12 protein-coding genes (1 of these 12 only partly in view) are annotated in these 41,342 nt (G+C 70.0%); 5 read left to right on the forward strand and 7 right to left on the reverse strand.

All coding sequences use genetic code 11. The features are described 5' to 3' along the window. The 5 genes from GV790_RS17665 to GV790_RS17685 all read right to left on the reverse strand — a co-directional run. On the reverse strand, positions 1-9,552 hold the 5' portion of the coding sequence (locus GV790_RS17665) for a non-ribosomal peptide synthase/polyketide synthase (protein ID WP_425343123.1). 7,137 nt of this gene lie to the left of the window's left edge; only the first 9,552 of its 16,689 coding nucleotides appear in the window; it begins with the start codon at positions 9,550-9,552; its stop codon lies off the left edge, out of view. Between the two features lie 317 nt (positions 9,553-9,869). Then, complete coding sequence (locus tag GV790_RS17670; protein ID WP_425343124.1) at positions 9,870-22,163, reverse strand: amino acid adenylation domain-containing protein; 12,294 nt, start codon at positions 22,161-22,163, stop codon at positions 9,870-9,872. A 428-nt stretch (positions 22,164-22,591) separates the two neighbouring features. Then, positions 22,592-29,971 carry a non-ribosomal peptide synthetase gene (locus GV790_RS17675; RefSeq protein ID WP_163814434.1) on the reverse strand — a complete coding sequence of 2,460 codons (7,380 nt, stop codon included), beginning with the start codon at positions 29,969-29,971 and terminating at the stop codon, positions 22,592-22,594. Between the two features lie 196 nt (positions 29,972-30,167). Beyond that, positions 30,168-31,151, reverse strand: a complete 984-nt coding sequence (locus tag GV790_RS17680; protein ID WP_163814435.1) for a LuxR C-terminal-related transcriptional regulator — start codon at positions 31,149-31,151, stop codon at positions 30,168-30,170. A gap of 87 nt (positions 31,152-31,238) precedes the next feature. Then, positions 31,239-32,003: a M23 family metallopeptidase gene (locus tag GV790_RS17685; RefSeq protein WP_425343122.1), complete on the reverse strand. Its 765-nt coding sequence runs from the start codon at positions 32,001-32,003 to the stop codon at positions 31,239-31,241. 341 nt (positions 32,004-32,344) lie between these two features. On the opposite strand from GV790_RS17685, the gene GV790_RS17690 reads away from it, so the two are divergent. Beyond that, positions 32,345-33,391: a nitronate monooxygenase gene (locus GV790_RS17690; RefSeq protein ID WP_175585931.1), complete on the forward strand. Its 1,047-nt coding sequence runs from the start codon at positions 32,345-32,347 to the stop codon at positions 33,389-33,391. 56 nt (positions 33,392-33,447) lie between these two features. Next, positions 33,448-33,840, forward strand: a complete 393-nt coding sequence (locus GV790_RS17695; protein WP_163814437.1) for an SCO5389 family protein — start codon at positions 33,448-33,450, stop codon at positions 33,838-33,840. A gap of 86 nt (positions 33,841-33,926) precedes the next feature. Here GV790_RS17695 and GV790_RS17700 read toward each other — a convergent pair whose 3' ends face one another. Further along, positions 33,927-35,573, reverse strand: a complete 1,647-nt coding sequence (locus tag GV790_RS17700) for a long-chain fatty acid--CoA ligase (protein WP_163814438.1) — start codon at positions 35,571-35,573, stop codon at positions 33,927-33,929. A gap of 423 nt (positions 35,574-35,996) precedes the next feature. Between GV790_RS17700 and GV790_RS17705 the strand changes: the two genes are divergently transcribed. Together GV790_RS17705 and GV790_RS17710 are read left to right on the forward strand one after the other, a co-directional pair. Next, complete coding sequence (locus tag GV790_RS17705) at positions 35,997-37,139, forward strand: acyl-CoA dehydrogenase family protein (protein ID WP_163814439.1); 1,143 nt, start codon at positions 35,997-35,999, stop codon at positions 37,137-37,139. A 76-nt stretch (positions 37,140-37,215) separates the two neighbouring features. Beyond that, a complete protein-coding gene (locus GV790_RS17710; protein WP_163814440.1) occupies positions 37,216-38,688 on the forward strand; it encodes a flavin-containing monooxygenase in 1,473 nt (490 codons plus the stop codon). Positions 38,689-38,774: 86 nt separating this feature from the next. On the opposite strand, the gene GV790_RS17715 is transcribed toward GV790_RS17710, so the two are convergent. Next, positions 38,775-39,347, reverse strand: coding sequence for a TetR/AcrR family transcriptional regulator (locus GV790_RS17715; RefSeq protein ID WP_163814441.1), 573 nt, complete (start codon positions 39,345-39,347; stop codon positions 38,775-38,777). A 79-nt stretch (positions 39,348-39,426) separates the two neighbouring features. Here GV790_RS17715 and GV790_RS17720 point away from each other — a divergent pair, with 79 nt between their 5' ends. Continuing rightward, a complete protein-coding gene (locus GV790_RS17720; RefSeq protein WP_163814442.1) occupies positions 39,427-41,109 on the forward strand; it encodes a nitroreductase/quinone reductase family protein in 1,683 nt (560 codons plus the stop codon). Positions 41,110-41,342 lie beyond the last annotated feature (233 nt).

Below are 41,342 nucleotides of genomic sequence, written 5' to 3' on the forward strand. Positions count from 1 at the left end.
GTCCAGATCGCCGACGGCGCGGCTGCTGTCGCGGGCGACGGAGGCCAGGATGCGGCGGAAGCGGCGTCCGAAATCCACCACTGTCGACTCGTCGAACAAGTCACGCGCATAGGTGAATTCGGCCGCGATTCCGGCTTCGGCGCCGTGCTCGTCGCGCTGCTCGCGCACCGTGAGCAGCAGATCGAACTTTGCGGCGTCGGCGGCCGGATCGAGGGCGGCGAAGCTCAGGCCGGGCAGCTCGAAGCTGGTGACGGCCAGGTTCTCGAACGACAGGGCCACTTGGAACAGCGGATGACGGCCGGCCGAGCGTTCCGGGTCCAGCGCTTCCACCAGCCGCTCGAACGGAATGTCGGCATTGGCGAAGGCGCGCAGATCGGTGTCGCGGTTGGCGGCGAGCAACTGGTCGAAGCTCAGCTCCGGCGCGACCCGGGTGCGCAGTACCAGGGTGTTGACGAACATGCCGATCAGGTCGTCGAGTTCGGCCTCGCCGCGCCCCGCGATGGGGGTGCCGACGGCGATGTCGTCGGTGCCGGACATGCGCGACAGGAATACCGTCAGCGCGGTGTGCACCACCATGAACAGGGTGGCGTTGTGCGTGCGGGCGAGCTCGGTGAGCGCGGCGTGCACGCCTGCGTCGACGACGAACTCGGTCTTGCCGCCTGCGAAGCTCTGCGCCGGTGGACGCGGCCGGTCCGACGGCAGATTCAGCTCGTCGGGCAGGTCGGCGAGCTCCTTGGTCCAGTAGTCGAGCTGGGCGCCCGCCACCGAGTCCGGATCGGTCTCCTCGCCGAGCACCTCGCGCTGCCACAGCGCGTAATCGGCGTACTGCACCGGCAGCGGCGTCCAGGCGGGTTCGTTGCCATTGCTGCGGGCGGCATAGGCCAGCATGAGGTCGCGGGTCAGCGGGCCCATCGACCAGCCGTCGGCGCTGATGTGGTGGGCCACGAACACCAGCACGTATTCACTGCCCGCGAGCTGGAAGAGCTTGGTGCGGAACGGGACTTCGGCGGTGACGTCGAAGCCGGCGCCGACCACCCCGGCCACCTCGTGGCCCACCCGTTCCTCGCCGATCTGGGCGGGGGTGAGGTCGACGGGAACCTCGCGCGGGGCAAGCACCTGCTGGACCGGACCCTCGGGGGTGTTCGGGTAGATGGTGCGCAGGATTTCGTGGCGGGCGACGATATCGCCGACCGCCTGCTCGAGCGCCTGCACATTCAGCTCGCCGGAGAGCCGGATGGCGGCCGGGATGTTGTAGACGGCGGCCGCGGTGTCGAACTGGTTGAGGAACCACATGCGCTGCTGGGCGAACGACAGCGGAATCCGGTCCGGTCGCGGCTTCGCCACCAGCGGGACGCGTGCGGTCTCGGTCGCGGTGTGTTCGACCTTCACCGCGAGCGCCGCCACGGTCGAGGCCTCGAACAGCGCCCGCACCGGCACCCGGGTCTCCAGCGCCGCGCCGATCCGGGCGGCGACCTGGGTGGCCAGCAGCGAGTTGCCGCCGAGGGCGAAGAAATCGTCATCGGCGCCGACCTGGTCGATGCCGAGCACCTCGCCGAAGACGCCGGCCACGATCTCCTCGACCGGTGTTGCGGGGGCGCGGTATTCGCGCGCCTCGAACTCCGGTTCCGGCAGCGCGTTGCGGTCCAGCTTGCCGTTGACGTTCAGCGGCAGCGCATCCAGCACCACGAACGCCGAGGGCACCATGTACGAGGGCAGAGCCGAGCCGAGGGCGGCGAGCACCTGGGGCAGGTCGAAGCCCGCGCCGTGCGACCCGGCGGGCACCACGTAGGCGACCAGCCGGTCACCGGTGTGCGGATCCGACTTCGCCAGCACCGCGGTCTGCGCGACCTCCGGCAGCGCCAGCAGCGCCGCCTCGATCTCACCGAGCTCGATGCGGAAGCCACGGATCTTCACCTGGAAGTCGGTGCGGCCCCGGTACTCCAGCTCACCATCGCGATTCCACACCACCAGGTCGCCGGTGCGGTACATGCGCTCGCCGTCGCCGAACGGGTCGGCGACGAAGCGGTCGGCGGTCAGATCCGGGCGGCCGAAGTAGCCGCGGGCCAGCTGCGCGCCGGCCAGATACAGCTCGCCGGGCACGCCCACCGGAACCGGCCGCAACCGGGCATCGAGGACGTAGACCCGGCTGTTCCACTCCGGCGCGCCGATGGGCACGCTCGCGCTGTCGGCGCCGGTGACCCGGTGGGTGGTGATCGAGACGGCGGCCTCGGTCGGGCCGTACAGGTTGTACAGCGCCACACCGGGATTCGCGGCCAGGAAACGCTGAGCCAGTACCGCGGGCAACGCCTCGCCGATGGCCAGCACCCGGCGCAGCGCCGGCGGCGCGGTGTCGGAGGCGATGAGCAACGCGTCCAGCATGGACGGCACCACATGCAACGTGGTGACCTGCTCGCGCACCATGAGGTCGTGCAGGTAGGCGGGGTCGCGATGACCGTCGGGTGCGGCGATGACGAGCCTGCCGCCGCTCACCGCGGCCGACCAGAACTCCCACACCGACAGGTCGAAGGTGGCCGCCGTCTTCAGCAGCACGGCATCATCGGCGCCGAGCGCGAATTCGGACGTCTTCCATCGCAATTGGTTGACGATCGCGGCGTGCGGCACCGCGACGCCCTTGGGCCTGCCGGTCGAGCCGGAGGTGAAGATGACGTAGGCGGTGTGGCCGGGGCGGATCGGCGCCACGCGTTCGGCGTCGGAGATGGGCGCGGCGGAGGTCAGCGGGTCGACGTCGTCGAGACGGACCAGCAGCGCCTGATCGGTGCGGAAATCGGTGGCGGCATCGGTCAGCACGCAGACCGGTCGCGCGGTATCGAGGATGTGGCCGGTGCGTTCGGCCGGTTGGTCCGGATCCAGCGGGACGTAGGCGCCACCGGCCCGCGACACCGCGTACATGGCGATGACCAGCTCGGGCGAGCGGCGCAAAGCCAGCGCGACCCGGGATTCCGGACCGACGCCGAGGGCGAGCAGATGCCGGGCCAGCCGGTTGACGCGGGCATCGAGTTCGGCATAGGTGAGCCGGCTCGACGCACCCTCCCGATCGGCGACGATCGCCACGGCCCCGGGCGCTGCCGCGACCGTGCGATCCAGCAGGGTGACCAGCGTGGTCCGCTCCGCCTCGGGCAATTCCCGGCGGGTGTCGTTCCAGGTGGTGAGCACATCGGCGCGTTCGACCGGATCGAGCAGGTCGATATCGCCGACCGCCGCGCCCGCATCGGCGACCACGGCCTTCAGCAGCCGGACCAGCCGATCGCCGAAGGCGCGGACGGTGGCGGCGTCGAACAGGTCGGTGGCATAGGTGAAGAAGCCGCCGAGGCCCGCGGGCGCGCCGGATTCGTCATAGACGTCGGAGACGATCAGATGCAGATCGAACTGCGACACGTCCAGATCGGCGTCCACGGCACCGACACTCAGCCCCGGCAATTCCAGTTCCGCCCGCGCGACGTTCTGGAACGACAACCCGACCTGGAACAGCGGATGCCTGGCGGTCGAGCGCGGCGGGTTCAGCACCTCGACCAGCCGCTCGAACGGCACGTCGGCGTGCGCGAAGGCCTGGAGGTCCACCTCGCGCTGACGGGCGAGCAGATCCTCGAACGAGGCGCCGCCGTCGACCCGGGTCCGGAAGACCACGGTGTTGACGAACATGCCGATCACGTCATCGAGCTCACGCTCACCACGCCCGGCGACCGGGGTGCCGACGGCGATATCGTCCTGCCCCGACAGCCGCGCCAACAGTACGGCGAACGCGGTGTGCACGACCATGAACAGGGTGGCGTTGTGGCTGCGCGCGAGATCCACCAGACCGGCGTGGGTGCCCGCATCGATCGACACCTCGACCCGGCCACCGGCCATCGACGCCACCGCCGGACGCGGCCGGTCCGCGGGCAGTTCCAGCACATCGGGCAGCCCGGCCAGCTGCGCACGCCAGAACGCGAGCTGGCGCGCGGCAACGGATTCCGGATCGGATTCGTCACCGAGCACCGCACGCTGCCACAGCGCGTAATCGGCGTACTGCACCTTCAGCGGCGCCCACGACGGCGCCTCGCCCGCCACCCGCGCGGCGTAGGCCACCATCACGTCGCGCACCAGGGGACCCATCGACGAGGCGTCGCCCGCGATGTGATGCACCACGACCGCGAGCACGTACTCGGGCGCCGAACCCTCCGGTAGATCGGAGATCTCGATCAACCGCACCCGGACCGGCACTTCCTCGGTCACATCGAACGGCTGCGCGGCCAGCGCGTGGACCGCGCCCGCGACGTCGACCTGTGCCAGCCGGCGAACCGCCACATCGAGGCCGACCTGCCCGGCGGGCAGCACCACCTGCACCGGGCCCTGCGGCGTCTCCGGGTACACGGTGCGCAGCACCTCGTGCCTGGCGACCACGTCGTCGAGGGCGGCGCCGAGCGCGGCGGTATCCAGCGCGCCGGTGAGCCGCAGCGCGAACGGCAGGTTGTAGGCGGCCGATCCCGCCGCGGCGGCAGCGCCTTCGCCCTGGTCGAAGCGGTTGAGGAACCACATGCGCCGCTGTGCCAGCGACAACGGCAGCTGCGGCGGGCGCGGGATGCTGCCGAGCGCGATGCGGTGGCCGTCGGTGTGGGTCTGCGAATCGAGCGCGGCGGCCAGCGCCGATACCGTCGAGGTCTCGAACAGCGCGCGGACCGGAACCCGCGTATCCATCGCCGCCCCGAGCCGCGCGACGACCTGGGTGGCGACCAGCGAATTGCCGCCGAGGGCGAAGAAATCGTCATCGGCGCCGACCCGGCTCAGCCCGAGCACTTCACCGAACACACCGGCGACGATCTCCTCCACCGGCGTGGCCGGCGCGCGGAAGGCGCGCGTCTCGAACACCGGCTCGGGCAGCGCCTTGCGGTCCAGCTTGCCGCTCGGGTTCAGCGGGAAGGCGTCGAGCGCGACGATGGTCGCGGGCACCATGTAGGCGGGCAAGGTCTCGCCGACGGCCGCGAGCAACGCGGTCTGGTCGATGCTGTGGCCGGGTGCGGGGACGGCGTAGGCCACGAGCTGGTCGCCCAGCGACGTCGGCACCACCAGCGCCACCGCCTGGCTCACCGACGGCTGCGCCAGCAGCGCGGTCTCGATCTCGCCCAGCTCGATGCGCTGACCACGGAACTTCACCTGGAAATCGGTGCGGCCCAGGTAGTCCAGGCGATGCGGGGTGGTGCTGGTGGCTTCGCGCCACACGCACAGATCGCCGGTGCGGTACATGCGCTGACCGTTGCCGAACGGGTTGGCGACGAAGCGGTCGGCGGTCAGGTCCGGGCGGCGCACATAGCCGCGGGCCAGCTGATCGCCGGCCAGGTACAGCTCGCCCGCGACGCCGGGCGGCACCGGACGCAACCGCGAATCCAGCACGTACACCCGGGTATTCCACTGCGGCAACCCGATCGGCACACTGCGTTCGATGGAGCCGGCGGCGGGCCAGAAGGTCACCGAGACCGCGGCCTCGGTGGGGCCGTACAGGTTGTGCACATTCGCCGTGCACACCGCGCGCAGCGCCGCCACGGTCTCCGGCGGCAGCGCCTCACCGATGACGAACACCTCACGCAGCGTCGGCACCGCGCCGGGGCGGGTGTGCGCGGCGAAGACAGTGAGCATCGACGGCACGAAGTCGGTGACCGTCACCTGCTGCGCGGCAATGGTTTCCGCGACGTAGGCCGGATCGCGATGCCCGTCCGGGGTCGCCACGATCAACCGCGCGCCGGCGCGCAGCGGCATGAAATAGCCCCACAGCGACACATCGAACGTCGTGGCGGTTTTTTGCAGGTACACGTCGTGGAAGCCGAGCGGGTACTCCGCGAGCATCCAGGTGATCTGGTTGTGGATGGCCGCGTGCGAGACGGAAACGCCCTTGGGGCGGCCGGTGGAGCCGGAGGTGAAGATGACGTAGGCCGGATGTTCCGGCCGGACCGGGCGCAGCAGCTCCTGCGGACGCACCGGTGCGGCGTCGAAGCCGGACAGGTCGGCGGTATCGATGTGCAGCGCGGGGGTGCCTGCGGGCAGCGACCTGGCGTCGGTGCTGGTGGTGACCACGCAGACCGGTTGCGCGGTGTCGAGGATGTGCGCGATGCGTTCGGCCGGATGATCGGGGTCCAGCGGCACATACGCGCCGCCGGCGGTGACGATGGCGTACATGCCGACCACCAGGTCCAGCGAACGCCGCACCGCGAGACCGACCAGCGATTCCGCGCCGACACCCTGGGTGATCAGCAGCCGCGCGAGCTGGTTGACCCGGTCGTCGAACTCGCGGTAGGTGAGCTCCTCGCCCTCGTACACCACGGCCACCGCGTCCGGGCGCTGCTCGACCGTGCGCCGGTAGCCGTCGAGCAGCAGTTCCGGCGCGACCGGGAAGCGGGTGTCGTTCCACTCGCGCAGCACACGGTCGCGGTCGGCCGGGGCCAGCAGGTCGATCTCGCCGACCGGAGCCTGCGGGTCCGCGGCGACACCGGTCAGCACCCGGGCGAAACGCTGGGCGAATTCGGCCACCGTCGGCTCGTCGAACAGATCGGTGGCATAGGTGAACTGGGCCGACAGGCCCGCGGCGGCGCCGTCGACGGTGCGCGGCACGATCGTCAGCTGGAGGTCGAATTTGGCCACCGCACCGGCGAATTCGACGCCCTCGGCGGCCAGACCCGGCAGTTCCAGCCGCGGCGCGCTCATGTTCTGGAAGAACAGCGCCACCTGGAACAGCGGATGATGCGCCTGCGAACGCACCGGATCGAGCACCTCGACCAGCCGCTCGAACGGCAGCTCGGCATGCGCGAACGCGGCCAGGTCGGCGTCCTTGACCTCATCGAGCAGGTCGGTGAACGAGGACCCGATATCGACGGTGGTGCGCAGCACCAGCGTATTGACGAACATGCCGATGAGCGCGTCGAGTTCGCGTTCGCCGCGGCCCGCCACCGGCGTGCCGATGGTGACGTCGTCGGTGGCGGCCAGCCGGGCCAGCAGCACCGCGAAGGCCGCGTGCACCACCATGAACTCCGAGGCCCCGGTGTGCTGGGCGATCTCGGCCAGCCGGGCATGGGTGGCGGCGTCGATCTCGAAGTCGTAGACCGCGCCACGACCGGAGGCGATCGACGGCCGCGGCCGGTCGGCGGGCAGTTCGATGCGATCCGGCACACCGGCCAGCGCGTCGCGCCAGAACCGGATCTGGGTGGCCGCCAGCGATTCCGGGTCGTCCTCGGAACCCAGCACCTCGCGCTGCCACAGCGTGTAATCGGCGTACTGCACCGCCAGCGGCGCCCACGAGGGGCGCGCACCGTTGCGGCGAGACAGGAACGCCGCCAGCAGGTCCCGCATGAACGGCGCGACCGAGGCGCCGTCGGCGGCGATATGGTGCACCACCACGGCGATGACGTGCTGTTCGGGCCCCACCTCGGCCAGCGCCATCCGCAGCGGCACTTCCGCCGCCACATCGAATCCGGTCAGTGCGAGCCTGCCGAGCCATTCCGGTAGTTCGGCCTCCGACACCGGTTTCGGCGCCAGATCCGGCACCACCTCGGCGGCGGGCACCACCACTTGATAGCCGGTGCCGTCGATGGCCGGGTACATCGTGCGCAGCGTTTCGTGCCGGTCGATCACGTCGGCGACCGCGGCTTGCAGCGCGGCCACATCGAGCAGGCCATCCAGGCGCACCGCGAACGGGATGTTGTTGGCCGCCGAGGCGGTGTCGAACTGGTTGAGGAACCACATGCGCTGCTGGGCCAGCGACAGCGGGATGTGCTCGGGGCGCGGCATGGGCGTCAGCGGGCGCCGTCCGCCCGCACCCTTCAACGGTTCCAGCTTGCGCGCGAGCCCGGCCACCGTGGGCGCTTCGAAGATCAGCCGGGCGGGCACCCGCGCGCCAACGGCCTCACCCAATCGGGCGGCCACCCGGGTAGCGATGAGTGAGTTGCCGCCGAGTTCGAAGAAATCGTCGTCGGCGCCGACGGGTTCGCCGCTGCCGAGCAGTTCGCCGAACACCTCGGCGACGGCCTGCTCCAGCGGACCACTCGGCGCGCGGAACACCCTGGTCTGCAACTGCGGTTCCGGAAGCGCGCGTCGATCCAGCTTGCCGACCGGCGTCAGCGGGATCTCGTCGAGCACGGTGATGGCGGTGGGCACCATATGCGCGGGCAGGCTGCGTTCGGCGAACGCGTCCAGTTCCGCGACATCGATGACGGCACCCGGCGCGGCGTGCACATAGGCGGCCAGGATGATCGCACCGGATTCGAGCCGATGCCCGACGGTCACCGCGAAATCGACGCTGTCGTGCGCGGCCAGCACGGCGTCGATCTCGCCGAGCTCGATCCGGAAACCACGGATCTTTACCTGGAAGTCGTTGCGGCCCAGGTATTCCAGCTCGCCATCGGGGGTGATGCGGACCAGGTCGCCGGTGCGGTAGAGGCGAGCGCCGCTGGGGTCGAACGGGTTGGCGACGAAGCGCGCCGCCGTCAACGCGGGCCGCGCGTGGTAGCCGCGCGCCACCTGGGCACCGGCGATGTAGAGCTCGCCGACGGCACCGTCGGCCACCGGCATCAGCCGCTCGTCCAGGACGTGTTCGGTGATGGCGCGGATCGGCCCGCCGATGGTCACCGGTTCGCCCGGCACCAGCGGCGCGCTGATATTGGTCATGATGGTGGTCTCGGTTGGACCGTAACCATTGAAGAATTCGCGGGTGCGGCCCTCGGAAATGGGCAGCACCCAGCGGCGCACCAGCTCCGGCGGACACGCCTCACCACCGGCGACGATCACCCGCAATTCGTCAAGGCCCGCCGGATCCACCGAGGCCAGCGCGGCCGGGGTGATGAACGCGTGCGTCACGCCTTCGCGGCGCAGCAGCGCGGCCAGCTCGTCGCCGCCGTACACGGTGGGCGCGACCACCACCATGGTGGCCGGGCCGCCCAGCGCCAGCAGCAGTTCCAGCACCGAGGCGTCGAACGACGGTGAGGCGAAATGCAGGGTGCGCGATTCCGGGCCGACCCGGTAGCGTTCGCGCTGCTCATCGCAGAAACTCGACAGGCCGGCCTGGGTGACCACCACGCCCTTGGGCAGACCGGTGGAACCCGAGGTGTAGATGACATAGGCCGGATGTTCGGCACGCAGCGGCCGCACCCGGTCGGTATAGGTCACCGGGTCGACCGGGTAGCTCTCCAGCGCCCGCGCCGTCTCCGGGGTGTCGATGAGCAGCCATTGCACCCGATCGGGCAGGTCGTCCCGGACCGCGGCCACGGCCAGGCCGAACACCGCACCGGAATCGGTGACCATGTGCTCGACCCGGTCGGCGGGATAGTTCGGGTCCACCGGCACGAAACCGGCGCCGGTCTTGGCGACCGCCCACACCGCGATGACCGATTCCAGCGACCGCGGAATCCCGACCGCGACCAGATCCTCCGGTCCGATCCCGCGCGCGATGAGCAGATGCGCCAGCCGGGTGGAACGTTCGTCCAGCTCGGCGTAGGTGAGGCTGCCGAGCGAGGTGGCATCGGCGTAGGTGACCGCGACACCACCCGGATTCGCCTCGACGGCGGTGGCCAGCAATTGCGGCAGGGTGGTGACCCGCGGGCGCCGGATGCGGGTGGGGCGAACTCGTGCCGGACGCGTCATGCCGGCATCGTCCCCCGGACCTCGCCGCGCCACTGCCCACCCACCGGTTTCATGTAGCTGCCTCACCCTGCCTGTAGTCGTGTCATCGGCCATGCGGGACCGATCGACGGAGCACGCCGTCATCACTCAATCGAGTGGGCATGTGCCGATCGTTACCGTTCGCGGCGGTTCATCGCTGCCACCGACGAACTACCGGGGCCGATTATCCCCCGCCCGCGCAAGCAGCGGGCGGCCACGGCCACGACCGGTCAGTCTGCCTGGTCGAGCAGGGCGGCCAGGCGCGGTCCGATCACATCCAGCGCGGCGGGTGAGGTCATCTGATCGTGGTTCACCGGAATCGGATGATCCACCACCGAACCGGAGACGTACCGCTGCCAATCGGCGGCCCGCGGACCGCCGGTGAGCTGGCGCGGATGCGGTACCGAGGCGCTGAAGTACTCGACCGTGCCGTCGAAAACGCCAGGCCGGTACCCGGAGATCAGCTCCGCCGAGCGCACCGCGCCGCGATAGACCCGCCGCAGCCGCTCGGGGGTGAGGGCGAGCAGTTCGGCCGGGATCATCGCGTGCAGTGTGGCCAAGGCCTCGTCGGACAGGTCGTAGATATCGTCGCCGTCGCCGAGCACATCGGTGCCGAGGCCGAGTTCGGACAGGGCCTCACGCACCGCGGCCCGGAATCCGGCCACATCGGGGTCGGGATGGCTGTCCAGCATGGCCAGCAGGCTCACCTGCTCGCCCGCGGCCTGGAGTTCGGTGGCGATGGCATGGGCCAGCACACCACCGAGCGACCAGCCGAGCAGCCGGTACGGGCCGTGCGGCTGGACGGTGCGGATCTCGGACAGATAACGACGCGCGAGCTCGGCCAGCGTCTCGGGCAGCTCGCCCTCGCCCGAGAGCGCGGGCGACTGCAAGCCGTACAGCGGAACCTCGTCCGGCATATGCCCGGCGAGCCCGGCATAGGACCAGGCCAGCCCGTACATCGGGTGCACACAGAACAGCGGCTCGGCCTCGCCTCCGGCGCGCAGCGGCAGCAGCACATCGAGGGCGGCGCCCGCGTCGAGTTCCGGTGCGGGCGCGTGCAGCCGGGCGGCCAGGCCCGCGACGGTGGCGTCGGTGAACAACCACTGCACCGCCACCGGCACGCCGGTCGCCGCACGCAGCCGCGCCACCGCGCGGGTGGCCAGCAGCGAATTGCCGCCGAGGGAGAAGAAATCGTCGTCGAGCCCGACGCGGGTGGCGCCGAGCAGATCGGCGAAGACTTCGGCGACCGTCTGCTCCAGCTCGGTCTCGGGTGCCCGGAAGTCGGTGGCGCCGGTGAACTCCGGTGCCGGCAGGGCGCGACGATCGAGCTTGCCGTTCGGGGTCAACGGCAGCGCGTCCAGCACCACGAACGCGTCCGGAACCATGTAGCCGGTGAGGAACTCGCCGACCTGCCCGCGCAGCTGTGCGGGGGCGAGGGTGGCGCCGGGGGCCGGGACGACGTAGCCGATGAGGCGCTCGCCCGCGACCGCGTCGGCGCGGACCGTGGCGACGGCGTGGCCGACGCCGGGGCAGCGCAGCAGGGCGGCCTCGATCTCGCCGAGTTCGATCCGGAACCCGCGCAGCTGGACCTGCTGGTCGCTGCGGCCCGCGTACTCGAGCGAGGCCGGTGCGTCACGCCAGCGGCCGACGTCACCGGTGCGGTACATCCGCGACCCCGGCGCACCGAACGGATCCGCCACGAACCTGGTGGCGGTCAGGCCGGGGCGGCCGAGGTAGCCGCGGGTGAGCTGGGCGCCGGAGACGTGGATCTCGCCCGGCACGCCGACGGGCGCGGGATGCAGCCGGTCGTCGAGCACCCTGGCCGCCAGCCCGGGCAGGGCGCGCCCGATCAGGCCGGGGCGGTCGGCGGTGTGCTCGTCCAGCGACAGGAACGATACGTGCACCGTCGTCTCGGTGATGCCGTACATGTTCACCAGGCGCGGGGCATCCATCGGATGACGTTCGTACCAGCGAGCCAACCGGCGCGAATCCAGTGCCTCACCGCCGAAGATCACATAGCGCAGCGCCAGTTCGCCGTCGGCCTCGCGATCGGCCTCGGCCAGTTGGTAGAACGCCGACGGCGTCTGGTTCAGCACCGTCACCCGTTCACGAATCAGCAACTCGCGCAATTGTTCCGGCGAGCGCGAGGTGAGGTAATCGACCACCACCACGCTGCCGCCGTGGGTGAGCGCGCACCACAGCTCCCACACCGAGAAGTCGAAGGCGTAGGAGTGGAACAGCGTCCACACATCGGCGGCGCCGAAACCGAACTGCGGCTGGGTATTGGCGAACAGCTCGACCACGTTGCGGTGGGTGACGCCGACGCCCTTGGGCACGCCGGTGGAGCCGGAGGTGTAGATGACGTAGGCCAGATTGTCCGGCCGCAGCGGGGCGAGCCGGTCGGTGTCGTCGATGCGGGCATCGGAGTAGGACGCGGCGTCCTCGAGCAGCACCACCGCGCGCTCCCCCACCGGGACGCGTTCGCGTTCGGCGGCGGTGGTGAGCACGCAGACCGGGGCGGCGTCGTCGAGCATGAACTCGAGCCGCTGCGCCGGATAGGTGGCATCGATCGGCAGGTAGGCCGCACCGGCGGTGAGCACGCCGAGCAAGGCCACCGGCAACTCTTCGGTCCGCTCGACGGCCACCGCCACCAGCGTTTCCGGGCCCGCGCCGCGCGCGATCAGCGCACGGGCGACGCGGTTGGCGCGCCGCTGGAGTTCGCCGAAGGTGAGCGCGACGGCGCCGGCGCGGAGGGCGACGGCGTCCGGGCGGCGCCAGGCCTGTTCGGCGATGAGGGCGGGCAGCGTGGTGCCGGGCACCCAGGCGCCGGGGGCGTTCCATGCGTGCAGCACCCGTTCACGTTCGCCGGGGGCGAGCAGGTCGATCTCGCCGACGACGGTGCTCGCGTCGGCGGCGACGGCGGCCAGGACCCGCTGGAAACGATCCGCGAACGTGCGCACGGTCGCGGCGTCGAACAGATCGGTGGCGTAGGTGAATACCGCGCTCATGCCGGACGCGCCGGGTTGCTCGGCAATGGTGACCTGGAGATCGAACTTGGCGACGGCGTCGTCGAGATCGACGGCCGACACGGTGAGACCGGGCAGGGCGAACTCGGTGCGACCCAGGTTCTGGAAGGTCAGCATCACCTGGAACAGCGGATGCCTTGCCGTCGACCTGGCCGGGTCCAGCAGTTCCACCAGCCGCTCGAACGGGACGTCGGCGTGGCCGAAGGCCGCCACATCGGTGCCGCGGACCTCGCGCAGCAGCGCGTCGAATCCGGCCGCCGAATCGACCTCGGTGCGCAGCACGAGAGTGTTGACGAACATGCCGATCAGCTCGTCGAGTTCGGCCTCGCCGCGTCCGGCGACCGGGGTGCCGACCGCGATATCGCTGCTGCCGGACAACCGCGCCAGCAGCACCGCGAGCGCGGCGTGCACGACCATGAACAGCGTCGCATCGTGTTCGGCGGCCACGCGTTCCAAGCCGGCGTGCAGTTCGGCGTCGAGATCGACGGCGAAGGTCTCGCCGCGGTAGGACGCCACTGCCGGGCGGGGCCGGTCCGCGGGCAGCGGCAGTTCCTCCGGCAGACCGGCCAGTGCGGTGCGCCAGTACTCGGTCTGGGTGGCGATGAGGCTTTCCGGATCGGCTTCGTCACCGAGGATCTCGCGCTGCCACAGGCTGTAGTCGGCGTACTGCACGGGCAGCGGCGTCCAGTGCGGTTCGCTGCCACCGCTGCGGGCGGTGTAGGCCAGCATCAGGTCCCGGGTGAGCGGGCCCATGGACCAGCCATCGGCACTGATGTGGTGGGCCACGAACACCAGCACATGGTCGGTGGGCGTGATGCGCAGCAGCGCGGTGCGGAACGGGAGTTCGCGCGTCACATCGAATCCGGCGGCGACCACCTCGCGCACCGCATCGGCGATCTCGGATTCGGCGACGGCCCGGAGCGTGGGTGCCACCGGGGCGGCGTCGGCCACGCGCTGGATCGGGCCGTCGTCGGTCTGCGGGTAGGTGGTGCGCAGGATTTCGTGTCTGGCCACCAGATCGGTGATCGCCGCGGCCAGCGCATCGGTATCCAGCTCGCCGGTCAACCGGATCGCGGCCGGGATGTTGTAGACCGGCGAGGACGTGTCGAACTGATTGAGGAACCACATCCGCTGCTGGGCCGGCGACAACGGAATGTCGTCTGGGCGCGGCATGGGGGTGAGTGCGCGACGGCCGGAGCCGGCGTGCCGCGCGGCCTCGGCCGCGAGCCCGGACACGGTGGACGCCTCGAACAACGCCCGCACCGGCACCCGCGCGTCCAGCGCCGCACCCAACCGCGCCGCGACCTGCGTGGCCAGCAGCGAGTTGCCACCGAGAGCGAAGAAATCGTCGTCGGCACCGACCCGTTCGGCGCCGAGCACCTCGGCGAACACACCGGCCACGATCTCCTCGGTCGGCGTCGACGGCGCCCGGAACTCCCGTGGCCGGAACTCCGGCTCCGGCAGGGCTTTACGGTCGAGCTTTCCGTTGACCGTGCGCGGCAGGGCCTCCAGCACGACGAACGCGGACGGCACCATATAGGAGGGCAGAGCCGCCGAGAGCGCCGATTTCACCGCCGCCACGTCGACCTCGGTGGACGAGGACACCTCCGCGTGGTGACGGGAGCGGGTCCCGGTCATGGTGTCCGCCGGCTGCGCCGAGTCCGGCACCAGGTAGGCGACCAGTCGCTCACCGGTGTGCGCATCGGACCTCGCGACGACCGCGGCCTGCGCCACACCCGGCACGGCCAGCAGCGCCGCTTCGACCTCGCCCAGTTCGATGCGGAAGCCGCGGATCTTCACCTGGAAGTCGGTGCGGCCCCGGTATTCCAGCTCACCGGTGCGGGTCCACGCGGCCAGATCGCCGGTGCGGTACATGCGGGCGGCCGGCTCGAAGGGATTGGCGACGAAACGCTCGGCGGTCAGGTCCGGCCGCGCGATGTAGGCGCGGGCGAGTTGGGCGCCCGCGAGGTACAGCTCACCCGTGACGCCGGGGGCCACCGGCCGCAGCCGGGCGTCCAGGACGTAGACCCGGCTGTTCCATTCGGGCCCGCCGATCGGCACCGAGGCCTGGTCGGCGCGGGTGACGCGGTGGGCGGTGATGGACACCGCCGCCTCGGTCGGACCGTAGAGGTTGAACAGTTCGACGCCCGGATGCTCGCGCAGCACGCGCTGGGCCGGTGCGGCGGGCAGCGCCTCGCCGATGGCGAGCACCCGGCGCAGCGCACCGGGCAGACCGGCGGTCACCAGGGCATCCAGCATGGACGGGACCACGTGCAGGGTGCTCACCCGCTGATCGGCCATGAGCTCGGCGAGGTAGGCCGGGTCGCGGTGACCGTCGGGTGCGGCGATGACGAGGCGTCCCGCGCAGGCGGCGGCGGACCAGAACTCCCAGACCGAGAGGTCGAAGGTCGCCGCCGTCTTCAGCAGCACCACGTCGGCGCCGGTGAGACCGAATTGGGTGGTCTTCCACTGCAATTGGTTGACGATCGCGCGATGCGGGACCGCAACGCCCTTCGGGCGCCCGGTCGAACCGGACGTGAAGATCACATACGCGGTGTGCTCCGGACGCAACGGTGCGAGGCGGTCGGCATCGGTGATCGGTGCGGGGTCGAACACGTCGAGCGCCAGTTCGTCGAGCGTCCGCACCGGCGCCGCCACGGCATCGAATCCGGCCTCGGCGTTGGTCAGGACACACAACGGCTCGGCCGTCGCCAGGATGTAGCCGGTCCGCTCGGCCGGCTGATCCGGATCGACCGGCACGTAGGCGCCGCCCGCGCGGGTCACGGCGTACATGGCCACGACGAGATCGATCGAGCGCCGCAATGCCAGCGCCACCCGCGTCTCCGGCCCGACGCCCTGGGCGATGAGGTAGCGGGCGAGCCGGTTCACGCGCTCGTCCAGGGCGCGGTAGGTCAGCGTCGCGACATCGGCCGGGGCCGGATCGGCGGAGCGCGCCGAACCGCTCGATGCGGGCACGGACGGCAGGTCGGCGACGAGCGCGACCCGGTCCGGTGCGGCCGCGACGGCCGAATCCAGGATCGCCGCCAGAGTCGCAGCGCCGTCGAGCGCGTGCTCGGTGGCGTTCCATTCGCGCACCACCCGCTCGCGCTCGGCAGCGTCCAGCAGGTCGATATCCCCCACCACCGCGTCCGGGTGCTGGACCACCGCGGCCAGCACGCGCGCCAGCCGGTCGGCGAAGCCGCGCACGGTGGATTCGTCGAACAGGTCGGTGGCGTAGGTGAAGAAGCCGCCGAGGCCGGTGGGCGTGCCGGATTCGTCGTAGCTGTCGCCGATGATCAGGTGCAGGTCGAACTGCGACACATCGAGATCGGCGTCCACCGCGCTGACGGCGAGGCCGGGCAGTTCGAGCTCGGCGCGAGCCACGTTCTGGAACGACAGGCCCACTTGGAACAGCGGGTGGTGTGCGGTCGAGCGCGGCGGGTTGAGCACCTCGACCAGGCGCTCGAACGGGATGTCGGCGTTGGCGAAGGCTCGCAGATCGGTGTCGCGCTGGCCGGCCAGCAGGTCGGTGAAGGTCGCGCCGCCGCCGACGCGGGTGCGGAACACCACGGTGTTGACGAACATGCCGATCAGATCGTCGAGTTCGCGTTCACCGCGCCCGGCCACCGGCGTGCCGATGGCGATATCGCTCGACGCCGACAGCCGCGCCAGCAACACCGCGAATGCCGTGTGCACCACCATGAACAACGTCGCGTTGTGCTCGCGCGCCAACGCCACGAGCCCGGCGTGCGTCTCGGCGTCGATGGCGACGGGCACCTTGCCGCCCGCCATCGAGGCGACCGCCGGACGCGGCCGGTCGGTGGGCAGGTCGAGCACGTCGGGCAATCCGGCCAGCTGTTCGCGCCAGAACGCGATCTGCTGAGCGGCAACGGAATTCGTATCGTCTTCGGCGCCGAGCACCGCGCGCTGCCACAGCGCGTAATCGGCGTACTGCACCGGCAGCGGCTGCCATTCGGGCGCCATACCCGCCGTCCGGGCGGCGTAGGCGATCATCACGTCGCGCACCAGCGGCGCCATCGAGGACGCGTCACCGGCGATGTGGTGGACGACGACGGCGAGCACGTACGTGCGAGCATTCGAAGCTACTGCCGCACCATGGCCCGCCGTCCCCTCGGCGGCCGTCCGGTCCTGGCTGCTGGGGTCCTGCACACACAGCAGCACCGCCCGCAACGGCACCTCATCCGTCACATCGAACGGCGCCGAGGCCAGGGCGTACACCGCGCCAGGGACATCAGCTTCATCCACCGAGCGGACATTCAGCACAGGCGCACCCTCGCCCGGCGGCAAGATCACCTGCACCGGCCCGTCCGGCGTCTCGGGGTACACCGTCCGCAGCACCTCGTGCCGCGCCACCACATCCGCCAGTGCCGCGCCGAGCGCATCGACGTCGAGGGTGCCGGTCAGCCGGAGCGCGAAGGGCAGGTTGTAGGCCGAGGAGCCGACGGCGGCGTCCTGGTCGAAGCGGTTGAGGAACCACATGCGCCGCTGCGCCAGCGACAACGGCAACCGTTGCGGCCGTTCGATGCTGCCCAGTTCGATCGTGCGGCGGCCGTGCGTCTGCGATTCCACGGTGGCCGCGAGCGCGCCGACGGTCGGCGTCTCGAACAGCGCACGCACCGGCACCCGCACACCGAGAGCGGCACCGAGCCGGGACACGGCCTGGGTGGCGATCAGCGAATTGCCGCCGAGCGCGAAGAAGTCGTCATCGACGCCGACCCGGCCCACGCCGAGCACCTCGGCGAATACGCCGGCCACGATCTCCTCGACCGGGGTGGACGGCGCCCGGAACGCACGGGTTTCGAACTCCGGTTCCGGCAGGGCCTTACGGTCCAGCTTGCCACTGGGATTGAGCGGGAACTCCGCCAGTTCGACGATGGTCGCGGGCACCATGTAGGCGGGCAGGGTTTCGGCGACCGCCGCCCGCAGTCGCTGCTGGTCGATCCGCTCCCCCGGCGCCGCCACCGCATAGGCCACCAGCTGGTCGCCCAGCGCGGTCGGCACCACCAGCGCCACCGCCTGACTCACCGATGGCTGCGCCAGCAGCGCGGTCTCGATCTCGCCGAGCTCGATGCGCTGGCCACGGAACTTCACCTGGAAATCGGTGCGGCCGAGATAGTCGAGCACCGCATCGTCGCCACGGCCGCGCCACACGACGAGATCACCGGTGCGGTACATCCGTTCGCCCGCGCCGAACGGATTCGCCACGAAGCGATCGGCGGTCAGATCCGGGCGACGCACGTAGCCGCGCGCCAACTGATCACCCGCGAGGTACAGCTCACCCGCCACACCCGGCGGCACCGGACGCAACCGCGCATCCAGCACATACACCCGGGTATTCCACTGCGGCAACCCGATCGGCACCGACCGCTGCTCGGCACCGTCGGCCTGCCAGTAGGTCACCGAGACCGCGGCCTCGGTGGGGCCGTACAGGTTGTGCACAGCGGCGTCGGAGATCGCGCGCACGGCGGCAACGGTTTCCGGCGGCAGCGCCTCACCGATGACGAACACCTCACGCAGCGTCGGCACCGAGCCCGGCGGTGTGTGCGCGGCGAACACGGTCAGCATCGAGGGCACGAAGTCGGTGACCGTCACCCGTTGCGTCGCAATGGTTTCGGCCACATAGGCCGGATCGCGGTGCCCGTCCGGGGTCGCGACGACTAGCTTGGCGCCTGCCCGCAGCGGCAGGAAGAAACCCCACAGCGACACGTCGAACGTGGTCGCGGTCTTCTGCAGGTACACGTCGTCGGGGCCGAGTGGATAGGCGGTGAGCATCCACTCGATCTGGTTGTTGATGGCGGCATGGGTGACCGCCACACCCTTCGGGCGGCCGGTGGAGCCGGAGGTGAAGATGACGTAGGCCGGGTGGTCGGGCCGCACCGGGCGCAGCAGCTCGCTCGACCGGATCGGCGTCGCGGCATAGCGCTCCAGATCGACGGCGTCGATGCGCAGCACGGGAATTCCGGCGGGTACGTCGACTGCGTCGCGGGTGGTCGTGACCACGGCGACGGGTTGGGCCGTATCGAGGATGTGCGCGATGCGTTCGGCCGGATGATCGGGGTCCAGCGGCACATACGCACCACCGGCGGCCACGATGGCGTACATGCCGATCACCAGGTCCAGCGAACGCCGCACCGCGAGACCGACCAGCGATTCCGCGCCGACACCCTGCGCGATCAGCAGCCGCGCCAGCCGGTTCACCCGCTCGTCGAACTCGCGGTAGGTCAGCTCTTCACCCTCGTACACCAGCGCCACCGCGTCGGCGTGTGCCGCGACGGCGTGCCGGTAGCCGTCCAGCAGCAGTTCCGGGGTCAGCAGATTACGGGTGTCGTTCCATTCGTGCAGGATTCGATCCCGCTCGACCATCGACAGCAGGTCGATATCGCCGATCGGCCGGTGCGGCGCATCCGCCACCGCGCGCAGGGTGCGCCGCAGCCTGGCCGCGAACTCGGCCACCGACTCCTCGTCGAACAGATCTGTGGCGTAGGTGAACTGGGCCGACATCCCGCCGTCGGCCAGCGGAGCGATGGTGAGCTGCAGATCGAATTTCGCTGCCGCACCGTCGAAGTCGATCGCCTCGACCGACAGGCCGGGCAGGTCGAGCGCCGGCGCGGTCATGTTCTGGAAGAACAGCGCCACCTGGAACAGCGGATGATGCGCCTGCGAACGCACCGGATCCAGCGCCTCCACCAGCCGCTCGAACGGCAGCTCGGTATGCGCGAAGGCGGCGAGATCGGTCTCCTTCACCGCCGCGAGCAGTTCGGTGAAGCTCGCCCGCGGATCGATCTCGGTCCGCAACACCAGTGTGTTGACGAACATGCCGATCAACCCGTCGAGTTCGCGTTCACCGCGCCCGGCCACCGGGGTGCCGATGGTGATGTCGGCCGAGCCGGACAGGCGCGCGAGCAGCGCGGCGAACGCGGCGTGCACCACCATGAACAGCGAGGCGCCCGCGTCGTTGGCGAGGCCGTCGAGCCGCGTGGTGGTGTCGGCGTCGATGGCGAAATTCAGGGTGGCGCCACGCCCGGAGGATCGGCTGGGGCGCGGACGGTCGGCGGGCAGATCGATCCGGTCCGGGATGCCTGCCAGTGCCTGCCGCCAGAACGCCAGCTGGCGAGCGGCCAGGGATTCCTGGTCGTCCTCGTCGCCGAGCACGTCACGCTGCCACAGCGTGTAGTCGGCGTACTGCACCGGCAGCGGCGCCCACTGCGGTGCCGCACCGGTGATCCGCGCCAGGTACGCCGTCACCAGGTCGGTGGCCAGCGGCGCCAGCGAGGTGCCGTCGGCGGCGATGTGGTGCACAACGACGGCCAGCACGTGCTCGTCGGCGCCGAGCTCGGCCACCGCGATCCGCAGCGGCACCTCGGCGGCGACATCGAATCCGGTCAGCGCGCGGCCGGCCAGCCAGTGCGGCAGCTCGTCCCGCGAGACCGGCTCGGCGATCAGCTCGGGCAGCACCTGCTCGACGGGCAGGATCACCTGATGACCTGCGCCGTCGCTGGCCGGATACACCGTGCGCAGGCTCTCGTGCCGATCCAGCACATCGGCGATGGCCGCATGCAGTGCGGCGAGGTCGAGTGCACCGGTCAGGCGCAGGGCGAACGGAATATTGTTCGCCGCGGACTCGGTGTCGAACTGGTTCAGGAACCACATCCGCTGCTGGGCGGGCGAGAGCGGAATGCGCTCCGGACGCGGCATCGGCGCGAGCGCGCGACGTCCGCCGCTGCCACGCTCGGCGCCGAGGCGTTCGGCCAGGGCCGCCACCGTCGGGGCCTCGAAGATCACCCGCGCCGCGATCCTGGCGTCGACGGCGGCGCCGAGGCGCGCCGCGGCCTGGGTGGCGATCAGCGAGTTGCCGCCGAGTTCGAAGAAGTCGTCATCGGCGCCGAGCGGCGCCTCGGTGCCGAGCAACTCGGCGAACACCTCGGCCACCAGCTGCTCGGCCCACCCGGACGGCTCACGGAAGGTGGTGGTCTGCAACCTCGGGGTCGGCAGCGCGCGCCGGTCGAGCTTGCCGACCGGCGTCAACGGGATCTCGTCGAGCACCGTGATCGAGGTCGGCACCATATGCGCGGGCAGGCTGTTGCTCGCGAACGCCAGCAGCGCGGCCGGGTCGACCTCGGCGCCCTCGGCGGGGTGCACATAGGCGGCGAGAATGGTTGCGCCGGTGTCGAGCCGGTGCCCGACCGTCACCGCGAAATCGACGGATTCGTGCCTGCCGAGCACCGCGTCGATCTCACCCAGTTCGATCCGGAAGCCACGGATCTTGACCTGGAAATCGTTGCGGCCCAGATACTCCAGATCGCCGTCCGCGGTCCAGCGCACCAGGTCGCCGGTGCGGTAGAGCCGGGAGCCGTTGTCGGCGAACGGGTTCGCGACGAAACGCTGCGAAGTCAGGCCCGGTCGCTCGTGGTAGCCGCGCGCCAGCTGCGCGCCGGTGATGTAGAGCTCGCCCGCGACACCGGTCGGCACCGGCGTCAGGCGTTCGTCGAGCACGTATTCGGTGACCGCCCGTATGGGCCCACCGATGGTGACGGCGTCCTGCGGGCTCAGCGCCGCACTGATGTTGGTCATGATGGTGGTCTCGGTGGGACCGTAACCATTGAAGAATTCCCTGGTACCGTCCGCGACCGGCCGCACCCAGCGGCGCACCAGATCCGGCGGGCAGGCCTCACCACCGGCCACCACCACCCGCAGCTCATCAAGGCCGGCGGGATCGACCGAGGCCAGTGCGGCCGGCGTGATGAACGCATGCGTCACGCCCTCGCGGCGCAGCAGATTCGCCAGTTCGTCGCCGCCGTAGACGGTCGGCGCGGCCACCACCATGGTTCCGGCCCCACCGAGCGCGAGCAGCAGCTCGAGCACCGAGGCGTCGAACGACGGCGAGGCGAAATGCAGGGTGCGCGAATCCGGCGTCAGCCGATACCGTTCGCGCTGCTCATCGCAGAAACTCGACAGTCCGGCCTGGGTGACCACCACGCCCTTGGGCAGACCGGTGGAACCGGAGGTGTAGATGACGTAGGCAGGGTGTTCGGCGCGCAGTTGACGCACCCGGTCGGCGAAGGTGATCGGTTCGGCGGAGTACTGCTCGCGTCGGCGCGCACCGGCCTCGTCGTCGATGATCAGCCAATCGACCTGCCCCGGCAGAGTTTCCGCGGCGGCAGCCACGGTCAGGCCGATCACCACGCCGGAATCCTTGACCATGTGCTGCACGCGGTCGGCGGGATAGTTCGGGTCGATCGGCACGAAGCCGGCGCCCGACTTGGCCACCGCCCAGACCGCCACCACCGACTCGATGGAGCGCGGGATGCCGACGGCGACCAGATCCTCCGGCCCGACCCCGCGCTCGATCAGCATCCGGGCCAGCCTGGTCGACCTGGCGTCCAGTTCGGCGTAGTCGAGCTGCCCACGGGTTGCCGAAGCGTCGGCGACGACGACCGCGCGACCGCCGGGGTTGGCCTCGACAGCGGCCGCCATCAGTTGCGGAAGCGTGGTTACCCTCGGCCGCCGGGTACGGGTCGGCCGTACACGAGCGGGACGAGTCATCCGCGGTGGCTCCTATGGCATCCGCTGATACCGATCACCGCGGACCGCCGCTCATGAGTCAGTCGCCCCCCGACTGCGCCAATCATGAAAGTCTGCCCACCTAGCTGTCGAAACACGTCTTCGCCAGGCTTCCAGCGCTTCTGCCCATTCGCCAAACCGATATGCTGTGGCACTTATCACAAGCCTTGCCCACCTGCACCGACCCGAGTTATCGGGGCAAGAATTCATGGGGCATTCACCAATGCTGGCAAGTACTGGTCACATGACCAGCTAATTCCTCGCGTATGGCGTCGAGCCGCACGCGCACCGACCGGTACGACCGGTGGGCGCGCGAACGCACCCACCGGTCGCCAGGAATGTGCTCAGTCGCGGTACAGATCCGCCAGGGTCAGCACGGTCGCCACCGCAGACCATGTCGCGGGCACCGCGGCGCCGCCGTCGACGACGACGGCACGCAGATCCTCCAGCGGACGCGGGTCGATGACGTCGAGCCCGGCGCGGTCGGTCAGCACATGGGTGACCCACTCGTCGGCCAGCTCATCGGTCAGCGCGCCCGTTCCCGGCACCAGCACCACCGAGGCGCCCTGCGACCCCGCCGCGACGGCTTCCAGCACCGCCGCGACCGAATCCGAGCCGCCGTGCTGGAACAACCGCGATTCGAAGGTCAGCTCGGTGGCGGCGACGAATCGGGCTGACGCGGCCGCGAGGTCGTCGTAGCTCACCGAGACCGCGCCCGCGTAGGCGAGATCGGCGCCGCGCAGCGCCCGGGTGCGGTGCGCGTAGGTGACCGGCCGCGGCGATTCCGCGGCGATCTCCGCGCTCACCGAGGGGTCGTCGAGCACGAGCCAGTCGATCCCGGCCACCGCCTGCGCGCCACCGGCGGTGAGGCCGACCTTGACCTCGAGACCGGCCGCGGTCGCCGCGCCGATCCCGTCGAAGGGCACCACCGCCGCACCGGCCTTGAGCACCGCCCAGGTGGCGACCACCGCGTCCACGCCCCGATCCAGCCGGATCGCGACACCTGCGCCCGGTCCGCTGCCACGGGCGATGAGCACCCGGGCCAACCGGGAGGACTTCGCGTCGAGCTCCTGGTAGGTGAACACGTCCGAGCCGGAGACGACCGCCGGGCCGTCCGGATCGTCCTCGACGGTGGCGGCCAGGGTCTGGCTCAGCGCGGTGCCCGCCGTCGGGGCGACCTCGGCCTGCACCGGTTTGGGCGCCGGAGCCGCCGTCATCCGCTCGCGTTCGGCGGCATCGAGAATGTCGATGTCGGCGATGCGCACCTGCGGATCGGCCGCCACCGCGGTCAGGATGCGCTCGAACCGACGGCCGAACGACTGCGCCGTCGACTCGTCGAACAGATCGGTGGCGTAGGTCAGCACGGTGATCAACTCACCCGGTGTGCCGTCGGCCTCGTGCCGCGGATCGACATTCACCTGGAGGTCGAACTTCGCGGCGATGGCGCCGGCGTCCAGCGCCGTCACCGTCAGGCCCGGCAGTTCCAGGCTGGGCTGCTCGTTGTTCTGGAACGACAGCACCGTGCCGAACAGCGGATTGTGCGCGGTCGCCCGGCCGGGTGCGACCACCTCGGCGACCCGTTCGAACGGGATGTCGGAGTTCGCGAACGCCGCCAGATCGGTTTCCCTGGCCTGATCGACCAGCGCGGCGAAGCTCGCACCGGCTTCGACCTCGGTGCGCAGCGCCAGCGTGTTGACGAACATGCCGACCAGATCGTCGAGCGCGCGTTCCCCACGCCCGGCGATCGGCGTACCGACGGCCACGTCCGATTCCCCCGACAGCCGCGACAACAGCACCGCCAGCGCCGCGTGCACCACCATGAACAGCGTCGAATTGTGCTCGCGCGCAATCCTGGTCAGCGCCTGGTGCACCTCGGGAGAGAGCGCGAATCCGGTCGAGGCGCCACGCATGGACGGGATCGCCGGACGCGGCCGGTCCAGCGGCAATTCCAATTCGCCGCTGAGGCCATCGAGCTGATTGCGCCAGTACGCCAGTTGGCGTGCGGCGATGGAATTCTCGTCGGCATCGGTGCCGATCACGGCGCGCTGCCAGATCGCGAAGTCGGCGTACTGCACTTCCAGCGGCGACCAGCGCGGCGAGTTGCCACCCCGGCGCGCCAGGTAGGCGGTCATCAGATCGCGCGCCAGCGGTGCCATCGAGGCGCCGTCGGCGGCGATATGGTGCACGACCATGGCCAGCAGGTATTCGTCGGCGCCGTTGCCGAGCAGCAGCGCACGCACCGGAACCTGCTCGGTGACATCGAATCCGGTGGACATCAACTCGGTGATCCGGCTGATCGGATCCGCCGTCGTCACCACCTCCAGTCCGCCCGGCAGCGCCGCGCTGACCGGCAGGATCTCCTGGTAGGCCACCTCGTCGGTGCCCGCGGCCGCCGGGTAGCGGGTGCGCAGCGTCTCGTGCCGCTCCAGCACGTCGGCCACCGCGTGCCGCAGCGCGGACACATCGAGCGAACCGGACAACCGGATGGCCAGCGGAATGTTGTAGGCGGGTGAGGCCGGATCGAACTGGTTGAGCACCCACATCCGCTGCTGGGCCAGCGACAGCGGCGCCCGGTCGGTGCGCTCGGCCCGCACCAGCGGCGGCCGTGCCGCGCCCCCACCGGCGCCCGGTTCGATCCGCGCCGCGATTTCGGCGACGGTGGGCGCCTCGAACAGCTCACGCACCGCGAGATCGGCGTCGAGCGCCTCGTTGATCCGCGCCACCGCACGGGTGGCCAGCAGCGAATTGCCGCCGAGACCGAAGAAATCGTCGTCGAGCCCGACCTCGGCGGCGCCGAGCAACCCGGCGAACACCTCGGCCACGGCCTGCTCCACCGGCGAACCCGGCGCGCGGAAGGTCGCACCGGACACGAACTCCGGTGCGGGCAGCGCCCTGCGGTCCAGTTTGCCGTTGGGGGTCAGCGGCAGCGCGTCGAGCACCACGATGGCGTCCGGAACCATATAGCCGGTGAGGAATTCGGCGACCTCGGTGCGCAGCGCGACCGGATCGAGTTCGGTCCCCGGTGCGCGATCGGCGGCCGGGACGACATAACCGATCAGCCGGTCGCCGGTGTGTTCGTCGGAACGCACCAGCGCGACGGTCTGGCCGACGCCCGCACAACGTTGCAGCGCGGCTTCGATCTCGCCGAGTTCGATGCGGAAGCCGCGCAGCTGCACCTGCTGGTCGCTGCGACCGGCGTATTCGAGATTGGCGCGGCCGCCGAAGCCGACCCAGCGGCCGATATCGCCGGTGCGGTACATCCGCGAACCCGGTGCGCCGAACGGGTTGGCCACGAACCTGGTCGCCGCCAATCCCGGCCTGCCGAGGTAACCGCGCGACAGCTGCGCGCCGGCGACGTAGATCTCGCCCGCGACGCCGACCGGCGCCGGATGCAGGCGGTCGTCGAGCACGACGGCGTCCAGACCGGGCAGCGCCCGCCCGATGACGCTGGCCGGGTTGTCCACCAGCTGTTCGTCCACCGACAGGAACGACACGTGCACCGTGGTCTCGGTGATGCCGTACATGTTCACCAGCCACGGCGAGCTGTTCTCGGCCGAATCAGGGCCGCCGTGGCGCTCGTACCAGCGGCGCAGCTGCCGCAGATCCAGCGCCTCACCGCCGAAGACCACGTAGCGCAGCGCGAACTTGCCCTCGTCGTCGGGATGGACCGCGCGATCGGCCTCGGCCAGCTGATAGAACGCCGACGGCGTCTGGTTCAGCACCGTCACCTGCTCGCGGATCAGCAACTCGCGGAACTGTTCCGGCGAGCGCGAGGTCAGGTAGTCGACCACGACGACAGCGCCGCCGTTGGCCAGCGCGCACCACAGCTCCCACACCGAGAAGTCGAAGGCGTAGGAGTGGAACAGCGTCCACACATCGGATTCGTCGAACTCGAACAGCAGCTGAGTGTTCGCGAACAGCTCCACCACATTGCGGTGCGCGACGCCGACGCCCTTGGGCACACCGGTGGAACCGGAGGTGTAGATGACGTAGGCGAGGTTGTCCGGGCGCAGCGGGGCGAGCCGATCCGCATCGGTGACCGGAGCGTCGGCGAAGCGATCGGTGTCCTCGACCAGCACGATCGGAATATCGCCCGCGGGAATCGCCTCGAGTTCGGCGGCGGTGGTGAGGATGCAGGTCGGGCGCGCGTCGCCGAGCATGAACTCGAGCCGCTGCGCCGGATAGGTGGTGTCGATCGGCAGGTAGCCCGCGCCCGCGGTGAGCACGCCGAGCAGCGCGACCGGCAACTGCTCGGTGCGCGGCATCGCCACGGCCACCAGGGTTTCCGGCCCTGCACCCTGCGCGATCAGCGCACGCGCCACCCGGTTGGCCCGCCGCTGCAATTCACCGAAACCGAGGGTGGTGCCGTTGTAGCGGATGGCGTCGGCGTCCGGGCGCCTGCGCGCCTGCGACTGGATGAGATCGACCAGCGTGACCTCGGGGACCGAGACGCCGGGGGTGTTCCACTCGCGCAGCACCAGGTCGCGTTCGCCGGGCGCCAGCACATCCACATCGCCGACGACGGTGCTCGAATCAGCGGCCGCCGCGGCCAGGATCCGGCCGAATCGGTCGGCGAAATCCTGCACTGTCGCCGCGTCGAACAGGTCGGTGGCGTAGGTGAACGCGGCCGAGAGGCCCTGCGGCGCGCCGTGCCGGTCGATGTTCTCCACCAGCGCCAATTGCAGGTCGAACTTGGCCAGCGGCACGGCCAGATCCACCCCGGCCACCTTCAGCCCCGGCAGCTCGAGTTCGGTCTGCGCGAGGTTCTGGAAGGTCAGCATCACCTGGAACAGCGGATGCCTGGACGCCGAGCGCACCGGGTCGAGCAGCTCCACCAGACGCTCGAACGGCACGTCGGCGTGGCCGAAGGCCTGCACATCGGTGTGCCGCACCGCGGCGAGCAACTCGTCGAAGCTCGCACCCGGATCGACCTCGGTGCGCAGCACGAGGGTGTTGACGAACATGCCGATCAGATCGTCGAGCGCGGCCTCACCACGGCCGGCGACGGGCGTGCCGATGGCGATGTCCCTGGTGCCGGACAGCCGAGCCAGCAGCGCGGCCAGCGCGGCGTGCACCACCATGAACAGTGTCGAATTGTGCTGATGTGCAAGGCGGGTCAGCGCGACGTGCACGTCGGCGTCGATCTCGAAGGCCAGGGTGGCGCCGCGGTTGGACGCCACGGCCGGGCGCGGCCGATCGGCCGGCAGATCCAGCTGCTCGGGCAGCGCCGCCAATTCCCTGCGCCAGTAGTCGATCTGCTGGGCCAGCACCGATTCCGGATCGTCCTCGGCGCCGAGCACCTCACGCTGCCACAGCGCGAAATCGGCGTACTGCACCTGCAACGGCGGCCATTCCGGCGCACCGCCCCGAGTGCGGTCGACGTAGGCCGCCATCAGGTCGCGGGTCAGCGGGCCCATCGAGAAACCGTCACCGGCGATGTGGTGGATGACGCAGATCAGCACATGTTCGGTCTCGCTGAGCACCAGCAGCCGCAGCCGCACCGGCGGCGCTGCGGTGACGTCGAAGCCCGCGGTCACCGCGGCGGCCACCAGTTCGGGCACCTGCGCCTCGGTGGCGGGTTCGACGGTCAGGGCGGGCACCGCGCGCGGATCGCCGATCGGCAGCACCAGCTGGTAGCCCTCGCCGTCGACCTCCGGGTAGCGGGTGCGCAGCACCTCGTGCCGTTCGGCGAGATCGCGTACCGCGGCGCGCAGAGCGTCGACGTCCAGGCGGCCCGACAAGCGCACCGCGACGGGAATGTTGTTGACCGCGCTGTCGGGATCGAAGCGGTTGAGGAACCACATCCGCTGCTGGGCATACGACAGCGGAATCCGTTCCGGGCGCTGCACGGCGGTCAGCGCACGGCCCATCGCCGAACCCGAATGCTGTTCCACCCGTGCGGCCAGCGCGGCGACGGTGGTCGCCTCGAACAGCAGCTGCACCGGCACCCGCACATCCAGCGCCGCGCCGATGCGGGCGGCGGCCTGGGCGGCCAGCAGCGAATTGCCGCCGAGCTCGAAGAAATCGTCGTCGGCGCCGACCCTGGTGTCCACACCGGAGACCAGCAGCGCCGCGAAGACGTCGGCGACGATCTCCTCCACCGGCGTCGACGGCGCGCGGAAGGCCCGCGCGGCGAACACCGGTTCGGGCAGCGCGGCCCGGTCCAGCTTGCCGACCGGGGTCAGCGGAATCTCGTCCAGCACCATGATCGAGGCCGGAATCATGTACCCGGGCAACGATTCACCGATGAAATCGACCAGTTCGCCGGTGTCGACGCTGGTTCCGGCACGCGGCAGCACATACGACACCAGCGCCGTCGCGCCCGAGGGCAGCGTCTTGCCGAGGGTGGCGGCGTAGTCGATGTCCGGGTGCGCGGTGAGGGCGTTGTCGATCTCGCCCAGTTCGATCCGGAAACCACGGATCTTGACCTGGAAGTCGGAGCGGCCGAGATATTCGATGACGCCGCCGTCGGGCCCACCGGTCTCGGTGCGCCGCACCAGGTCACCGGTGCGGTACAGACGCGCACCCGGATTGCCGGTGTCGGCACCGAAGGGGCTGGCCACGAAACGTTCGGCGGTCAGGCCTGGGCGACCCAGATACCCTTGGGCCAGCGCCGGACCCGACAGGTACAGCTCGCCCACCACGCCCGCCGGTACCGGCCGCAGCCGCGAATCCAGGACGAACGCACCCACTCCGGGGATGGCGGTGCCGATGGTGATCGGCCCGTCGGGACTCATCTGCGCGGTGCTGGTGGCGAGGATGGTGGCCTCGGTGGGGCCGTATCCGTTGAAGAAGGCGTGCTCGCCGGCCCAGCGGCCCACCAGCTCCGGGCCGAACTTATCGCCTGCCACCACGACGACCTCGAGATCGTCGAGCCCGGCCGGATCCACCGATTCCAGCGCACCCGGAGTGATCAGCATGTGGGTGACCTGCTCGCGGCGCAGCAGATCGGCGAGCTCGAAACCGCCGAACACCGACGGCGGCGCGATCACCAAGGTGGCGCCCGAGGTGAACGCGAGCAGCAACTCCAGCACCGAGACATCGAAGTTCGGTGAGCAGACGTGCAGCACCCGCGAGTCCTCGGTGACCCCGTAGTGCTCGCGTTCGGCGGCGACCAGACCGGCCAGACCGGTATGGGTGACCACGACGCCCTTGGGGCGGCCGGTGGAACCCGAGGTGTAGATGACGTAGGCCGGATGCCGCTCGTCCAGCGGACGCACCCGGTCGGCGTAGGAAATGGGATGGCTGGGCCGCTTGGCGATCCGCTCGGACACCACCGGATCGTCGAGTTCCACCCAGTACACGCCGGTGCCGAGCACCGGACGATGCGCCGAGGTGGTCAGCCCGATGACGGCGCCGGAATCGGAGACGATGTGGTTGATCCGGTCGGCCGGGTACCCGGGATCGACGGGCACATAGGCGGCGCCGGTCTTGGCCACCGCCCACACCGCGAGCACCGATTCCAGGCTGCGCGCGATACCGATCGCCACCACATCGCCCGGTCCGACGCCACGGTCGATCAGTTCCCGCGCAACCTGCGAGGACGCCTGGTCGAGCTCTTGATAGGTGAGGGTGCGCTCGTCGGCGGGCTCACCCGTCGGGTTGAACCGGATCGCGACCGAGGTGGCCGACGATTCCACCGCCGCGGTGAGCAGCTGTCCGAACAGCGGACTGCCCGAGCGGCGGCGACGGCTACCACGAGCGGAACGACGGGCAGTTTCCATTCGAGTGCATTCACCTCTCGCGTAAAGCCAGAACCCGGCCCTGCCCCGAGAACCAGGGCGTCGTCAGCCCGGGCCGGCGCGGTCCGGGCCATCATATAAGGGCGTGTGACAGTGCCACGCCCGCTGCATCGGTTGCCCCCGGTATATCGGGACGGCCCATCCGATGTTGCAGTACTACCCGTTCTGATGAACCACGTCACAGCCAACCGCGGCGGATGGCCTGCACCCCCGCCTGGAATCGGGTGCTGGCGCCGAGACGCTCCAGCAGCCGCGCTGTCCGGCGCACCACCGTGCGCCGGGACATGCCGAGCCTGCGGGCGATGGTGTCGTCGGTGGCGCCGAGGCCCATCAGGGTCAGAATGGCGCGATCGCGTTCGTCGAGATCGGTGGCGGCCGGATGCACCGAGATCGGCGCGGCCAGCGACCACAGCACGTCGAAGGTCTTGACCAGCAGTTCGAGGCCGGGTGAGCGGGTGATACGCAGGCCCATCGGATCCGAGCGACGTTCGTCGGCATGCAGCACCAGACTGGCGCGCTCGTCGTCGGCGACGATCAGCTTGAACGGCGGCTCGGGCAGCGTGCGGGCACTCGCGCCGCGGGCATTGGTGGCCAGAGCGTGCCGCAGCCGCTCACCATCCTGATAGATGGTGTCCTGGTAAAGAGTGCGGTAGCGGATACCGTCGCCGATACGCGACTGTTTGAGCTCGAACAGGCGACGTTCGCGTTCCACATCGCTGAGGAACGGTCCGCGTTCGATCACCTTGACCGTGCGCCGCGCGTTGACCTGGAGTTCTTCGAAATCCGCCAGCATTTCCAGGCGCTCGTACACCGGCACCACCACGCCCGCCCCGCGTGGTGAGCGGCGCACCGAGCGGAAGGTCTGGCTCAGCCGCGCGGCAGCGGCGTGCATGGTGGCGATTTCCTGCTGACGGCGTCTGGCCTCGGCTTCGGACAGCGCTTCGGGTGCGTGCGCGTCCCAGACCGGAGTGCCGTCGTTCTCGGTGAGGCGCACCGCGGCCTGCACCTCGCAGAGCCGATCGAGCGCACACCGGGCCTGCGCCTCGGAGACGTCGAGATGGTCGGCGATATCGGCGAGCCGGGACCGGGGATGGTGGACCAGCAGCGCGTACAACCTGCCGTGCAGCGATCCGGGTTCGAATATGTCGGCCAATTCGGTCATCGGGCGCACCTCGCGGTGGGCCGATGGTCCGGAGATCCGGGCGAGCGCCAATGTCTCAATTGTCCAGGAGAAGGGGTCGCGGCCGGATCAGTGCGACGACGGGCCCCACTCCATGGGCACGCCCTTGGACGCCAGGTACGGAATCGGGTCGATCTTGGCGCCGCCCTGATCCCAGATCTCCAGGTGCAGGTGCGGGCCGGTGGACTGGCCGCGGTTGCCGACGGTGGCGATGACGTCACCGGCGTTCACTCGCTGCCCGGCCTGCACGAACATGTCGTTGACGTGGCCGTACACGGCGGTGGTGCCGTCGTCCTGGAGGATGCGGACCCAGAGCCCGAAGCCCGAGGCCGGGCCGGCCTCGACGACGGTGCCGCTGCTGACGGAGTGGATCGGGGCGCCGAGCGCGTCGGCGAAGTCGATGCCGTAGTGCATCGCGCCCCAGCGGCTGCCGTAGGAGGAGCTGATCGCGCCGGCGACGGGGCGAACGGCGGGCGCCGGGGCCACCTGCTGCTGGAGATCCTTGAGCACCTGCTCGGCATGGGCCAGCGGGCCCGCGATCTCCGGCGGCAGACCGCCGAGTCCGAACGGGGCGGCGACCGGAGCGGGCGCGGCGATCGGAGCGGCCACGGGGGTGGCGGCATCGGCGACCGGTGCGGGCGCGGCGGGCGCTTCGGCGGCGGGGGCCTCGGCGGCAGGCTCGGCGAACGAAACGGGCGCGACCTCGTGGTCGGCGTCGTTGTCATTGTGCGAACCGGGAAGCAACGGCGACGCGTAGGCGATGGCCGGAGCGATCTGGGAGGCGGTGCCGATCAGCGCGCCGGCGGCGACGGCGGCGGTGGCCGCGGCCTTCACCCGTTCGACCCGACCGGCTTCGGCGCGGTGCCGCGTCGGCCGGCCCTCGACACCATCGCCGAGAAGGCTGGAGACGGTAACGGAACTGGGGCCTACTCGGTGCTGCGGCAAAGCTTCGTCCTAGCGTCCGATGAACAATGGTCACGGATGCCGATCCCGGTGCCGACCGTTCGAGTAACGATCTGCCGGAACCGAGCGAAATAACGTTTCGGCATCCGTCGTGACGGGAACTCTACCCCGTCGTGACCATTTCGCAACCTTCGGTGCCGTTTCAGTCACGTATGTGCGGAAAATTGCAGGTCAGGCGCGTCCGCGAACGGTAACGGCGGCAGACTCGAACCGTGATCATCGACGATATCGACGTGCCGATCGTGCTCGCCCCGATGGCGGGCGGGCCCTCAACTCCCGAACTCACCGCCGCCGTCGCCGAGGCCGGCGGATTCGGCGTACTGGCCGCCGGGTACCTCACCGCGGCCACCCTCGCCGAACGCATCGCCGCCACCCGCGCGGCCACCGCGAAGCCGTTCGGGGTGAATCTGTTCGTCCCGAGCCCGCCGACCCCACCGGCCGCGTTCGCCGGATATCTGGATCGGCTGCGCGCACGATTCCCGCTGGGCGAGCCGGCCCACGACACCGACGACTGGGAAGCCAAGCTCGATCTGCTCAGCGCCGACCCGGTCGCGGTGGTCGGCTTCGCTTTCGGCTGCCCTTCGGCGGCGGAGGTGGCGCGCCTGCACGAGGCGGGCTCGGAGGTGTGGGTGACGGTCACCTCGCCCGCCGAGGCCGCGATCGCGGTCGAGGCCGGCGCCGACGTCCTCATCGCCCAGGGCGCGGAGGCGGGCGGGCATCGCGCCACCTTCGTCGACCGGATCGCCGACGATGCCGTCGACCCGTTGGGCCTGCTGGCCCTGCTGCAACTGCTCACCGCCGCGACGGATCGTCCGATCGTCGCCGCGGGCGGCATCGCCACCGGCGCGGGCATCGCCGCCGCACTCGCCGCGGGAGCGAGCGCCGCTCAGCTGGGGACCGCGTTCCTGCGCTGCCCGGAGGCGGGCACCAATCAACTCCTGCGCGCCGCCATCGGCACCGATACCCCGACCATGCTCACCCGCGCGTTCACCGGTCGACGCGCACGCGGCCTGCGCAACCGCTTCCTCACCGACTTCACCGCCGACGCTCCCGTCGCCTACCCGGAGATCCACTACGCCACAGGGCCGTTGCGCGCCGCCGCGCGAGCGGAGGGCGATGCCGACGCGGTGAACCTCTGGGCCGGCCAAGCACATTCGCTGACCAGGCAGCTTCCGGCCGGCGAGCTGGTCGCGGCGCTGGCCGCCGAAACGAAAACCGCGCTGGAATCGGCACTTTCACGGCGAATCCAGTCTTGTTGACAACGACTTTCGTTTAGAATCGAGTCGCCGATCGCAGCAACCGACAGGAGAGCGCTATGTCCCTCGATGTCCCCACCGCACTGCTCGAACGCGCCGAACGAGGCGAGGTAGACGACGCCGAATTCGTCGAATGTGTCAAGAACTCCCTGCCCTACGCCTGGGAAGTGGTCAGCCGGGTGGCCGGTGAATTACACGAGGGCACCGCCGAATTCGCCGACAACGAGGTTCCCCCGCCGGACGAGGTGGCCCGCGGTCAACTGCTGCGCGCACTCGCCTCGGACGCGATCCGCGGCGGCTTGGAACGGCATTTCGGGGTGAAGCTGGCCTTCCAGAACTGCCACCGGGTAGCGGCCTTCCCGCTGGCGGCCGTCGGCGGCGAGACCTACACGCGGTTCATCAGCACCCGCGCGCAGCTGCTCAACCAGAGCCCGGAACTGCGTAACTGCTAGCCGCTTTCCTTCGTATACGGTGTGCCAGCGCCGTACACAGCGAACGGCCCGCTCGATTCGAGCGGGCCGTTCGTCGTGAAGCAGCGTCAGCCGAGGGTGATCACCGCGAGGTCGCCGTCGGCGTATCGGGCGCGCAGGCGCTTCTTGTCGAACTTGCCGACGCTGGTCTTCGGCACCTCGTCGATGAAGGTCCAGCGTTCCGGCAGCTGCCATTTCGCGAACTTGGCCGCGAGGAATTCGCGCAGTTCCTCGGCCTGCTTCTCGCCGGGCTCGGCGCCTTCGGCCAGCACGATGGCCACCAGCGGGCGCTCGTCCCACTTCTCGTCCGGCACCCCGATGACGGCGGCCTCGGCGACCGAGGCGTGCCCCATCACGGCGTTCTCCAGATCGACCGAGGAGATCCACTCGCCGCCGGATTTGATGACGTCCTTGGAGCGGTCCACCAGGGTGAGATAGCCGTTCGGGCTGATCTTGCCGACGTCGCCGGTGCGCAGCCAGCCGTCGTCGAACTTGTCCGGGTCGACCGGAGAACCGTCGGGCGAATAGTACGACCCGGTGATCCAGGGGCCGCGCACCTCGAGCTCGCCGAGGGATTCGCCGTCGTTGGGCACCACGCTGCCGTCATCGGCGACCAGCCGCGCCTGCACGCCGGCCGGGAAACGCCCCTGGGTGATCCGGTAGGCCCATTCCTCTTCGCCCTCCACACCGGCGGGCGGATGCGCGACGCTGCCCAGCGGGGAGGTCTCGGTCATGCCCCAGGCGTGCACCACTCGCACGCCGTGCTTTTCCTGGAAGTCGCGCATCATCGACGGCGGCACCGCCGAACCGCCGACGACCACCGAGCGCAGATGCGTGATGTCCTGCGGTGCGGCGGCCAGGCCGGCCAGCACGCCACCCCAGATGGTCGGCACCGCGGCGGCGAAGGTCGGCTTGACGGCGGCCATCATCTCCAGCAGCGGGCCCGGCTGCAGGAAACGGTCCGGCATCAGCAGATTCGCGCCCGCCATCAGCGCCGCGTAGGGCAGGCCCCAGGCATTGGCGTGGAACAGCGGCACGATCGCGAGGATGGTGTCGGTGTTGTAGAGACCCATGCCGTTGGGCGAGGCGACCTGCATGGCGTGCAGCCAGTTCGAGCGATGCGAGTAGACGACGCCCTTCGGGTCGCCGGTGGTGCCGGAGGTGTAGCACATCGCGGCGGCCGAGCGTTCGTCGATGACCGGGAAGTCGAAGCTGTCGGACTGCGCGTCCAGCAGTTCGCGGTAGGAGTGCACCTGCACGCCCTCCGGCGCGGTGAGGCTGGAGGCATCACCATTGGCGACGATGACGTGACGCACCGTCTTCAGTCGCGGCAGGTACTGGGCGAACATCGGCACCAGCGTGCCGTCCACGATGACGACCTGATCCTCGGCGTGATCGGCCACGAACACCAGCTGATCCGGGAACAGCCGGATGTTGAGCGCGTGCAGCACCGCACCCATCGCGGGTACCGCGACGTAGGCGACCAGGTGCTCGTTGTTGTTCCACATGAACGTGCCGACGCGATCGCCCTCGCCGATCCCGAGCCCGCGCAGCGCGTTCGCCAGCCGCGCCGCATCCGCGCCGACCTCGCGGTAGGTCATGGTGCGCACGCCCTCGCCGGTCCAGGTGGACACGGTGGCATCGCCGACGAAGGTCGACGCGTACCGCAACAACGTCGCCAGCGACAGCTGGTCGTCCTGCATGGTGCTCAACATCGGGAAAGACCCCTCACTCTCGGGCGAACGGCCCTGCCTCGGCGCTTCGACCAGGGCATGAGCCACATCACACCGGGAGCCTACCCAAGGGTAGGCAGGAGTGGGGTGCGGTCGGTGGCAGGACCGGCATGCCGGCGGCACCCCCAGCTTGCCGCCGGCACCGGATCCCGGTGAACGGGTCCGTCATGTGTCTAGCGTCCGTGCCCGTGCGGCGCCACCCCGGGTGACGAAACCGAGACCTGTGCAGGGTTGCAGGACGAACGACTCGACCGCGCCGATATCGCTGGCAGCGCAGTGACCTGCACTTTCTCCGGGCAAGCCGCTGCGGAGCGACGGCCCCGGATTCACGCACAGATGCACACGCATAACGTGAGCGTCATCGGTACGAACCGACGGACGAGGCGACCAGCGGAGGTTGACACCATGCCAGTGGATCGAATGCTGCCCACCGAGGAAGCTCGGGATCTGATCGAGCTGACCCGCGATATCGCGGACAAGGTGCTGGCGCCGCGGGTCGTCGATTGCGAGAAGACCGAAACCTTCCCCGACGGCGTCTTCCCGGCGCTCGGCGCGGCCGGTCTGCTGAGCCTGCCGTATCCGGAGGAGTTCGGTGGCGGCGGACAGCCCTACGAGGTGTATCTGCAGGTGCTCGAGGAGCTGGGCGCGCGGTGGGCCGCGGTCGCGGTGGCGGTGAGCGTGCACAGCCTGTCGTGTTTCCCGCTGTTCACCTTCGGCACCGATGAGCAGAAGCAGCGCTGGCTGCCGACCATGCTCTCGGGTGAAACCATCGGCGCCTACAGTCTTTCCGAGCCGCATGCCGGCTCCGACGCCGCCGCGCTGCGCTGCCGCGCCACTGCGACCGACGACGGCTATCGGATCAACGGTTCGAAGGCCTGGATCACCAATGGTGGCCGCGCCGACTTCTACACTCTGTTCGCCCGCACCGGCGAGGGCTCGCGCGGAGTGTCGTGCTTCCTGGTGCCGAAGGACACCGAGGGTCTGAGCTTCGGCAAGCCCGAGGAGAAGATGGGCCTGCGTGCCGTCCCGACCACCACCGCGAGCTACGACGACGCCTTCGTCCCCGCCGAACGCCTGATCGGCGCCGAGGGGCAGGGCCTGACCATCGCGTTCAGCGCGCTGGATTCGGGCAGGCTCGGCATCGCCGCGGTGGCGACCGGATTGGCCCAGCGCGCGCTCGACGACGCCGTCGCCTACGCCAAGGAGCGAGAAGCGTTCGGCAAGCACATCATCGACCATCAGGGGCTCGGTTTCGTGCTCGCCGATATGGCCGCCGCTGTCGATTCCGCCCGGGCCACCTACCTCGACGCCGCCCGTCGCCGCGACGCCGGGCTCCCCTATTCCCGCCAGGCCAGCGTGGCCAAGCTGGTGGCCACCGATGCCGCCATGAAGGTCACCACCGACGCGGTGCAGGTACTCGGCGGTTACGGCTACACCCAGGATTTCCCCGTCGAGCGGTATATGCGCGAAGCCAAGGTCATGCAGATCTTCGAGGGCACCAATCAGATCCAGCGGCTGGTGATCGCCAGGCAGCTCGCGGGGAAGTGAGCCCGATGGCCGGAAATGTGGATTTGTTGTCCGTCGATCTCTTCGGACCTGCCCGTTTCCGGCCTACTCTCGAACCATGACTTCGCCGTCGATCATCATCATCGGAGCCGGCTTCGGCGGGCTCGGCATGGCCCTGGAGCTGCGTCGCGCCGGGATCGGTGAGTTCACCATCCTGGAGAAGGCCGCGGATCTCGGCGGCGTCTGGCGGGAGAACACCTATCCGGGTGCCGCCTGCGATGTGCCGTCGCCGCTGTACTCGTGGTCGTTCGAGCCGAAATCCGATTGGCCCCGGCGGTTTTCCGAGCAGGCCGATATCCACGCCTACATGCGCGGGGTGGCCGACAAATACGGGCTCACCCGGCACATCCAGTTCGGCGTGGAGGTCACCGACGCCGAATTCGACGAGAGCACCGCGCAGTGGCAGGTCCGGCTCTCCGACGGTTCGACCCGAACCGCCGACGTGCTCATCTCCGCCGTCGGCCAGCTCTCCCGCCCGGCCATGCCGAACATCGCGGGCATGGACACCTTCACCGGGCCGGCGTTCCACTCCGCCGAATGGGATCACAGCGTCGATCTGACCGGTAAGCGGGTGGCCTGCATCGGCACCGGTGCCAGCGCCATCCAGTACATCCCGCAGATCCAGCCGAAGGTCGAGCAGCTGACGCTGTTCCAGCGTTCGGCCGCGTGGATCATCCCGAAACCCGATGTGGCATACCGGCCGATCCACCACACGCTGTTCAAATACCTGCCGCCACTGCGGATGGCCGAGCGGTTCGTGGCCTGGTCGTTCTTCGAGCTGATCGCCCTGGCCATCACCGATGTTCCCGGACTCAAGGGCCCGGTGGTCGCCATCGCCGATCGCCATCGCGACAAGCAGGTCCCCGATCCGGAACTGCGCGCCAAGCTGACCCCCGATTACGAGGCAGGCTGCAAGCGCGGCCTGCTGTCCAACGATTACTTCCCGGCGCTGACCCAGCCGAATGTGCACGTGGAGACCACCGCGATCACCGAGATCACGCCGAAGGGCGTGCGCACCGCCGACGGCGTGGAGCACGAGGTCGACGTCATCATCTACGGCACCGGCTTCAAGGGCACCGAATTCCTTGCCCCGATGAACGTCTACGGCACCGGCGGCCGCAAGCTCGCCGACGCCTGGGCCGCCGAAGGAGCCCGCGCCTACCTCGGCGTCTCGGTGCCCGACTTCCCCAACCTGTTCCTGATGTACGGCCCGAACACCAATGTCGGCTCCGGCTCCATCATCTACATGCTGGAAGCCCAGGCCCGCTACATCCGCCAGATCATCGAATACCTCGGCGAGCACCCCGGCCGCGGCCTGGCCGCGCGCCCCGACACCGAACAGCAGTGGGACGACTGGCTCCAGAACCGGCTGAAGGACACCCCCTGGAACTTCTGCTCCAGCTGGTACCGCAACGCCTCCGGCCGCATCACCAACAACTGGCCCGGCGCCACCCTGCTCTACCGCTGGAAGACCCGCCGCTTCGACCCGGCCGACTACCAGGAAACCCGCGTCCCCGCAGGGGCCCGCTGACCGAACCCGTCGATGCCGGCTCGAGAGAATCGGCCGACGTGCACACCTGCTCCGGGTAGCGGCAACGCGGCTCGGCGATTCACCGCTCAGCCGGCAGATTCGGCGGGCACATGCAGGTCGAGTAGTTCACCGAGGTGCCTGCCGACCCGGTCAAGGGGTGCGGTGGAATTCTCGGCCATCGAGAGGATGACCGCGCCCTCGACCGCTGCGAGCATCGTGGTCGCAAGCGATTGCGCGAGTTCGGTGTCGACCTCGCGTTCGGCCAACCGGTCGGCCAGGATCTGCTGCCATTCCTGATAGATCTCGGCCGCGGCCGCGGCGGCCTCGGGGGCGGCGGATCGGCCGAGTGTCGCCGCGACCACCGGACAGCCCGCTTGATAGTCACTGGTACGCAGCACGTGCTTCCAGTGGTCGACGAAGGTGGCGATCCCGCGCTGTGGCGCCGCCGCGGCCAACTCACGTAGCCAGCCACTCATCGCTCGGCCGGCGACCCTGGTGGATTCGGCGATCAATTCCGACTTCCCGCCGGGAAAGCTCAGGTAGATCGAACGACGAGAGACTCCGCTGTGCGCGAGCAGTTCACTGAGCCCGGTGCCGGCCACGCCATGGCGCCGAACCAGCTCGATTGCACTCCCGATCAGACAGTCACGTACGGCCACCCTTGCGACTATACCGATCGATCTACTACTCTCGCCCAGAACTAAACCGATCGGTTTACTACTACCTTCAGGAGTCGTCATGACCGTCCTGCACGAACCACTCGAGCTCGGCTGCGGCCTAGTTCTGCCCAACCGGCTGATGAAGGCCGCCCTCAGCGAAGGACTCGGCACCACCGAACTGGGCCCGGACGAACGGATCGAGCGCCTGTACACCCGCTGGGGACACGGCGGATACGGCCTGGTGATCACCGGCAACGTCATGGTCGATCGGCGTCAGCTCGGCGAACCCGGCAATGTCGCCATCACCGACGACCGGGATCTGGACGGCCTGTCCAGGTGGGCGAAGGCAACCAAGGACGGCGGCGCGCCCATCTGGATGCAGCTCAATCATCCGGGGCGACAAGCCAACCCGCTGGCTACCCGGCACCAGCCAGTGGCACCGTCGGCGATCGCACTGAACATTCCCGGACTACCGGCGCCTCGTGAACTCAGCGAAGCCGAGATCGAGGAGATCATCGACCGATTCGCCAGCGCGGCGCGGATCGCCGAGACCGCCGGATTCGACGGCGTCCAGATCCACGGCGCACACGGATACCTGGTGTCGCAATTCCTCTCGCCCCTGGCCAATCGGCGCACCGATGGCTGGGGCGGTGATCCGCAGCGCCGCATGCGGTTCCCACTCGAGCTCATCCGCCGGATCCGGTCGGCGGTATCGCCCGGTTTCGCCGTCGGGATCAAGCTGAACTCCGCGGACTTCCAGCGCGGCGGATTCAGCGAGGACGAATCCCGTGCGGTGATCGAGCAGATCGCGGCCGAACGCGTCGACCTCATCGAAATCAGCGGCGGCAGCTATGAATCACCGGCCATGATGGGCCGCGCGGAGAGCACTCGGGCCAGGGAGGCGTACTTCCTGGAATACGCGCGATCGGTGCGCGCATCGGCCGGTGCGGTGCCACTGGCGGTGACCGGCGGTTTCCGCACCAGGGCGGTGATGGCCGAGGCGGTGGCGAGCGGCGCCTGCGACATCGTCGGCATCGGCCGGCCGGCCGCCGTGCACACCCGGGCCGCCGCAGCCCTGCTCAGCGGCGCCACCCGGCTGGACGCACCGGCCATCGGACTCGGCCTGCCGCGCAGGCTCACCGCACTCGCGGGCGTGAAATCCCTCGACGGCGCGCTCGATCTCCAGTGGCATACCGATCAGCTGCACCGGATCGGTGCCGGCTCCGAGCCCGATCCCGACCGCTCGCCCTGGCGTACGGCGCTGACCATGGTCAAACGCAACGGCATCGACTCGTTCCGCAGCCGCCGCGCCGCGGGACCGGCGGAATCGGCCCGCGGCGTCCGGCGGAAATTCGTGATCGAACGCGCCGTCGGCCGCCATATCGCCAATCCGGCGGTACGCGCTCTCGGCCGGATCGGCATCACCACGTCGGCCGCCACCGAACTCGAGACGATCGGACGCAAGAGCGGCCTGCCCCGCCGCGTCCCGGTATCGGCCGCCTTCGACGAGGCCGGAGCCTGGCTGATCTCTCAGCACGGTCTGCGCTCCGGATGGGCACTCAACATTGGCGACGACCCGAATATCCGTATCCGCCAGGGCAATCGGTGGCGCACCGGAATGGCCGAATTGCGCCCCGACGACGATGTCGCCGCCCGCGCCCGCGCTTTTGCCCCGCATCCGTTGCTCGCGGGCGTCAGCGCGACCGCCTTCCGCGCCCTGCAAACCGACCCGATCTCGGTGCGCATCACCTTCACCGACTGAACCGCTACCTGGTCGCCCGGCCGCACCGCAGCTGGAAGTGCCCCGTAAGCGATCCGACCGATCAGCCGCAGACCCCGCGCGCCCGCTCCGACCTCAGATCCCCACCGACCCGGCCCCCGGCAGCAACGGGTTGAGAATCTTCGCCAACGCGCACAACACCGGCGAACCGAAGGGCGGGCATGGCACCGCCTCGACCGCCGTGCGCGCCTGCTCCCCCACCACGGGAGCAGGCG

The sequence above is a fragment of the Nocardia cyriacigeorgica genome (genome assembly GCF_010858045.1).
In the GTDB taxonomy this organism is placed as follows: Bacteria; Actinomycetota; Actinomycetes; order Mycobacteriales; family Mycobacteriaceae; genus Nocardia; species Nocardia cyriacigeorgica_E.

Excerpts from the sequence above, each read along its gene's own strand:
- GV790_RS17675 (WP_163814434.1), bottom strand. The coding sequence starts at position 29,971 with ATGGAAACTGCCCGTCGTTCCGCTCGTGGTAGCCGTCGCCGCCGCTCG.
- GV790_RS17680 (WP_163814435.1), bottom strand. The coding sequence starts at position 31,151 with ATGACCGAATTGGCCGACATATTCGAACCCGGATCGCTGCACGGCAGG.
- GV790_RS17695 (WP_163814437.1), top strand. The coding sequence starts at position 33,448 with ATGTCCCTCGATGTCCCCACCGCACTGCTCGAACGCGCCGAACGAGGC.
- GV790_RS17700 (WP_163814438.1), bottom strand. The coding sequence starts at position 35,573 with ATGTTGAGCACCATGCAGGACGACCAGCTGTCGCTGGCGACGTTGTTG.
- GV790_RS17705 (WP_163814439.1), top strand. The coding sequence starts at position 35,997 with ATGCCAGTGGATCGAATGCTGCCCACCGAGGAAGCTCGGGATCTGATC.
- GV790_RS17710 (WP_163814440.1), top strand. The coding sequence starts at position 37,216 with ATGACTTCGCCGTCGATCATCATCATCGGAGCCGGCTTCGGCGGGCTC.
- GV790_RS17720 (WP_163814442.1), top strand. The coding sequence starts at position 39,427 with ATGACCGTCCTGCACGAACCACTCGAGCTCGGCTGCGGCCTAGTTCTG.